Origin of the sequence: Brevibacillus sp. NRRL NRS-603 (genome assembly GCF_003013445.1) — a bacterium.
Taxonomy (GTDB): domain Bacteria; phylum Bacillota; class Bacilli; order Brevibacillales; family Brevibacillaceae; genus Brevibacillus; species Brevibacillus formosus.
Genome location: NZ_PXZN01000010.1, coordinates 1 through 55382, shown reverse-complemented (window position 1 = coordinate 55382; position 55382 = coordinate 1). Strand labels below are relative to the sequence as shown.

65 protein-coding genes, 1 pseudogene and 1 riboswitch (1 of these 67 running past the window's edge) are annotated in these 55382 nt (G+C 47.1%); of the genes and pseudogenes, 53 read left to right on the top strand and 13 right to left on the bottom strand.

Annotated features, from left to right (window positions below; translation table 11 throughout):
* Positions 1–115, top strand: partial view of an aminopeptidase gene (locus C7R94_RS05730; protein WP_047068072.1) — the final stretch only. Its footprint begins 1001 nt before the window's first position; the window shows 115 of its 1116 coding nt (coding positions 1002–1116); the start codon falls outside the window, past its left edge; it ends in the stop codon at positions 113–115.
* A 16-nt stretch (positions 116–131) separates the two neighbouring features.
* Here C7R94_RS05730 and C7R94_RS05725 read toward each other — a convergent pair whose 3' ends face one another.
* The 3 genes from C7R94_RS05725 to C7R94_RS05715 all read right to left on the bottom strand — a co-directional run bounded on the left by C7R94_RS05725 (position 132) and on the right by C7R94_RS05715 (position 2169).
* Entirely contained in the window at positions 132–452 is a 321-nt protein-coding gene (locus C7R94_RS05725) for a hypothetical protein (RefSeq protein ID WP_106778942.1), read from the bottom strand.
* A 122-nt stretch (positions 453–574) separates the two neighbouring features.
* Entirely contained in the window at positions 575–1102 is a 528-nt protein-coding gene (locus tag C7R94_RS05720) for an isoprenylcysteine carboxyl methyltransferase family protein (RefSeq protein ID WP_106778939.1), read from the bottom strand.
* Between the two features lie 2 nt (positions 1103–1104).
* Complete coding sequence (locus C7R94_RS05715) at positions 1105–2169, bottom strand: type III polyketide synthase (RefSeq protein ID WP_197244251.1); 1065 nt, start codon at positions 2167–2169, stop codon at positions 1105–1107.
* 269 nt (positions 2170–2438) lie between these two features.
* Between C7R94_RS05715 and C7R94_RS05710 the strand changes: the two genes are divergently transcribed.
* From C7R94_RS05710 to C7R94_RS05700, 3 genes are all read left to right on the top strand, one after another.
* Entirely contained in the window at positions 2439–3125 is a 687-nt protein-coding gene (locus C7R94_RS05710; RefSeq protein WP_106778934.1) for a GGDEF domain-containing protein, read from the top strand.
* A gap of 159 nt (positions 3126–3284) precedes the next feature.
* Positions 3285–3902 (top strand): DUF47 domain-containing protein, encoded by a 618-nt coding sequence (locus tag C7R94_RS05705; RefSeq protein ID WP_007728239.1) that lies wholly within the window; start codon positions 3285–3287, stop codon positions 3900–3902.
* Complete coding sequence (locus C7R94_RS05700) at positions 3895–4914, top strand: inorganic phosphate transporter (RefSeq protein WP_106778931.1); 1020 nt, start codon at positions 3895–3897, stop codon at positions 4912–4914. The genes C7R94_RS05705 and C7R94_RS05700 overlap by 8 nt, the downstream gene beginning before the upstream one ends.
* Before the next feature lie 62 nt (positions 4915–4976).
* On the opposite strand, the gene C7R94_RS05695 is transcribed toward C7R94_RS05700, so the two are convergent.
* The 3 genes from C7R94_RS05695 to ligD form a co-directional block, all read right to left on the bottom strand.
* Positions 4977–5216: a hypothetical protein gene (locus C7R94_RS05695; protein WP_088908244.1), complete on the bottom strand. Its 240-nt coding sequence runs from the start codon at positions 5214–5216 to the stop codon at positions 4977–4979.
* Between the two features lie 124 nt (positions 5217–5340).
* Complete coding sequence (lgt, locus tag C7R94_RS05690) at positions 5341–6138, bottom strand: prolipoprotein diacylglyceryl transferase (RefSeq protein ID WP_106778929.1); 798 nt, start codon at positions 6136–6138, stop codon at positions 5341–5343.
* Between the two features lie 73 nt (positions 6139–6211).
* Positions 6212–7114, bottom strand: coding sequence for a non-homologous end-joining DNA ligase (ligD, locus tag C7R94_RS05685; RefSeq protein WP_106778926.1), 903 nt, complete (start codon positions 7112–7114; stop codon positions 6212–6214).
* A gap of 168 nt (positions 7115–7282) precedes the next feature.
* On the opposite strand from ligD, the gene C7R94_RS05680 reads away from it, so the two are divergent.
* From C7R94_RS05680 to C7R94_RS05665, 4 genes are read left to right on the top strand one after another with little or no spacing between them, the layout of a single operon-like run.
* On the top strand, positions 7283–8863 hold the full coding sequence (locus C7R94_RS05680) for a spore germination protein (protein WP_369834978.1): 1581 nt from the start codon (positions 7283–7285) through the stop codon (positions 8861–8863).
* Entirely contained in the window at positions 8860–10026 is a 1167-nt protein-coding gene (locus tag C7R94_RS05675) for a Ger(x)C family spore germination protein (protein WP_106778924.1), read from the top strand. The genes C7R94_RS05680 and C7R94_RS05675 overlap by 4 nt, the downstream gene beginning before the upstream one ends.
* Entirely contained in the window at positions 10019–10255 is a 237-nt protein-coding gene (locus C7R94_RS05670) for a hypothetical protein (protein WP_106778922.1), read from the top strand. The genes C7R94_RS05675 and C7R94_RS05670 overlap by 8 nt, the downstream gene beginning before the upstream one ends.
* Positions 10256–10267: 12 nt before the next feature.
* Complete coding sequence (locus C7R94_RS05665) at positions 10268–11626, top strand: GerAB/ArcD/ProY family transporter (protein ID WP_106778920.1); 1359 nt, start codon at positions 10268–10270, stop codon at positions 11624–11626.
* 20 nt (positions 11627–11646) lie between these two features.
* Here C7R94_RS05665 and C7R94_RS05660 read toward each other — a convergent pair whose 3' ends face one another.
* Positions 11647–12588, bottom strand: coding sequence for an ATP-dependent DNA ligase (locus C7R94_RS05660; RefSeq protein WP_106778917.1), 942 nt, complete (start codon positions 12586–12588; stop codon positions 11647–11649).
* A 400-nt stretch (positions 12589–12988) separates the two neighbouring features.
* Here C7R94_RS05660 and C7R94_RS05655 point away from each other — a divergent pair, with 400 nt between their 5' ends.
* A complete protein-coding gene (locus tag C7R94_RS05655) occupies positions 12989–13318 on the top strand; it encodes a DUF1904 family protein (RefSeq protein WP_106778914.1) in 330 nt (109 codons plus the stop codon).
* A 48-nt stretch (positions 13319–13366) separates the two neighbouring features.
* On the opposite strand, the gene C7R94_RS30215 is transcribed toward C7R94_RS05655, so the two are convergent.
* Positions 13367–13537, bottom strand: coding sequence for a hypothetical protein (locus C7R94_RS30215; protein ID WP_162837740.1), 171 nt, complete (start codon positions 13535–13537; stop codon positions 13367–13369).
* Between the two features lie 15 nt (positions 13538–13552).
* Positions 13553–15307 carry a phosphomethylpyrimidine synthase ThiC gene (gene thiC, locus C7R94_RS05650; protein WP_106778912.1) on the bottom strand — a complete coding sequence of 585 codons (1755 nt, stop codon included), beginning with the start codon at positions 15305–15307 and terminating at the stop codon, positions 13553–13555.
* 149 nt (positions 15308–15456) lie between these two features.
* Positions 15457–15569, bottom strand: a riboswitch (TPP riboswitch).
* Between the two features lie 247 nt (positions 15570–15816).
* Here thiC and C7R94_RS05645 point away from each other — a divergent pair.
* Positions 15817–16698: a cation diffusion facilitator family transporter gene (locus tag C7R94_RS05645; protein ID WP_106778909.1), complete on the top strand. Its 882-nt coding sequence runs from the start codon at positions 15817–15819 to the stop codon at positions 16696–16698.
* Positions 16699–16758: 60 nt separating this feature from the next.
* On the opposite strand, the gene ku is transcribed toward C7R94_RS05645, so the two are convergent.
* A complete protein-coding gene (ku, locus tag C7R94_RS05640; protein WP_106778907.1) occupies positions 16759–17718 on the bottom strand; it encodes a non-homologous end joining protein Ku in 960 nt (319 codons plus the stop codon).
* 122 nt (positions 17719–17840) lie between these two features.
* Positions 17841–17984 carry a hypothetical protein gene (locus tag C7R94_RS30210; RefSeq protein ID WP_016743266.1) on the bottom strand — a complete coding sequence of 48 codons (144 nt, stop codon included), beginning with the start codon at positions 17982–17984 and terminating at the stop codon, positions 17841–17843.
* Between the two features lie 445 nt (positions 17985–18429).
* On the opposite strand from C7R94_RS30210, the gene rsmD reads away from it, so the two are divergent.
* A complete protein-coding gene (gene rsmD / locus C7R94_RS05630) occupies positions 18430–18996 on the top strand; it encodes a 16S rRNA (guanine(966)-N(2))-methyltransferase RsmD (protein ID WP_106778902.1) in 567 nt (188 codons plus the stop codon).
* Positions 18997–19043: 47 nt separating this feature from the next.
* Positions 19044–19523: a pantetheine-phosphate adenylyltransferase gene (gene coaD, locus C7R94_RS05625; RefSeq protein WP_047068031.1), complete on the top strand. Its 480-nt coding sequence runs from the start codon at positions 19044–19046 to the stop codon at positions 19521–19523.
* Between the two features lies 1 nt (position 19524).
* On the opposite strand, the gene ylbJ is transcribed toward coaD, so the two are convergent.
* The gene (gene ylbJ / locus C7R94_RS05620) at positions 19525–20757 is read right to left on the bottom strand and encodes a sporulation integral membrane protein YlbJ (protein ID WP_106778899.1); all 1233 of its coding nucleotides are present in this window, start codon (positions 20755–20757) and stop codon (positions 19525–19527) included.
* A 147-nt stretch (positions 20758–20904) separates the two neighbouring features.
* On the opposite strand from ylbJ, the gene C7R94_RS05615 reads away from it, so the two are divergent.
* From C7R94_RS05615 to C7R94_RS30200, 40 genes and pseudogenes are all read left to right on the top strand, one after another.
* The gene (locus C7R94_RS05615; RefSeq protein WP_106778896.1) at positions 20905–21699 is read left to right on the top strand and encodes a patatin-like phospholipase family protein; all 795 of its coding nucleotides are present in this window, start codon (positions 20905–20907) and stop codon (positions 21697–21699) included.
* Positions 21696–22763 (top strand): SepM family pheromone-processing serine protease, encoded by a 1068-nt coding sequence (locus tag C7R94_RS05610; protein ID WP_106778894.1) that lies wholly within the window; start codon positions 21696–21698, stop codon positions 22761–22763. The genes C7R94_RS05615 and C7R94_RS05610 overlap by 4 nt, the downstream gene beginning before the upstream one ends.
* Before the next feature lie 85 nt (positions 22764–22848).
* Positions 22849–23367: a YceD family protein gene (locus tag C7R94_RS05605; RefSeq protein ID WP_106778891.1), complete on the top strand. Its 519-nt coding sequence runs from the start codon at positions 22849–22851 to the stop codon at positions 23365–23367.
* Positions 23368–23507: 140 nt separating this feature from the next.
* On the top strand, positions 23508–23678 hold the full coding sequence (gene rpmF, locus C7R94_RS05600) for a 50S ribosomal protein L32 (RefSeq protein WP_005834357.1): 171 nt from the start codon (positions 23508–23510) through the stop codon (positions 23676–23678).
* 151 nt (positions 23679–23829) lie between these two features.
* Entirely contained in the window at positions 23830–24591 is a 762-nt protein-coding gene (locus C7R94_RS05595; RefSeq protein ID WP_106778889.1) for a DeoR/GlpR family DNA-binding transcription regulator, read from the top strand.
* A 184-nt stretch (positions 24592–24775) separates the two neighbouring features.
* Entirely contained in the window at positions 24776–25555 is a 780-nt protein-coding gene (locus C7R94_RS05590) for an ABC transporter permease (protein ID WP_106778886.1), read from the top strand.
* Between the two features lie 4 nt (positions 25556–25559).
* A complete protein-coding gene (locus tag C7R94_RS05585; protein WP_106778884.1) occupies positions 25560–26348 on the top strand; it encodes an ABC transporter permease in 789 nt (262 codons plus the stop codon).
* A gap of 11 nt (positions 26349–26359) precedes the next feature.
* The gene (locus C7R94_RS05580; RefSeq protein ID WP_106778882.1) at positions 26360–27328 is read left to right on the top strand and encodes an ABC transporter ATP-binding protein; all 969 of its coding nucleotides are present in this window, start codon (positions 26360–26362) and stop codon (positions 27326–27328) included.
* A 127-nt stretch (positions 27329–27455) separates the two neighbouring features.
* Complete coding sequence (gene fapR / locus C7R94_RS05575) at positions 27456–28046, top strand: transcription factor FapR (RefSeq protein ID WP_106778879.1); 591 nt, start codon at positions 27456–27458, stop codon at positions 28044–28046.
* Positions 28047–28059: 13 nt separating this feature from the next.
* Positions 28060–29067 carry a phosphate acyltransferase PlsX gene (gene plsX, locus C7R94_RS05570; protein ID WP_106778877.1) on the top strand — a complete coding sequence of 336 codons (1008 nt, stop codon included), beginning with the start codon at positions 28060–28062 and terminating at the stop codon, positions 29065–29067.
* A 5-nt stretch (positions 29068–29072) separates the two neighbouring features.
* Complete coding sequence (locus C7R94_RS05565; protein ID WP_106779060.1) at positions 29073–30089, top strand: beta-ketoacyl-ACP synthase III; 1017 nt, start codon at positions 29073–29075, stop codon at positions 30087–30089.
* Between the two features lie 2 nt (positions 30090–30091).
* Positions 30092–31042, top strand: coding sequence for an ACP S-malonyltransferase (gene fabD / locus C7R94_RS05560; protein ID WP_106778874.1), 951 nt, complete (start codon positions 30092–30094; stop codon positions 31040–31042).
* On the top strand, positions 31036–31776 hold the full coding sequence (gene fabG / locus C7R94_RS05555; RefSeq protein ID WP_047068008.1) for a 3-oxoacyl-[acyl-carrier-protein] reductase: 741 nt from the start codon (positions 31036–31038) through the stop codon (positions 31774–31776). The genes fabD and fabG overlap by 7 nt, the downstream gene beginning before the upstream one ends.
* Before the next feature lie 85 nt (positions 31777–31861).
* Positions 31862–32095 carry an acyl carrier protein gene (gene acpP, locus C7R94_RS05550; RefSeq protein WP_005834336.1) on the top strand — a complete coding sequence of 78 codons (234 nt, stop codon included), beginning with the start codon at positions 31862–31864 and terminating at the stop codon, positions 32093–32095.
* 136 nt (positions 32096–32231) lie between these two features.
* Positions 32232–33473, top strand: coding sequence for a beta-ketoacyl-ACP synthase II (gene fabF / locus C7R94_RS05545; RefSeq protein WP_106778872.1), 1242 nt, complete (start codon positions 32232–32234; stop codon positions 33471–33473).
* A 54-nt stretch (positions 33474–33527) separates the two neighbouring features.
* A complete protein-coding gene (rnc, locus tag C7R94_RS05540) occupies positions 33528–34214 on the top strand; it encodes a ribonuclease III (RefSeq protein WP_026043146.1) in 687 nt (228 codons plus the stop codon).
* Positions 34215–34473: 259 nt separating this feature from the next.
* Positions 34474–38046, top strand: coding sequence for a chromosome segregation protein SMC (gene smc, locus C7R94_RS05535; protein WP_106778870.1), 3573 nt, complete (start codon positions 34474–34476; stop codon positions 38044–38046).
* Positions 38047–38091: 45 nt separating this feature from the next.
* Positions 38092–39099 carry a signal recognition particle-docking protein FtsY gene (gene ftsY / locus C7R94_RS05530; RefSeq protein ID WP_106778868.1) on the top strand — a complete coding sequence of 336 codons (1008 nt, stop codon included), beginning with the start codon at positions 38092–38094 and terminating at the stop codon, positions 39097–39099.
* 143 nt (positions 39100–39242) lie between these two features.
* Complete coding sequence (locus C7R94_RS05525) at positions 39243–39581, top strand: putative DNA-binding protein (RefSeq protein ID WP_016743283.1); 339 nt, start codon at positions 39243–39245, stop codon at positions 39579–39581.
* Positions 39582–39591: 10 nt separating this feature from the next.
* The gene (gene ffh / locus C7R94_RS05520; protein ID WP_106778866.1) at positions 39592–41004 is read left to right on the top strand and encodes a signal recognition particle protein; all 1413 of its coding nucleotides are present in this window, start codon (positions 39592–39594) and stop codon (positions 41002–41004) included.
* A 113-nt stretch (positions 41005–41117) separates the two neighbouring features.
* Positions 41118–41390: a 30S ribosomal protein S16 gene (gene rpsP, locus C7R94_RS05515; RefSeq protein WP_047067992.1), complete on the top strand. Its 273-nt coding sequence runs from the start codon at positions 41118–41120 to the stop codon at positions 41388–41390.
* A 23-nt stretch (positions 41391–41413) separates the two neighbouring features.
* The gene (locus C7R94_RS05510) at positions 41414–41641 is read left to right on the top strand and encodes a KH domain-containing protein (RefSeq protein ID WP_007719711.1); all 228 of its coding nucleotides are present in this window, start codon (positions 41414–41416) and stop codon (positions 41639–41641) included.
* An 86-nt stretch (positions 41642–41727) separates the two neighbouring features.
* Positions 41728–42165 carry a YlqD family protein gene (locus tag C7R94_RS05505; protein ID WP_106779058.1) on the top strand — a complete coding sequence of 146 codons (438 nt, stop codon included), beginning with the start codon at positions 41728–41730 and terminating at the stop codon, positions 42163–42165.
* Positions 42162–42689, top strand: coding sequence for a ribosome maturation factor RimM (gene rimM, locus C7R94_RS05500; RefSeq protein ID WP_106778863.1), 528 nt, complete (start codon positions 42162–42164; stop codon positions 42687–42689). The genes C7R94_RS05505 and rimM overlap by 4 nt, the downstream gene beginning before the upstream one ends.
* Before the next feature lie 12 nt (positions 42690–42701).
* Positions 42702–43433, top strand: a complete 732-nt coding sequence (gene trmD, locus C7R94_RS05495; RefSeq protein WP_047067988.1) for a tRNA (guanosine(37)-N1)-methyltransferase TrmD — start codon at positions 42702–42704, stop codon at positions 43431–43433.
* A 167-nt stretch (positions 43434–43600) separates the two neighbouring features.
* The gene (gene rplS, locus C7R94_RS05490; RefSeq protein ID WP_047067986.1) at positions 43601–43948 is read left to right on the top strand and encodes a 50S ribosomal protein L19; all 348 of its coding nucleotides are present in this window, start codon (positions 43601–43603) and stop codon (positions 43946–43948) included.
* Positions 43949–44083: 135 nt separating this feature from the next.
* A complete protein-coding gene (gene lepB / locus C7R94_RS05485; protein ID WP_106778861.1) occupies positions 44084–44647 on the top strand; it encodes a signal peptidase I in 564 nt (187 codons plus the stop codon).
* A gap of 28 nt (positions 44648–44675) precedes the next feature.
* A complete protein-coding gene (gene ylqF, locus C7R94_RS05480) occupies positions 44676–45569 on the top strand; it encodes a ribosome biogenesis GTPase YlqF (protein ID WP_007719698.1) in 894 nt (297 codons plus the stop codon).
* Between the two features lie 85 nt (positions 45570–45654).
* Positions 45655–46431 carry a ribonuclease HII gene (locus C7R94_RS05475; RefSeq protein WP_106778859.1) on the top strand — a complete coding sequence of 259 codons (777 nt, stop codon included), beginning with the start codon at positions 45655–45657 and terminating at the stop codon, positions 46429–46431.
* Positions 46432–46471: 40 nt separating this feature from the next.
* Positions 46472–48352, top strand: coding sequence for a hypothetical protein (locus C7R94_RS05470; protein ID WP_106778856.1), 1881 nt, complete (start codon positions 46472–46474; stop codon positions 48350–48352).
* Positions 48349–48639: an EscU/YscU/HrcU family type III secretion system export apparatus switch protein gene (locus tag C7R94_RS05465; protein ID WP_106778853.1), complete on the top strand. Its 291-nt coding sequence runs from the start codon at positions 48349–48351 to the stop codon at positions 48637–48639. The genes C7R94_RS05470 and C7R94_RS05465 overlap by 4 nt, the downstream gene beginning before the upstream one ends.
* Complete coding sequence (locus C7R94_RS05460; protein ID WP_106778851.1) at positions 48636–49013, top strand: YraN family protein; 378 nt, start codon at positions 48636–48638, stop codon at positions 49011–49013. Before C7R94_RS05465 ends, C7R94_RS05460 begins: the two co-directional genes overlap by 4 nt.
* Positions 49014–49317: 304 nt before the next feature.
* Positions 49318–51165: an Ig-like domain-containing protein gene (locus tag C7R94_RS05455; RefSeq protein WP_106778849.1), complete on the top strand. Its 1848-nt coding sequence runs from the start codon at positions 49318–49320 to the stop codon at positions 51163–51165.
* A gap of 96 nt (positions 51166–51261) precedes the next feature.
* On the top strand, positions 51262–52038 hold the full coding sequence (locus C7R94_RS05450) for a nucleotidyltransferase domain-containing protein (RefSeq protein ID WP_106778847.1): 777 nt from the start codon (positions 51262–51264) through the stop codon (positions 52036–52038).
* Positions 52039–52082: 44 nt separating this feature from the next.
* Positions 52083–52637 carry an NADAR family protein gene (locus C7R94_RS05445; RefSeq protein WP_106778845.1) on the top strand — a complete coding sequence of 185 codons (555 nt, stop codon included), beginning with the start codon at positions 52083–52085 and terminating at the stop codon, positions 52635–52637.
* A pseudogene (locus C7R94_RS05440) lies at positions 52634–52765 on the top strand (protein tyrosine phosphatase); the annotation flags it as partial. The gene C7R94_RS05445 and the pseudogene C7R94_RS05440, both read left to right, overlap by 4 nt.
* A gap of 139 nt (positions 52766–52904) precedes the next feature.
* Positions 52905–53096 (top strand): hypothetical protein, encoded by a 192-nt coding sequence (locus C7R94_RS05435; RefSeq protein ID WP_007719678.1) that lies wholly within the window; start codon positions 52905–52907, stop codon positions 53094–53096.
* A 16-nt stretch (positions 53097–53112) separates the two neighbouring features.
* Positions 53113–53268 carry a hypothetical protein gene (locus tag C7R94_RS30205; protein WP_197244301.1) on the top strand — a complete coding sequence of 52 codons (156 nt, stop codon included), beginning with the start codon at positions 53113–53115 and terminating at the stop codon, positions 53266–53268.
* A 34-nt stretch (positions 53269–53302) separates the two neighbouring features.
* Positions 53303–53848, top strand: a complete 546-nt coding sequence (locus C7R94_RS05430; protein ID WP_106778842.1) for an RNA 2'-phosphotransferase — start codon at positions 53303–53305, stop codon at positions 53846–53848.
* A gap of 100 nt (positions 53849–53948) precedes the next feature.
* On the top strand, positions 53949–54095 hold the full coding sequence (locus C7R94_RS30200; protein WP_197244304.1) for a hypothetical protein: 147 nt from the start codon (positions 53949–53951) through the stop codon (positions 54093–54095).
* Between the two features lie 71 nt (positions 54096–54166).
* Here the strand turns inward: C7R94_RS30200 and C7R94_RS05425 are convergent, their stop codons facing one another.
* Positions 54167–54475, bottom strand: coding sequence for a hypothetical protein (locus C7R94_RS05425; protein WP_106778840.1), 309 nt, complete (start codon positions 54473–54475; stop codon positions 54167–54169).
* Positions 54476–54710: 235 nt separating this feature from the next.
* On the opposite strand from C7R94_RS05425, the gene C7R94_RS05420 reads away from it, so the two are divergent.
* Positions 54711–55187, top strand: coding sequence for a DUF2716 domain-containing protein (locus C7R94_RS05420; protein WP_106778837.1), 477 nt, complete (start codon positions 54711–54713; stop codon positions 55185–55187).
* Positions 55188–55382: the final 195 nt, after the last annotated feature.

The following is a 55382-nucleotide window of genomic DNA, read 5'->3' as shown; positions in this document are numbered from 1 at the left end:
GCGTCCGGATTGGGGCGGAGGGGAAATCTGGTTTGATGACGTCCTGATTCGCAAAGATGGTCGTTTTGTCATTGCAGAGCTTGAATGTTTGAATCCAGAAAACCTGAAAGGGTAAGGCATAGCCTACCCAATCATTTGTCGTACTGACGGAGCCTTTCGTGGGCAAGCATAATATCCATTTCTAGCTGAAATAGCATGTGCAGATTGCTTGAAGGAAGAGTAACTCTGCGTGCCGCGTGGTAGAGAAGTGGCTTGTTTTGTTTGATGACCGTCATGATTTCTACAACTGGAGGAACGACTTGCTTAATTCTTAGCAGGCTTTGCAAATAGCGAAGAAATGTTTGAATACTAGCTTGGTCATCCTTGTTTGGTACCTTTTCAATCAAAGCGAAAAAGTCTCGGATGATGATCCGCTTGGTCTCCTGAGGCTCTACTATAGTTGTACGATTCACTTGATCCACCTCACGGGAAAGAGTTAACAGCTTCTTTTCTTTACCCGCTGAATGACAAGTGATAAACCTTTTGTCTGATAAAAAAGTCTTTGGCATGTGCATGTGCCAAAGACTTTTCGTTTTTATGACTCACGATGACTATCGTAGACGCTTGCTTCTTCCAGGGGAATCCGTATGCGCAGGAGCAGCCAGGCATTTAAGAGAGAAAACGTCAGGGCAGTTGTCACGGCGGCAAATGTTAGAGGGAGTAGGAGTAGCTCAAGCGATACGACCAAGTAGTTGGGGTGACGAATGAACCGATAAGGACCTCGCTTGATCGGAGCCTCGCCAGGGAGTATGAAGATGCGGGTATTCCATCGTTTGCCCAAGCTGCGAATACACCAGTAGCGAAATCCTTGTGCGATTAAAAACAGACTGAACGGAAACGCCCACCAAGAGGGCAGAACCATGGAGTTGCTTTTTCCCACCACTTCGAAAATAAGCGAAAGAAAAAAGAGAAAATGAAGAAGGACGATGTATTTGTAATGACTCGCGCCAACCTCGTAGCCTCCTTTTGAGCGGATATAGCGGGCATTCCTCACGGCAACGAGAAGCTCTACCAGTCGCTGCAGCATGACTCCAGCCAAGACAAAACCAAAGAAGAGCAACATGACTATCTCGCCTCCAGAAGTAAGAGCTCGGAGCTAAATCCAGGTCCAAGCGCGGCGACCAATCCGCGATCTCCTGGCTCCCACGCCTTCTCCATGCTTTTTTCCAAGACGAACAGAACCGTAGGGGAAGACATGTTTCCAAAATTGGTGAGGACATCTTCAGAAAAACGTGTGGCTTCTGTGCCAATGCCCAAAGACCGCTGGTAAGCTGTTAATACCTTGGCTCCACCTGGATGGAAAATGAAATGACGTAGGTGGTCAATAGACATCCCATGCGGTGACAAAAAGCTCTCAACGTTTTCTCGCATCGAAGAACGAATGAGAGTAGGGATGTCCCGAGAGAAAATGACTTTTAACCCTGGATCGGTCAATTCCCATCCCATGACATCTGCGGTGTCCGGCCATGTTGTCGTTCGCGCATCACAAAATTGAACCTTAGGCGTGTCCGAAGAGGACAAGACTTGATCTCCTTCTATTAATACGGCTGCAGCTCCATCTCCAAAGAGGCACGTTGCCACCAAATTGCTTTTGGACAAATCTTGCCGGATGAAGGTCAAGCCGCACAGTTCTACGCTCACAAGCAAAACTCGCCGGGAGGGATAAGCCTGGGTGTACTCACATGCACGAGATAAGCCCATTGCTCCACCGGCACAGCCAAGGCCCCACAAAGGGACACGGGTTGCTTGCGAACGGAGTCCTAAACGATGGAGCAAGCGGGAATCAAGGCTTGGGGTCGCAATGCCAGTGCTTGATACAAATATCAGACAATCGATGGATGACGGCTCGACTCTAGCTTTCGTCAAACACTTTCGGGCTGCTTCCTCTGCCAAGGCTTCCGCATGTTCGATATACAATTGATTTTTCTCTGCAAACGGCCGATCCTCCAAAAACCAATCCATTGGCATACTAAAATGTCGCTTCTGAATGTGACTGTGTGCAAACACGTGTAACAAACGATCTATGTCGGGAAAAGCATCTTGAAAAAATAGGCGTGCCAGCTTCATGGAATCCTCTTGTGTAATCTCGTGGGAAGGTACTGCTGTAGCCACTGCTTCTATACGGGGCATACATTCATTCACTCCCGTTTATTTTTATTAGCCATTAGCTTATCCCTACCAATTGGTTCCAATTCATGTTGCACCGTGTACGAACAGGACTTTTCCAAGATTCGCTTGAATGAATAAGTGACAGTTTCGTGATTTGCTTGAACTTACAAAAAAACATAGGTAAAATATTCCTGGTTATATGAAAAAAGACCTACTAAACATTCCTGAAAGATAGGTCTAATGTACGGATAAGAAAAGAGTTACATCGGATAGATCGGGGGTAGTGTATTTTGGGCTCACGCTGGATTAGCTTGGGTGTGTCCTGTATGATCATCTCGGTTTGGCTGATCGGATACGGATTGCCGACGGATGACAGTGTGATGATCTTTCTTTTGCTTGTTGCTGTCATTCAGACGCTAGCTGCCTATCAAATAGGGAAATATGTAGATCGGCTGCGGCAGATGGCTTATCACGATTCACTTACAGGCGTTCTCGTCAATCGCAGATTTCTGGACAAATTGGTCGAAGAAGTAGAATTCGCAAAAAGCAATCATCAATCTGTTACTCTATTGTTTATTGATTTGGATAATTTCAAAATATTCAACGACTCGTTTGGGCATTTGGAAGGCGATCGACTTCTTTGCCAATTTGCAAGACTCTTGCAAGCAAGTGTACGGAAACAAGACACAGTTGGAAGATGGGGTGGGGAAGAATTCGTTGTTTTGCTAACGCAGACAGACACAAGAAGAGGACTGGCAATCGGGGAACGAATTCAAAATCAAGTCCGACACGCTCTTTCAGGTGTCACGGTCAGTATCGGAGTAGCCTCGTATCCACAGCATGCTGCAACAGCGGAAGAGTTAGCGAAAAAAGCAGATACGCTTATGTATGAAGCGAAAAAAAGGAAAGATTGCATGATGGTCGCTTCGAATGAAATGATAAATATTGGCAAGACTAACACTCGTCATCTCTCTTGACACGGGTGTTTTTTTCGATTGTAAAGGGCATTTACAAAAACTTAATAATTCTTTAAAGAAAAATATACACATTTGACCTTGATTTTAAATTTACGGAAACAATAACATTCGATATAATCTGGTAGGTGTCATTTATTCAAAGGAGTGAAGAAGTCCCGTATGTTGAAATCAAACAAGTATATCTTCTTTGATCTGTTCGAACAGCAGATTGCCACGGTACACAAAGGAACTCATCTTTTCTATGAAATGATAGGAAATTATCAGGATCTAGAAACAAAGGTTAAGGCAATCAAAGCTGTCGAAAAAGAAGGAGACGAAATCGTTCGTCGCATCATGAACGAGTTGAACTCTACTTTTATCACTCCGCTTGAGCGTGAAGACATTCACCAACTCGCTCATACGATGGACTCGATGATCGACTACATTGACGGTGTCGCTGATCGTATGTATTTGTACCAAGTGACTCAACCAGATCCACGTGTATTGGCACAAGCCAATATTTTGGTGAAATGCTCGGCTAAGCTGATTGAGCTGATTCGCACACTTCGCAAGCTGGATCATAAAGTCGTTACACAAATCGCTGGGGAAATCAAAGATTTGGAGCATGAATCTGACTCCAACTATCGCAAAATGGTATCTGATTTGTTGAATTCTCCTGATACCAACCCAATGGAAGCGATCAAACTCAAAGAGATTTACGATAAGCTCGAAGACTGTGCTGACTTCGCTGAGGACGTCTCCAACCTGGTAGAAGGGATCGTGTTAAAGAATGCTTGATCTTTCGCCAGAGGTGATTATTCTCGTACTCGTCGTCATCATGGCGTTAGCATTTGACTTTATCAATGGTTTTCACGATACGGCGAACGCGATTGCGACTTCTGTTTCGACGCGCGCATTAAGTCCGAAAACCGCGATTATCATTGCATCCTTGTGTAACTTGATTGGTGCACTCTCGTATACGGGGGTAGCGAAGACAATCGGGGGAGGCATTACTGATCCATTCAAGCTGGAAAATGGATTAGTCGTCGTTTTGGCCGCGTTGACATCTGCGATTTTGTGGAACCTAATCACCTGGTGGTTCGGAATTCCTAGCTCGTCCTCGCACGCGATTATCGGCGGCGTTGCAGGTGCCGCTTTTGGTGCCGCAGGAAGTGGTGCCATTAACTGGTCAGGCTTCATTAGCATTATCCAAGCGTTGATCGTATCACCGCTTGTTGCCTTTGCTGTTGGTTTTGTGGTGATCAAGCTTGTGTCTTGGTTTGTTCGTAACTCAGCGTATCACAAAACCAATAAAGGTTTTCGTTCGATGCAAGTAGTGTCAGCATCTTGGCAGGCTTTCAGCCATGGAGCCAACGATGCCCAAAAAACAATGGGCGTAATCACCCTTGCTTTGATTTCCGGAGGATTCTTGGTACAAGAACCGGGCGAATTCGTTATTCCACTGTGGGTAAAACTTTCAGCTGCTCTTGCAATGGCTTTAGGTACAGCCTTTGGTGGATGGCGGATCATCAAGACCTTGGGTGGTAAGATTATGAAAATCAAGCCAATTTCCGGTTTTTCAGCAGACCTGTCTTCTGCCTTGATTATCACAATCTTTACAGCTTTGAAACTGCCAGTGAGCACAACGCATGTAATCACATCCGCCATCTTGGGGGTTGGGGCATCGCAAAAGCTGAACGCAGTAAAATGGGGCTTGGCTGGCCGGATTTTGGTTACTTGGGTCATTACCCTTCCGATTACCGGACTTTTGGCTGCTGCATGCTACGTCGTGTATGACGTATTCTTGTAGAGCTACCTCTTTATACAACAGACACCTTTCCGTGTAGAGTGCGCGGGAAGGTGTCTTTTTCATTAACTTGATCCCGTTAAACGCTCCCATAAGCCGGGCTTGGGTTTAATTTGCACGAGGCGTACGGCAGAGAATGGGATATAGTCCAGCGAGCCATCCCGTTCTTCAATTAAAATGCCGTTGGGACTGTAATCATACAATTTGCCTTCTGCGTATGCGGATAATCCTTGGCCGATCATATCAGGAGCAAAATGAATACGTACGTAGCGATCGAGATACTCTTCCAAAATTCCATCATCCATCTTATTCCCCTCCTTTTTTCATTCTTTCTCCTAGTTATTGCCTGCATTGCGACAATTCAGACAAGGCAAAGAAAAAACCACCCAGTCGGACAGACCTGAGTGGATTGAGTATGGCATGTTGATGTTATTCGATCGAGTTTTGGGAATTTCCTGTCTGCTTGCTTTTTCGTGCAAACACGAGCATCAAGATGACACCGGCAGCAATTAAGCACAGACTGACTAATTGAGCGACACGCAGAGTATCAGCAATCAACAAACTGTCTGTACGCATGCCCTCAATGAAGAAGCGTCCAATCGAATACAGGATCATGTAGCTGAACAAGACCTGTCCATCGAATTTTTTGAATCGGTACAGCATGAGCAAGAGAATGCCGAAAACGATCAGGTTCCATATCGATTCATACAAAAATGTAGGATGGTAATATTGTCCGCCGATAAACATTTGCTCGCGGATGAATGCGGGGAACTTTTCCATGAATTCGGCAGAAACAACATCACCATGTGCTTCCTGGTTGATAAAGTTACCCCAACGTCCGATAGCCTGCCCCAGAATAACGCTGGGCATAAAAATGTCAGCCAAACGAAGGAACGGCAGTTTATGTTTTCGAATATACCAGGCTCCTGCCAGAACACCACCAATTAATCCACCGTGAATAGCCAAGCCGCCTTGCCAAACTGCGAAGATGTCCAGTGGGTTGTCTTTGTACTGCTGCCATTCAAACGTAACATAATACAATCTTGCACAAACGATGGCTGCTGGAATGATCAGAACCACCATGTTCAAGACGTGATCAGGATCAATGCCAGAACGTTTGGAATTGTAGCGCGCGAGATAAGTACCCAAGAAAAACGCCAGCCCCATAATTATGCCATACCAGTGAATCTTTAAGGGGCCGATTGCAATTGCGATCGGATCAATCATGAATGTGCCTCCTTGCCTCAAAACATCTGTGCCAAGTATAGCACAAATAGGCTGCTGGATTCCAACTAATGGCTTACTGGGTCTGCAAAAAGCCGAGGATGGCATCAAGGGAGGCCCGTTTTGTCGGAGCAGATATGGATGAGAATAAATCTCCGAATGTTTCCAGACGTTTGGGAACCGTATAAACGGTGAAGTCTGTGGGGTGACAATGGGGAACCTCTTCCCACAGGAGTGGCGTTGATACGGTTGCCTGTTCTTTTGCACGGGTTGAATAAGGGGCTGGCAATGTTTTTCCCCGCCAGTGTTGCAAATAGTCAATGTACAGCTTATCCCCCCGATTCTTCACTAATCGCTCGATGGTTAAAAGTGAGGGATGCTTGCTGACTAAATAGGATGCGATGAAATGCCCGACTTGGCGCGTCTGTTCAAACGTATAGCGGAGTTCGATGGGAACATATACTTGCAAGCCGCTGGAACCAGATGTCTTGACCCATGAAGCCAGCTGTAATTCATCGAGCAGCTGTTTCAACAAGAGGGCTGACTCTATCACAACGGCAAAATCATCTGTGGAAGGGTCGAGGTCAAACACAAGCTCTGTCGGAGTCTCATCCTTAGCGAGGTGAAAGGAGACGTGCCACTCCAATGCCGCTTGATTCGCCATCCACACGAGGGTCGCTCGATCATTGCACAGGACGTAACGAACATTTTCCCACGTATGCGTTTGTATCCAGTCGGGTGCATAGTCAGGAGCGTTTTTTTGATAGAAGTGCTTGTCACCGATTCCGTGCGGATAGCGAATGACGGTTAAGAGTCGATCCTTGCTATAGCGGAGCAGTGGGGCTGCAACAATCAGCAAATAGCGCAAGTAATCTAGCTTGGTTACCTCGGCCTCTGGCCAAAGGGGCTTGTCAGGGTTTGTGATGGACAATGTGTGATTGTCGATCGTCAGCTCGTACTCTTTTGTTGCAGGACACAATGACGTTTTCACCTTCTTTTGAAACGGTATAGGTGTTCCTACTATCTCCCATCCATGATCCTCTATGTAACGGGAATACCTCTTTGCATATATTTCCTGTCATTCAACCATAATACGGGTAGATTTCCAGTGGTTGGTGATGAAATGAAATTCAAGAAGAAAGATAAAATGAAGGAACTGATTGAGACAATGAATGCCTGCAGCTTAATTGAGCTGGAGGGTATACCGATTTCGTCTCAATTGGGAGATAACATTGATCTGTTGAAAAAAATGTTCGCTGATTGCTCCGATTTTGTCATACGAGAATTCCGCCAAAAAAACAGTGTCCGAGCGATTGCTGTCTTCGTCGATGGGCTAATTGATACCAAAGAGGTTAACTCTGCGCTGAAATCGTTAATGGTGCTTGAAGACGGCGATGACGATATAAAAGTGATAGAAGAGTCACTTTTACCTGTTTCCCAGATGGGAAGAGTAGACGATTATAAAAAGCTGCTACAGGCTGTGCTTTCAGGTGATACAGGCATTCTAGTAGAGGGAAATACAGAAGCGCTGACGCTCGGCATTCGGGGAGCAGAAAAACGCTCAGTTAACGAACCGGAAGGAGAAGCGGTCGTCCGGGGACCGCGTGAGGGTTTTATCGAAAATATTCGCACGAACACGTCGATGCTGCGGCGCAAATTGCGAACACCCCGTTTGAAAATGAAGTCCTTGGTAGTTGGACGTGAGACGAACACCAATCTGGTGGTTGCCTTTCTGGATGGGATTGCTGATCCCGAGATCGTACAGGAGGTCACTGGTCGAATCAGCAAGATTAATTTAGATGCTGTGCTGGAAAGCGGATATATCGAAGAAATGATCCAGGATAACACATATTCGCCATTCCCTCAGGTTATGTATTCCGAGCGCCCAGACACGGTTGCTGGGGCATTGCTGGAAGGACGTGTCGCGATATTTGTGGATGGGACACCGATGGTTTTGATCGTGCCTGTTACGTTTTGGATGATGATGCAGGCCAGTGAGGATTATTACGAGCGGTTTCAAATGGCTACCCTTGTTCGTCTGCTGCGTTATGTGTTCCTTGTCATTTCACTCATTACCCCTGCCTTATATGTGGCTATTACGACTTATCACCAACAAATGTTACCAACCACACTTCTTTTAAGTATTGCGGCTGCGCGCGAGTCTATTCCTTTTCCTGCTATTGTAGAGGCTTTTATCATGGAAATTTCGTTTGAAGCCTTGCGAGAAGCGGGGATTCGTCTTCCGAAAACGGTCGGGCAAGCTGTTAGTATTTTAGGCGCGCTGGTCGTTGGTCAGGCAGCTGTGCAGGCAGGGATTGTTTCTGCCCCCATGGTTATCGTCGTATCGCTCACAGGGATTGCCTCGTTCACCATCCCGCATTTTAATGCATCAATTTCACTCAGAATGCTGCGCTTTCCGATTATGATTGCGGCTTCCATTCTCGGCATCTACGGGATGCTGGTATTGTTATTGCTAATCCTCGGGCATATGGCCAACCTGCGTTCTTTTGGTGTCCCTTATTTATCGCCGCTAGGACCGATTTCGATCGGCGATCTCAAAGACGTACTGATGAGGGCACCGTGGTCGATGATGGAAAAACGCCCGAGCTTTTTGGGCGTACAAAATGCTAGGCGTATGAACGATGGTTATGCGAATTCTATTCAGCAAAGAGGAGGGCAATCAGGGATGACAGGCAACCGTCAACCAAACGAGGAGGGACAATCGTGAAAGCTGTGACCCGCATTTTGGTGGTGTCGCTCTGTATGTTCCTAGTATCTGGTTGTTGGGATCGCCGTGAAGTAAATGATATAGCTATCGTCATTGCAATGGCGATGGATAAGGAACCAGACGGCAGGTATCGGTTATCCATTCAGGTCCCCCTGGTCAGCAGCCTGGGAGCCCAGTCTGGAGGTGGTGGGGGGACGAGTGGTGATAAGAGTTATTACGTTGATTCCGCAGTCGGCAGGACAATTCGGGAAGCGAATGGATTGATTCAAGCAAGAATGTCTCGTGAAATTTACTACTCCCATCACCGGATGATCGTCATAGGCGAAGAACTGGCGAAGGACGGTATGTCGGATGTGCTCGATATTGTAGCGCGCTTTCCGGAAAACAGACTGACAGCTTACATTGTCATGACAAAAGGCAAAGCAATCGAATTACTAACCGCACAGCCCCAATTTGAACGTTTTTCAGGAGAAGCGATGCGTGAGTTGGTCAAGATGGGGGGCATTAATGTAACTTTGAAGGATGTGGCCCAGATGCTCGGTACACCTGGGGTTGATGCCATCTTACCCGTTCTGACAGCCGTAGATTCCTATCCAAAAGGAAAGTCAAAAGAAATAGAGGCAACGGGGGTAGGGTTATTTCGACAAGACAAGCTCGTAACCATCGCGAAGCCCAAAGAACTGCTCGGCTTGCGATTGTTCCAACGCGATTTTACACCGTTTTCTATTGTGGTGTCCCTTACCAAGCAGGAACGGCTTACGATAACTCTTTCGAAAGGAAGGGCGAATATCAAGCCCGTGGTCAGGAAAGGCCACATCCATTTCAAAATTGACCTATACGCTTCTGCCGTTGTGGTGGAGAATCAGTCAAACCTCGATCTCGAGGAAGAGAAAAATATTAGAATGCTGCAAGCGAAGCTCGTCGAGCAGATCAATAACGGTGTGAACCATATGATGCAAACGATCAAAAGGAAACAATCAGACTTCATTGGGTTAGGAATCGCCTTGTCAAGAAATAATCCGCGAGAGTGGCGAGACCGATATTGGAACAGGTGGAATGAGGAGCTTCCGAAAATCACATATGAAATCCGTTCCAAAGTGAACTTAGTCAATGTCGGACAGACAACGAAGAATATAACTAAAGGTGAAGATGATCATGAATAGAATATTTCTGGTCTTTTTTGTCTTCATGCTGTTACTTTCCCTCGGAGAATTCATCCTGAAGCGAAAAAGCATGGATGGAAGACAGCAGCGAGTCATCTTTATTTTCTACACCCTAACCATTATTTGTCTGATCGCTTTGCAATTCCAGTATTATCAAATCCTGCCTACGAGTAACATCATGAACATTTTCTCTCCCTATGTGAAGAGGTGGGTGGATCAGTTCGTATAAGGAGGCCCAAGTATGATTCACAAGCAAGTTGTCAATCATCGACAAATTGCCTGGCTCGTCGGCAGTGTCTTGATGACAGGAATGATGATCGGTTTCTTGCGGTCTGTCGTTCAGGTAGCGAGGATGGATGGTTGGTTCTCTCAAATTTTCCCCATCTTTTATGCGCTTTTTATCGCCTACGTCTTGAGTAAGCTGGTGGAGGCTTATCCTGGGAAAAATATCTTTGAAATCTTGTTTATTATTGGCGGGAAATGGATTGGTGGAGCTGTCAATCTACTCATTTTGTTTTACATTTGGATCATCCTGGCGATCGATATTAAAGGCGCTGCTGATTTTTTACATATCTCGTTATTGCCAAACACACCATTGGAGGTCGTCTTACTCGTCTTCGTCTTACTCATGATGTACTATGGTAAAACGAGTCTTGAGGTGGCGGCGCGAGTAAATGAGTTTTATTTTCCTCTTTATTTCATCATGTGCATATCGTTATATTTCCTGCTGATGAATGAATACAACGTAGAGCGATTGGAACCAATCTTAACGAATAGATTGGATCGGATCGTAATCAGCAATTTTTTCCCAGTGGGTGTATATGGTGATATTTTTCTCATTGGGGCATTCTTACATGCCATTGTAGAGCCGCGTTTATTTTATGCTGCGATGAAGCACGGGGTCATTATTGTTGGCTTTGGAACGACGATTATGTTGCTCGTTTTGCTCGGGGTGATGGGCTACATTATCGCCGGTAGGCTGAATTTCCCCATCTATATTCTCGTCCAGCAAATCCACATTACAGATTTTTTGGACAGGGTCGAAATGATCCTCTTTAGTGTTTGGTTCCCCGCTTTCACAATTAAAGTCATTGTTGCTTACTTGGCATTTTTAGTGGGGGTGGGTTCATTTGGGGGACAGCGGCATTACAATACGCTCAATGCACCGTGTGGATGGTTTATCGTTGTGTCGTCCATATTCGCGTTTCCCAATATAGCACATATCGATCAATTTATTAGTTATAGCTTGCCGATGATCGTGCTTAGCTTCCAATTGCCGCTAGCGCTCTTTTTGCTTGTTCATGTAAGTCGAAAGAATAAAGGAAGAGAGCAAAGCCTCATTCCCGAAGGAACGAAGCTTTATCGATTTTACCGGTCGATGGTGTGGACCACGACAGTCTGTTTAAGCGGTTGTGTGATCGTGATATTGATTGGGGACTTTTTCAAGGATAAATCAGCGTTAGGTGGGGGTGCGACAGCTGTTACCTATATTATCCTCTTACTGATAGCGCTGTTGACGAGCTACGGGGAAATGCAGGCTCTTAATCATGGCAAGCAAAAACTGGGGAAAGCAAAACAGGCTGGATCGTTTCGACAATGAGGGCGAAAGCCAAGGGGGCCTTACTCCAAAACACACTGGTGTGGAGGGACATCCACAAAGCCTTGTATGCTTGGCTGTCGCAAGGAATGCCCTTCCTTCCACTCTGCAAATTTGATTTTGACGGTAATTTTCGGCTGTATCCATAACGTATTGGCTGCGCGTGGTGGCTTGTTAACAAAAGCCATCTTCTGTTGGACGAGGGGCTGGATTCTCTCCGTAAAAGCGCGCCAGTCCGTTTGCGTCAATTTTCCGGTACCGGCATGACCGATGTACCAAAAAGAACCTTTTTGATCGAACAGACCCAGAAGCAACGAATTGACAATATGATTCCGAAGCGTGACACCGCCTACAACAGCGATGAGATCCCGGTAGTACTTTTTCTTTCTCCAGCGCTGATCCTTTCCGTTGATCAAGTAGCTGCTTGATGAATCCTTCATAATGATTCCTTCCATGCCTTGCGCTTCGATGACACGGTAAAGAGCGTCTCCATCTGGAAAGTTTTCAACTAGCTGCACATGAGGAGTAGGCGTGATGATTTTTCGTAGTATTTGTTGTCGCTCTGAAAGTGGGTAGGACGTTACCCATTCATGATTCAAGTACAGGACATCAAAAACCATGTAGGTGACAGGGACGAGCTTTTGTACCTGGGGTACCTTTTCTAAACGTCGCAGCCCGTCTCTCTTCATGACCTCGTAAAAGGAAGGCTTTCCGTCCGAACCGAGGGCGATTATTTCTCCATCCAAAATTACAGAATCGGCACGACAGTACGAGTGAATATCAGTTACCTCTGGATAATGGAAAGTCCGTTCATTTAATTTTCGGTTGAACAGTTTGACCTCGTATCCATCGTAATAGGTAAGAATGCGAACGCCATCCCATTTCACTTGGCCTATCCATTGTGGTCCTGCTGGTATGGCTTCCGTGCTGGTAGGCTCAAAAGGAAATAGCGGTGTTAGTTCCATAGCTGCCACCTTTATGTTTAGTTGGGACTTGCCCAGTTTTTCTAATACAGTTTCACGGATGGGCATGATCTATACGAGCGGTGCTGGAGGATGAATTTCTGTGCGAATTTTACGAAACTTTTTTATTGATTAAGTATTGAATTCGAGCTATACTACCTGTATAAAGTAACTGATGGGTTAGCGAGTTGGGCTGTATCTGGTTGAGCTGCTTCCTCCTTCCGTGGTACGTCCACCACACCTCATGGGAAGGGAGCTGCTCTCTGATATGGCCCTCTTTGCGTCTCTTGCTCCAATTGGGAATGTGTGTTGTTCACTTTCTTTAATCCTTTTTTCATTGATATACAATTAGAGACTTGTTTATAATGACTGTGCGAACTCATTTACGAAAGAAGGAATTGACTTGCCGTTTCTTCGGTTTAAAGGCTTTGCGAAGCAAGACATAGAGCCCATTTCTCAGATTCTTATAGAAGAGTTTTCCAAAATTGCTGAGGTAGCTCAGGAAAAGGTGAAATTGGAGCTGCTTCAGGTAGAGCAACTAACAAACAGTCCTTTGTCTGTAGAGATCATGATGTTTCCTCGTGAACAAAAGCAACATGATGCGATTGCTAGTGCCATACACGGCATTTTGAAGAAGCAAGGCTTTCTGCAAATCCATATTTTCTTCATTTTGCTATCACCCTCTCTCTATTATAAAGAAGGACTGCCGTTGCAAGTCGGAATGGCGAAATAACCAAGAAAAAAGGTCGAGATCCTCCAACAGGATTTCGACCTTTTTCTATTAATAATAGAGGCTTTCGGATTGCAGGCACTTGGAGCATGTTCGCGTAAGTGGAGTTTCGATATAGACGTGGTTGCAGTCCTGTTGAATGAGTCGCAATTGTTGTTTAGATTGCTCTAGCTCAGCCTCTAGTCGAATGATCTTTTCACGTAAACGACTGGCTTCCTCCATCGGCATCCCCCTTCATTACGACTGGTACAAACGGCTTCCTTTTTCTCGGAACTCACGTGATTTTTCCTGCATTCCAGCAAGGATGGCGGGATCTTGGGCAGATCCTTGTTCGTTGGCGATGTGACGAATGTCGTGCGATATTTTCATGCTGCAAAATTTAGGCCCGCACATGGAACAAAAATGGGCGGATTTGGCGGCTTCTGCTGGCAACGTTTCATCGTGATATTCGCGGGCGCGCTCTGGGTCCAAAGACAAATTGAATTGATCGTTCCAGCGAAAATCAAAACGAGCTTTGGATAAGGCATCGTCTCGCTGTTTTGCCCGCGGATGTCCTTTTGCGAGATCAGCAGCATGCGCTGCGATTTTGTATGCGATTAAACCGTTGCGGACATCCTCTTTATTGGGGAGGCCGAGATGCTCCTTAGGCGTTACGTAGCAGAGCATCGCTGTTCCGAACCATCCTATCATGGCAGCGCCAATCGCTGAAGTTATGTGATCATAGCCGGGGGCAATGTCTGTCGTGAGCGGCCCAAGTGTGTAAAAAGGAGCCTCATGGCAAATGGATAACTGTTTATCCATATTTTCGCGAATGAGATGCATAGGGACGTGACCAGGACCTTCAATCATGACTTGTACGTCGTGTTCCCACGCAATTTTTGTGAGTTCTCCCAATGTTTCAAGCTCCGCGAACTGTGCCTCGTCATTCGCATCCGCTATAGAGCCAGGACGTAGTCCATCTCCAAGGGATACACAAATGTCATAGGCCTTCAGAATTTCGCAAATTTCAGCGAAATGCGTATACAGAAAGTTTTCCTCATGATGGGCCAGGCACCATGCCGCCAAAATTGATCCGCCGCGAGAGACGATACCAGTAACACGGTTAGCTGTCATCGGAATGTAGCGTAATAGAACGCCAGCATGAATCGTGAAGTAATCGACGCCTTGTTCCGCTTGCTCAATCAAGGTGTCTCGATAAACCTCCCATGTCAAATCCTCGGCTTTCCCATTTACTTTTTCAAGTGCTTGATAAATCGGGACAGTACCGATTGGAACAGGACTGTTGCGGATAATCCACTCCCGCGTGGTGTGGATGTGTTTTCCCGTCGAGAGGTCCATAATGGTGTCGGCACCCCAACGGACAGACCAAATCATTTTTTCGACCTCTTCTTCCATCGAAGAGCTGACGGCTGACGTTCCGATGTTGGCATTGATTTTGACATGAAAGTTGCGGCCAATGATCATCGGCTCGCTTTCAGGATGATTAACGTTAGAAGGGAGAATCGCACGTCCAGCGGCGATTTCTGCCCGTACAAATTCTGGGGAGACACCCTCGCGGATGGCAACGTATTCCATTTCCGGTGTGATGATATTTTTTCGGGCATAATGAAGCTGGGTAACGTTTTTTCCTGGCTTTGCCCGCTTTGGTTTGTAGCCTTCTCGAGGGAAAGTGGGGAGGGTGGCAGCCTTTTCTTCGTTTCGGATACCGTCGTCGACTAGTTGTGGTTCGCGACCGACATACGTTTCCACATCATTTCGCTCATCGATCCATTTGTGGCGGATGGAAGGCAGTCCTGCTTGAATGTCAGGGACGTAGCCTGTTGCGGTATACTCGCCACTCGTGTCGTACACGCGAAGAGGAGGATTGGGGATGGAGCCAGACAATCCTTCAGTTGGTTGAAGGGAAATCTCGCGCATCGGGACACGGATGTCCGCACGACTACCTGTTTCGTATACTTTGCGACTGCCTGGAAAAGATGACACCAATGACATAAGAAAAACCTCCTTGTTTTGGTTGCACGAAAGCGAGAACCGTTTAGGGAGGCGAAAGAAACTGCCCGCGAAAAAGCGCCGCATAAACAATATGCGACGCCAACGCGAGAGTAGAGAAGAAACGGGTATCCTAAAGATACACGTATCTTTTCGTGTCGTATATGACATTCCTCCGCTGGCATTACCCAGTTCAGGTTCAACGGTCGATGGCACAGTACCATCCTCTCAGCCTGGTGAATCCCAAGCTCCCGTGCTTTTTTATTTTGGATTGCAAGAATAGGATAACGGGAAGTCCATTTAATTTCAAGGAAAACTTTCCATTGGGAAAATTGCAGGTGTGCAACACATTTTCCTCCCCCCTATACTCGTGAATCGGACTAAAACTGTTTCTGTAGACCCACATGATTCCTATCTGTTACGATGAAGTTCGAAAAAAAGCAACTGCTTCCAGCGCTTTGATTTTTCGCGTTGTCGAAGCAGGATGGAGAAGTATTTTGAGGTGATGAGGTATGGATGTTTATTCGGATCTAAAACAAGGAGAACGTGGAGCGTGGGTGAGTATTTTCGCCTACATTTTCTGCTCTGTATTAAAAATAGGAGTTGCGTATGTCACTGCGTCGGAAGCTTTAATGGCCGACGGTCTTAACAACTCAACAGATGTTGTAGCATCGATTGCTGTTTTGATCGGGCTGCGTATTGCAAGGAAACCACCTGATAAAGATCATCCGTATGGTCACTTCCGGGCGGAGACGATTTCAGCACTTGTCGCATCATTTATTATGCTATTTGTCGGAGTTCAGGTCGTTACGAATGCCGTACCATCCTTGTTTGATCCACAACATTCGGCTCCCGACCTGTTGGCAGGGTGGACAGCACTGGCAACTGCCGTCATTATGCTTTTCGTCTATCGCTACAATAAAAAGCTCGCCATCAAAACAAACAGCCAAGCACTTGATGCAGCGGCCGCTGATAACCGTTCAGACGCATTTGTCAGTATCGGGACGTTTATCGGGGTAGCTGGCGCACAATTTCAATTGCATTGGCTCGATCCATTAGCTGCTTTTGTCGTTGGTCTCATCATTTTGAAGACGGCTTGGGACATTTTCAGGGAAGCAACCCACCGATTGACAGATGGCTTTGATGAGGGTGAGCTTGCGGACCTGCGGGCTACGATTTCCTCGATTTCAGGGGTAAGGGATATCAGTGACATCAAAGCCCGTTACCATGGAAGCAGCGTTCTGGTTGATGTTGTGATCCATGTAGATCCAGGTTTGAATGTGGTGGAGAGCCACACCATTACCGAGAAAATTGAAGAACAGATGCGCAAGATTCACCGGATTAACGCCGTGCATATCCATATTGAACCATGCAGGAAGATGGCGCCTAGTTAGATTCCATCATGTGAAAACAAAAAACCTGTCCATTTTGTGGGCAGGTTTTTTTGGTGTAGCCTAACCAGAAGTAGCCTTCTTTTTGCGTAATGTTTTGGTTGTAGAAGTAGTCGTAGTTTTTTTCGGACTGGCCGCGGTCTCCTTTTTCGATGCTTGCTCTTTTTCAGACAAGGAGGCAGCAGTGGTGCGTTTTCGCGCAGGCTTTGACGGAGTCGGTTCTGGCTCGATTTTGATGGGAGCAGGGGCTTGACCAGCTGTAGACTCCAAGCTTTCTTTTAGAGCCTGCATGAGATCAATAACATTGGTTCTTGCCACGGTAGGTGCAGTGGCGATCTCCTGACCCTCCAATTTTTTCTCAATCAGTTTTTGCAGGTCGGATCGATACTCATCCGTATATTTTGCCGGATCAAATGGGAGCGTCATATTGCTGATGAGCTCAGTTGCCATCTTCAGTTCGTTTTCGGCTAACGGAACTGTGGCTTCCGGTAAGGCAGGCACTTGACTGACCGGACGTACCTCATCTGGATAGAAGATCGTTTCCAGCATGATGCAATGCTCATACAGTCGGATAACTGCCAGGCTTTGCCGATTGCGCATCGTCACCTGCGCAACACCGATCTTTCCTGTTTGTTCCATGGCGGATCGCAGCAAGGCGTAAGCTTTTTCGCCAGTGTCCTGTGGAGATAGGAAATAGCTTTTATGAAAATATACGGGATCGATCTCCGACAAGTCTACGAAGTCGATGATTTCAATGGCTCTGCGTGTTTCTGGCGTAATCGCTTCCAGATCATCATCGTCAATCATGACAAAATGTCCTTTTTCGTATTCGAAGCCACGGACGATCTCGCTTGTATCGACTTCGCGTTCGCAGTGCGGGCACATTTTTGCGTACTTGATCGGGGTATTGCACTCTTTATGCAGTTGGCGAAAGCGAATATCGCGCTCTTCCGTTGCAGTAAACATGCGAACAGGTATATTGACGAGGCCGAAGCTGATTGAGCCCTTCCACACCGTATGCATGCGGATACCTCCTTCACAGTTATTTTGTATAGTATCTGTATCCGCTTAAAAGAAGTGCCGAGGGAATTGAAGGTGGAAAAGTAAAAAGCCAGCCGATTCGATGCGGCTGGCTACGTATGCAGCTACTGTCCATGTTTGACGATGTCCGATTGATCTGCACGAGATTGCATGTCACGCGCCAGCTCGACGTCTTTGCCTGTGCGGTCGGCAATGGACTGGGCTTTGGACGCCTTCAGCTTTTGTGCGGACGGTCGCTTTTCTGCCATGAATGACTCACTCCTTTCAGGCAAGCTACATGAAGAAGGGTGTAGCAGGTATATGTAGTATGTGCTGGACATAAAAAAATACCCCATCGCCAAATGGCGAGGGGCAGCCGTTCAACTCCTCCCGATGAAGGGAGCGATGGCACGAAATGCTCCTATCAGACACGTCGTGCGCCAAAGTGAACAGCCTTTCAATTATGGGAGAGGAGAAACCGGAGGAAGAGCTTATGGGGAAACGTAAGTCTTCTCCGCGGTTGTCAGCGACACCGTTGCGTCGCTATTCATCATCTTTTCCAATCAAATGGGGTTGTATACCTGTCTTGCGCATAAATTTTTCCAGTTGCTAATTTTACGGGTGTATGCAGTTGTGATAGTATGATATCATTCTCAGTCTTAGAAAATCGCGTCTTAAAACATACATATAAGAAAGCAGACAGGTGAAATGAGTATGCGAGTCATCGCTGGAGAACACAGAGGAAGACGGTTGGCAGCAGTTCCGGGCAAAGGAACCAGACCGACAACCGATAAAGTCAAAGAATCGATTTTTAATATGATTGGCCCATATTTCGATGGCGGGTGGGCACTGGACCTATACGCAGGAACAGGTGGACTCGGGATCGAGGCATTGAGTAGGGGAGCGGATCGAGCTGTTTTCGTGGAGCGCGATCATAAAGCATTTGCCGTGGTTAAAGAAAACGTCAGCACTTGCAGGCTGGACGATTATGCCGAGCTATATCGAATGGATGCAGAGCGCGCCATTCGCACACTAAGTACCCGCAATCAAAAATTTGACCTCGTCTTTTTAGATCCGCCATACGCCCAGCAAAAAATTGTCGAAGAAATTGAGATGTTGCAGGAGCTGGGAATGTTGGCGGACGGAGCGTGGATCGTGGCTGAGCATGATATCTCAGACTCTTTTCCGGATGCGATTGGTCATTGTGTGAAGGATCGAGCGGCGAAGTATGGGGATACAGCCGTTACCGTGTATTATTACGATTTGGAACCACAAGACTAACTTTCAAATCAAGGTGCATAAAGAGCACTAAGGGAGGATAACCCGCTATGGCAATCGCCGTATGTTCAGGAAGCTTCGACCCTGTTACTTATGGGCATCTCGACATTATTTCGCGGGGTGCCAACGTTTTTGATAAGGTTATTGTTGCCGTCTTGATCAATTCGAAGAAAAACTCATTATTCAGCGTAGAAGAGCGCGTCGAATTGCTTCGTCAGGCAACGGCTGACATGAAAAATGTAGAAGTGGACTCTTTTGACGGCCTGTTGATTGATTATATGAACAAAAAGGGCGCACAGGTGATCATTCGTGGTCTTCGTGCTGTTTCTGATTTTGAATATGAGATGCAAGTCGCCTCGATTAATAAAAAGCTCGACGAAAATATCGAAACGTTTTTCATGATGACGAACAATCAATATTCGTACTTGAGCTCAAGTATTGTGAAGGAAGTTGCAAAATACAAGGCGAGTGTGGCTGATTTGGTGCCGCCGGTCGTAGAAGAGGCACTGAAGCGAAAAATGGCCGAGTAGACTATCGCGTCTTGCTGCGGTTCATACGCGAAACAGTCAGGCTGGTACACAACAGAATCGCACCGACACCGATGGCGATTCCCCCTGATAGTAGCAAGGTCTCCCACCAACTTGTCGTCGGAATCTCGGATTTCGCATGCACAAATACGGGGACGGCTTTTTCCACGAACCAGGAGCTGACTGTGGCAAGTGGCCCCCAGAAGACAAAGGTCAAAATCGCAGCCAGCAAAGCGTGCAGCGCTCTGGCAATCAAGTAAGGGGCGACACGAATATCCGTTTCACTCAAGATACTTGCGACCTGCGCGTGAACGCTCAAACCGCCCCAAGACAATATCGCACTGGCAATGGCCGCTTTCCAGACCAAGGAAACATTATCAGGCACAATGCTCGCTGCCTGTGCGCCAAGGGTTACTTCGAACAAACCAGCCACGATTGCTTGGGAAAAGGCTGGCGGAAAACCGAAGGGACCGAGGAAAACCGAGAGAAGCGTACTGATGATTTGCGTCAGATGAATCGTGGAGAATAGTTGAATTAAGACCGAAAAAACAATGATGAAGCCACCGATCATGAACAAGGTATTCAGAGCGGATTGCACCGCTTCTCCCATTAATTTTCCGAACGGACGTCCGTCGCGGACACGTGCCCGATGCATCGCTTGCAACGCGCGTAAAGGAAGAGGCAGTGAATTTTTCTCCAATGGGGCTGAAGTAATGGCAAAAGGCGCATGAAAACGATAGATTACGCCCATGAGTACAGCTGACAAATAATGAGTTAGGGCTAGAATAATGCCCATTTGCTCACTGTGGAAAAAGCCGATTGCCACTGCTCCCATGACGAATAAGGGGTCTCCCGTCGTTGTAAAGGAGACGAGACGTTCACCTTCAGCCTTCGTCACATTGCCTTGCAGACGCAGGCGAGTAGTCAGCTTTGCGGCTACCGGATAACCGGACGAGAAGCCCATAGCCAGTACGAACCCGCCAGTGCCCGGAACGTTAAACAGTGGGCGCATTAATGGCTCCAGTAACACGCCGACGAAATGAACGACGCCCAGACCCATCAACACCTCAGACAGCACAATAAAGGGAAGGGTAGAGGGGAAAACTACCTCCCACCATATTTTCAGACCGCGTACGGCAGCTTCAAAAGAAATCTGCGAGTAAGCAATCAACGAAATAACAATGAAAACTGTCGAGATGGCGAGCAACAAAGTAAGTACGGGTGAGTGGCGTGACATGGATTCCTCCTGAATCGAAGAAAAGTAGTAGTACATGTCTACGTGGCAGGCGGGAGAACTATGCGTAAGCTTGGTCGACGAATATCTCCCAAGTGTGAAAGGTACAGCCATTTACCACATAGGCTGGTTACGGGGAGGGGTTTTTCCATGCAGACAAAGCGTAAACCAATCGTGGGTGTAGCCCTGGGTTCTGGGGGCGCTCGCGGTTTTGCACATATTGGTGTATTGAATGCACTAGAAGCACATGGCATCCAGATTGACATGCTGGCTGGCTCCAGTATGGGGAGTCTGATTGGAGCCGTCTATGCAAACGGAATTGAACCGCACATGATGGGAAAGCTTGCCCTGAATTTAAAACGCAAGCATTGGCTCGATTTAACCGTGCCCAGCATGGGCTTTGTTACGGGGGAAAAGATCAAGCAATTGATTCGTCTGTTAACACACGGAAAGCGCTTGGAAGAGCTGAACAAGCCGCTTGCCATTGTGGCAACGGATATTGAAACTGGGGAGCGAGTTGTATTTCGAGAAGGTCCAATTGATCAAGCGGTGAGAGCGAGCATATCCATTCCAGGCATCTTCGTTCCTGAAAAAGTAGGGGGGCGGCTTTTAGTCGACGGAGGAGTTATTGATCGTGTGCCGGTGACGGTGCTGCGTGACATGGGTGCCGATATCGTGATTGCGGTAGATGTCGCCCAATTCGATACACGGATGGAGGTCAAAAGTATTTTTGATGTCATCGCCCAGACGATTGATGTGATGGAAAGGGAAATTCTGCGACATCGAATCATTGCGGCAGACATCGTAATCAGACCGGATGTTGGACACTATAGCAGTATCGCGTACACGGGTGTCGAAGAAATTATCGAGCTAGGCGAACGTGCGGGCACTGAACATATTGAACGCATTCAGGAACGAATTGCAAATTGGGAGGCACAAGAATGAGTGAGGAACAGCTTTATGCCAACAGACGCAGATCTACAGGAACCAGAGGCTTTAGCTGGATACTTGCCTTGGTTTTTGTCTTGTTGGGTATTTCCTTTTTTGTACCGACGAATTATTACGTGAGTCGTCCGGGTTCAGCGATTGAGTTGGGGCCGATGATTCAAGTGGAGGGCGGCAAGAAAGACGAGACGGGATCCTTCATGCTCACGACGGTTCGCATGGGCGAAGCGAATTTGCTGTGGTATTGGTATGCAAAAATGGCGCAGGATGTTGAGTTGTTGCCCAAGGAGCTGGTTGTAGGCAAGGGCGAGGACAGCGAAGATTTTATCCGTCGAGAACAAGCGGTCATGGACAATTCACAAAAAATTGCGGAGGCAGTCGCATTCCGTCTTGCCGGCTTTGAAGTGAAAATCGAGAAGCAGGGTGTGTGGGTGATGGGTACTCTGGAAGGGTTCCCTGCCCATAAAGCATTGCAAATCGGAGATGTCATTACGTATGTAGACGGGGTTCGCACGTCTGAGGCAAAAGATTTGCTGACAGCCCTCTCTGCAAAAAAAGCAGGCGATCAAGTCGAAATTACGTACACAAGAGATGGACAAGAGGCCAAAACGATGTTAACCTTGGAACCACTACCTGAATCCAAGTCAGTTGGAATTGGTGTGCGCCCTGACAACAAACAGGAAATCATCATTCCGAAAGAAGTAACCATTGCCTCTCAAGGGATTGGTGGTCCTTCTGCTGGATTAATGATGACCCTGGAGATTTATGACCAGTTAAATACGGAAACGGATTTGACAAAAGGCTATAAAATTGCAGGAACAGGCACGATTTCGTTGGACGGAAAAGTAGGCAGGATCGGTGGCATTAATCAAAAGGTAATCGCAGCGGACAAAGCGGGCGCAGAGATCTTCTTTGCTCCGCAGGATACGCCAGATACGAGCTCCAATTACGAGGAGGCGTTATCGACTGCCAAGCGGATTGGAACTTCAATGAAAGTGGTTCCGATCAAGACGGTAGAAGAAGCGATTACGTACTTGAATGGACAAAAACCGAAATCTACCTGAGCAAACTAGCTGTCAAGCAAAAATGGTTGACAAAGCTTTGGGCAGGGTCTATAATCATCTTTGTTGTGCATGAGGTGAAAATGCTATGAACATTAAGTTAGCAGAGTTAGAGCACCGAAAAGGAGAGCCGTTGCCATTCCAGGTAACCTTGGATGCAGATGAGCTGAAGAAGCGCCATCATGAGATTCGCGGGATTACTCCTGTGACTGCGAGTGGTGAAGCTGTACAGCTGGGCAATCTCTATTACGTAAAAGGAAGCATGAAGGCAGATGTAAATTTTGTCTGCGCGAGATGCTTGAATCCTTTTGTCGATCAGGCAACAGTAGATTTCTCTGAGACATTTGCGCTTGCGGAGGATCCAATCCTGCAAGATGACGAGGACAGTGATATCCTTCCTCTGGAAGGCGATGAAATTGAGCTGGACTCGCTGCTGCAAGAGGATTTCTTACTGGCAATGCCGACCTTCCCGCTTTGCGAGGAGGATTGCAAAGGTCTGTGCCCGACTTGCGGTGTGAACCGTAATGAAGTGGCATGCAGCTGCAAGAATGAGCGTGTTGACCCACGTTTGGCTGGGTTGGCTGACTTTTTCAAAGACAGCAAATAAGTATTCTTACTGTATTCAAGATGATTCGCCGACCATTCGTGGCAGCGTCTCATTTTTGAAGGATGGCATAAGCATTTTGCCTATACTGTCCACCCAATAGAGCTTCTTAGCATTTGTCAGTTGAAGGAGGTGTAAGGAAGATGGCAGTACCTCAACGGAGAACTTCCAAAACCCGTAAAAGAATGCGTCGTACGCACTTCAAATTAGAGATTCCAGGCATGATCAAATGCGATAATTGCAGCGAATACAAGCTTGCGCATCGTGTTTGCCCAAGCTGCGGTCACTACAAAGGCGTGAAAGTAGCGAAGTAATATTCGCTGCTAAGAAAGCAAGGTGAGAAATCGCCTTGCTTTTTTTGTTCCTTCCTTTTGCTTATAAATACTTACAAACACTTATTATCGCTTGCGAAAATCACTTAATTGACTTATAATGAAGGCAAGATAAGGATGGGGTTGAGGCTTCGTGTTTCAAGAGGAGAGGCTCGCTGCGATTCTTGAGTACTTGCAGGAGCACCAACGAATCAGTGTGCAAGAAGTAGTTGAGCAGTTTGGGGTTTCCCGTGACACAGCGAGGCGTGATATCGTCAAGCTGGAGGAGCAGGGACAAATCCTGCGGACCAGGGGAGGAGCGGTACTGCCCAGCCTCAATAAAAAGAACTACTCCCATCAGGAACGAATGCAGCTTGATTTGACAGGAAAGCGCAGTATTGCGGCAGCGGCGGCCCGTCTGATCAAAGACGGCGACTATATGCTGCTCGATGCGTCCACAACGGTTCAGCTCACGGTGGAATCCTTGCAGACCCGTGACCATGTCATCATCACGAATTCATTAGCGACTGCCGCCAGTATGTCCCGAAAAGAAGGCGTTCTTGTCAAGCTTTTGGGCGGAGACGTACATGCCGAGGATCAATGTGTGCTCGGTACACGCGTGATACAAAACCTCGCTGATTTTCATGTCGATAAAGTACTGGTTGGTGCATGCGGTCTTACAAAGGATGGGCTCATGTCCACGCAGGAAGATCACGGCTTTCTGATCAAAGAAATGATCAAGCGGGCCGATCAAGTGATCATACTCACTGACCATACCAAGTTTGGAAAAAGCATGCTGTACCGCGTTGCAGGTTTTGACCAGATCGATATTATCGTCACCGATAAGCTGCCTGAAAAGGAAATAGCTGAGGCTTTGCACGCTAACGATGTAGAGGTGATTGTAGCTTCTACATGAAGCTATTGATCCATAAAAAAGAGGATAAGTTCCATTTGGCTGGCGTGAATGGGTGACCAGCGTGACAGCAAATGGATTTATCAGAGGGAGTCCTTCAAATGGGAAGGGCTCTTTCTTTTTTTCTTGCATTTGTGTACGGCCCCTGCTATTCTGGTAATCCTAACTTTTCCAAGAGGAGGGCTTTATGGTCTATTGGCGGATTATTGGCAAGAGCTATCGTCGAAATCTTCAGTATCGTTTATCGCATGTCGTCAACAATGTCGCAAGCTCGATTTTTGGGCTTGTTTTTATTGCCATTTGGACGGGTGTCCTTTCAGGAAAACAAGTATACGGACCCTATGATGTCAAAACGATGGGGTATTACATCGCGATTTGCCAAAGTGTTCTCTGGATGACAACATTTCTGTCCCCAGGTCTGAATGTGCAAATAGCGGTAAGGAGCGGGGCTGTCAGTCTGGATATGATCAAGCCTGTTCATTATCTTTGGTACATGCTCAGTCAGGAGTTTGGACGACTTCTGTACAACGCTTGCTACCGAAGTGTTCCGATCGGCTTGCTGCTAGGGTTAGCGGTAGGCTTCTTTTTCCCCTCTGATCCGTTCACTTACTTCTGGTTTACCCTCTCGCTTCTGCTAGGAACTTACATAGGTATGTTGCTCTTTTATCTCGCGGGCATTTCTTCCTTCTGGACGACAGAAATTCGCTGGGTACACCTCATCCTTTTGTCTTTGATCTTTGGGTTAGGTGGACAAATGATTCCGATAGACTTGATGCCCGGAATGATTGGAAAAATTGCACCTTATTTACCCTTTTCCGCGATGATTTATTATCCAGTCATGACGTTGCTAGAGCTTGCTCCTTCTTATGGCATGCTTGTCCAAGCTGGCTGGGCGCTCGTTTTAACGGCAGTTGCTTTATTGGTGACGAACATGGCAAGACGAAAGCTAGAAATTCAAGGAGGATAACCACATGTTTGCCCTCTATCGCAAACTGATTGCGGCCAGCATTCGCTCGCAAATGCAGTACAAGATAAATTTTGTCACGAGTGCTGCCACGACTGGAATGATTATGGTGCTTGATTTTATTATTCTCACTGCCATTTTGTACCGATTTCACGATGTGGTCGGGTGGAATATTTACGAGGTTGGGATGCTTTACGGAATTTCCTCGGCATCTGTCTCTATGTATCGACTGTTTGCCCCGGAAATTAACGACTTTGAGAAGTACATCGTACAAGGGGAGCTCGATCAATTGCTCATCCGGCCTGTTTCCCCTTTGCTTCTACTATTGACTAGGAATCTTGATTTGTCGAGAGTGGGAGGTTTGGTGCAAGGGGTGTCAGTTTTGGTCATCTCCTTGTCGGGTCTTGCGGCGGAAGGGCAATCGATCATGGGGCTAGTGCTATTCTCACCGGTTGCCATTTTGTCTGGCGGAGTGATCTATTTCTCCATTGGTCTTGCTACGGCTGGGGCCGCTTTTTGGACGCATCAGATGAAAGATATGCTTACCTTTACCATTTATGCGCCAGCCAATGCCTCCAATTATCCGATCGGGCTATATCCAAACTGGCTCAAATGGCTGTTTTTCTCAGCGATTCCGATTGCGTATATGAATTATTTGCCAATGCTGACGCTGTTGGGCAAAGGGGGCGAATGGTTTTATCCGATCCTCACCCCGGTTGCCGCAGCGATTGCTTTTTATTTCGCTCGTATGCTGTGGAATGTCGGGGTTCGACACTACCATAGTACAGGGAGCTAAGGAGGGGTAACATGATTGAAGCAAAGCACATCGAAAAATCATTTTTCCTGAATCAAGCGAAAGAGGGACGCTTTGCTTCTCTACGAACACTCTTTTCTCGTGAACGAAGGGAAGTCAAAGCCGTCCACGATATCTCCTTTTCCATTGATAGAGGCGAGTTCGTGGGATATATAGGGCCGAATGGCGCAGGAAAATCGACGACAATCAAAATGCTGGCAGGAATTCTCCATCCCAGTCAGGGGGAAATACGAATCGGTGGTTATAGTCCGCAGCGAGAAAGAATTCAGGTAGCCTCACAAATTGGAGTGGTGTTCGGGCAGCGGACACAGCTTTGGTGGGATCTGCCAGTCAGAGATTCCTTCGAAATTTTGCAAGCGATGTACAAGATTGACGACAGTGCATATCGACGATCGATGGAGGTATATCAGGAACTGCTGGACCTCCATGAATTCCTTGATACGCCAGTGCGTAAGCTGTCGTTAGGTCAAAGGATGAGAGCTGATTTAGCGGCCGCTCTGCTGCATGATCCTCCAGTCCTGTTTTTAGACGAGCCTACGATTGGGTTGGATGTGGTTGCGAAGACTCGCATCAGAGCTTTTTTGAAAGAAGTGAATCAGACCCAGAAGAAGACCATTCTATTGACGACTCATGATATGGACGATATTGAACAACTCTGCAACCGGATTATTGTGATCAATCACGGCAAAAAGATGATGGATACGAGCTTGGCCGATTTGCGACGCCAAATAGGGCTGCCAAGCATCATTCGAATCGAATTTCGACAACCGCCTGAAAAGCTTTACGACTTGGAGGGAATCGAGCGGATGGAGCTGTCAGAGAATGTACTTTCGATTTACTTCGACAAAGGAAAAATTTCTTCGCCGCGAATCCTTGCCGAAGTGGCGGGGTGGGGTGAGCCTTTGGACATCCAGATGAAAGAACCGGGAATTGAGGAGATCATTCGTCTCATTTATCGTTAGGGATGGCTACCTAATTTCGTGATCGACACTTGTAATTCCACATCTTCTCCCTTATACTGTGTTTTGGTACCAGGTATTAAAAACAGATCGCAATCATACATAGTACAACTGAATCCTGCTTAAGGGGGTGTTCAGCATCGCCCGCTTGCCAAAAAAAGATCGCCAGTCCCGCTTAGTGCAGTATCTGGCGGATAACCCATTTGCGACGGACGAAGATCTGGCTGAGTTATTTCATGTCAGTATTCAAACCATACGCTTAGACAGACTGGAATTAGGCATACCGGAGCTACGTGAACGTATCAAGACAGTCGCAGAGAAAAGTCTTGATCCTGTAAAATCATTAGGCATCGATGAAATCATCGGTGAGATTCTTGATCTACAGCTCGATTCACAGGCCATTTCCGTATTGGAAATTAAAGAAGAGCATGTTTTTTCGAAAACACAAATTGCCCGAGGGCATTATATATTTGCTCAGGCCAACTCATTGGCAGTAGCAGTAATCAACGCAGAGGTAGCGTTGACAGCTACAGCGAGGATCCGCTTTGTCCGTCCTGTACGAGCAGGGGAAAAGCTGGTTGCCAAAGCCGTGGTGAGAAGCCGCAACGGCGACGAATGCAAGGTGCGCGTAGAGACAAAGGTCCAAGGTGAATTGGTCTTTACCGCAACCTTCCGTGTAGTTGAAATGTCGAGCTACCATAACAGCATGGATGAGGAGTAAGGAGGAGTCACGGTTGCGAATTGCAGTGGATGCGATGGGCGGCGATCACGCACCGAAGAGTACGGTATTAGGGGCGCTTGCTGCCATCAAGGAAAACCCGGCCATTACAGTTGTATTGGTGGGAGATGAACAGGCTATTCGGAACCACTTGCCGCAGGATATTCCGGCAAACATTGAAATCGTTCCTGCAGCGGAAGTGATTTTGCCAGATGATGAACCGGTTCGAGCTGTTCGGCGCAAGAAAAATTCTTCGCTGGTCGTAGCTGTTGAGATGGCGCGCGAGAAAAAAGTCGACGCGATGATCTCGGCTGGGAATACGGGCGCATTAATGACAGCAGGCTTGCTGTACGCAGGTCGTATGGATGGGATCGAGCGCCCTGCGCTCTGCGCCTATATCCCGAATACAAAAGGCCGCGTAACACTGACGCTGGACGTCGGAGCCAATATGGATGCCAAGCCGCATCAGCTTGTACAATACGCGGTGATGGGGAGCTTGTATGCTGAAAAAGTGTTGGGCTTCGAACGTCCAACAGTAGGCTTGCTTAACGTCGGGACGGAAGAAGGAAAAGGAAACGAATTGACGAAAGCGGTTTTTCCTCTCCTTCAAGAGGCTGACCTGAACTTTATAGGAAATGTGGAAGCGCGTGATGTTATGCAAGGAGCTTGTGATGTGCTCGTATGCGACGGCTTTGTAGGAAATGTTTTGTTAAAGGCCGTAGAGGGTGCTGCTTCCACAATTTTTTCCCAGTTGAAGCAGGAGTTTACTTCAAGCCTCATTAATAAGCTAGGAGCGGCCATTCTGAAACCAGGATTGGTTCGCTTTAAAAAGAAAATGGATTATGCGGAATACGGTGGTGCTCCCTTGCTGGGATTGAAATCCCCTGTGATCAAGGCCCACGGTTCCTCAAATGAGCGTGCGATGAAAAACGCAATTGTCAGTGCTACGCGGTTTATTCAGCAGGACGTGAACGAGATTATCCAGCAATCATTACAGAAAAATACTTTGGGAGAAAGCGAGTGAAGCAGATGAGTGCAAAGCGTTCAGTAGGAATTTTGTCTACAGGCTCTTATACCCCGGAGCGGGTGTTGACGAACTTTGATCTGGAGAAAATGGTGGAAACATCTGATGAGTGGATTGTTTCCCGTACTGGAATCAGAGAACGCCGCATCAGCTCACCGGAGCAAGCTTCCTCCGACTTGGCTTACGAGGCTGCCAAAGAAGCGCTCGAAAAAGCAAACATCAGCGCGGAACAGCTGGATATGATCATTGTCGCGACCGTAACGCCTGACATGTCGTTCCCGTCTACTGCTTGCTTGCTGCAAGAAAAGCTGGGTGCTACGCGTGCGGCTGCCATGGATCTTTCCGCAGCTTGCACAGGCTTTTTGTACGGAATTACGACAGCGACTCAGTTCATCCAAAACGGTTTGTACAAAAAAGTGTTGGTCGTAGGCGTTGAGACCTTGTCCAAAATTACGAATTACAAAGATCGAAATACATGTGTCTTGTTCGGAGACGGAGCAGGTGCGGCTGTTATCGGTGAAGTTACCGAGGGCTACGGCTTCCAGTCCTTTGAGCTCGGCGCAGATGGATCAGGCGGGTCCCTCTTGTGCTTGCCTGCAGGTGGTTCCAGAACGCCTGCATCTGCTGAGTCTGTCGAACAAGGATTGCACTATCTCTACATGGCAGGCGGAGAAGTTTTCAAATTCGCCGTTCGCGTCATGAATTCAGCAACAGAGGCTGTCTTGTCCAAAGCGGGTGTATCAAAGGAAGAGATCGACCTGTTGGTGCCGCATCAGGCAAACAAACGCATTATCGACTCTGCCGTACAGCGTTTCGGTCTGTCTGAGGATAAAGTAGCGATCAACCTGGATCGCTATGGAAACATGTCCTCTGCTTCCATTCCTGTAGCGTTGGATGAAGCAGTAAAGGCTGGTCGTGTAAAAGAAGGCGATAACCTGATTCTGGTAGGATTTGGTGGCGGCTTGACTTGGGGAGCGACGCTCTTGAAGTGGTGCACGACTCCGGCAGAAGGGAGCAAGTAGGAATGGGAAAAGTAGCCTTTGTTTTTCCGGGGCAAGGTTCACAATTCGTAGGAATGGGGCAAGCTCTCTCCGAACAATCGGAAGCGGCCCGTCACATATTTGAGCAGGCTGATGAAGCACTCGGCTTTTCCTTGTCGGGACTGTGTTTTGCAGGACCAGAAGAGGAATTGAAGCTGACGGCAAATACACAGCCAGCTATTTTGACAGCAAGCATCGCTGTTATGGCAGCGTTGAACGAAAAGTTGCCTGACTATAAGCCTGCGTTCGTAGCAGGTCACAGCTTGGGTGAGTATTCAGCTTTGGTTGCAGCAGGGGCTTTGTCCTTTGCAGATGCAGTCAAAATCGTGCGAGCTCGTGGTCAGTTTATGGAAGAGGCAGTGCCAGCAGGACAAGGTGCAATGGCTGCTGTCTTGAACATGGATCGTGCGGCACTGCATGCGGTTTGCGAAGAAGTAACAGCATCTGGACATCCTGTTCAATTAGCGAACATGAACTGCCCGGGGCAAATTGTAATTTCAGGTTCTGCTGAAGGTGTGAAGCTGGCTGGTGAAAAAGCGAAGGAAGCGGGTGCAAAGCGTGTCCTTCCATTGAATGTAAGCGGTCCGTTCCACTCGAGCTTGATGCAGCCGGCAGCAGATAAACTGCAAGCAGTTTTGGCTGGCGTTACGGTACAAGAAGCGACTGTGCCTGTTGTAGCAAACGTAACGGCTAGACCTGTGTCTGAAGCTACAATCATAGTAGATCAATTGGTTCAACAAGTTGCTGCCCCAGTTTTGTGGGAGGATTCTGTACGATGGATGGTCGAAGCAGGCGTGACAACCTTTGTAGAAATCGGTCCTGGAAAAGTTTTGGCCGGTTTGATCAAGAAAATCGCACCAGCGGATACGACGATTATCTCGGTACAGGATATGGATTCACTTACTGAGCTTTTGAACGGAGGGGTACTATGTTAACAGGAAAAACAGCACTGGTCACAGGGGCTTCCCGTGGTATTGGACGTGCGATTGCTTTGAAGCTGGCAGAAGCTGGCGCTAATGTAGTTGTCAATTACGCAGGTAGTGAGGCGGCAGCGAGCGAGACTGTTGCGCTGATTAAAGAAATGGGCCGCGATGCCATCATGATTCGTGCGAACGTTTCTTCTACAGAAGATGTCAACGACATGTTCAAAGCTGCTTTGGATCATTTTGGTGCGATCGATATTCTCGTGAACAACGCGGGAATTACTCGGGACAACCTGATCATGCGCATGAAAGAAGACGAGTGGGACGATGTCATTGCGACGAATCTGAAGGGTGTATTCAACTGCGTAAAGGCAGCGACCCGCCCAATGATGAAGCAGCGTTCAGGCAAAATTATCAACATCACTTCTGTGGTAGGTGTTTTGGGGAACGCAGGACAAGCTAACTACGTGGCGGCAAAAGCTGGGGTTATTGGCTTGACGAAGACGGCAGCTCGCGAGCTGGCTAGCCGCAACATCACGGTGAATGCTGTTGCACCAGGATTTATCGATACAGAAATGACTGCTGTATTGCCGGAGGATGTAAAAGCAGGACTCACAAGCCAAATTCCGCTTGCCCGCTTGGGACAAACAGATGATATCGCATCTGTCGTGCTGTTCCTGGCATCCGACGCAGCCAACTACATGACAGGGCAGACCCTGCACGTAGACGGTGGAATGTACATGTAGGAAGAAAACCTGAATTGAGCATTTTCGCGAAAACTGGTTTTTTGAAAGCTCATCCACTATAATACGGGAGAGGGGGTGAAGCAAGATGGCAGATACTTTGGAGCGTGTGAAGAAAATCATCGTCGATCGTCTGGGTGTAGATGAGTCCAAAATTACTTTGGAAGCTTCTTTCAAAGAAGACCTGGGCGCTGACTCCCTGGATGTGGTTGAACTCGTAATGGAACTCGAAGATGAGTTTGATTTAGAGATTTCCGACGAAGATGCTGAAAAGATCACTTCTGTTGGTGAGGTTGTTAAATACATAGAATCTCACAAGTAGGATGATCTGTTGGAAGTCCCGTACCATACGGGACTTCTCCTTCAATAGCCACCTGTACATAATCCGAACAAATTCACGTTTTGCATGCAGTGAATGTAAGAAGCTGACTGCTGACTTTCATATAGAGGTGATTGCAATGAAACGCAGAGTGGTGATTACTGGCGTTGGTGTCGTTTCTCCAGTAGGGAATGACGCGCAGACTTTCTGGAACAGCTTGCTGGAAGGAAAATCAGGCATTGACCGTGTGGCTGCCTTTGACGCTTCTGATTATCCAACACAAATTGCAGGCGAAGTGAAAAACTTCGATCCTGAGCAGTATATGGACAAGAAAGATATCCGACGTACAGACCGATTCGTTCAGTTTGGATTAGCTGCTGCCAAAATGGCTGTAGAAGATGCAAAACTGGAGATCACGCCAGAAAATGCGGAACGAGTGGGTGTATACATCGGGTCCGGAATCGGTGGTCTGACTACATGGGAAGAGCAGCATTCCGTCTTGTTGGAAAAAGGACCGCGTCGCGTGAGTCCATTCTTCATTCCGATGCTGATTGCGAATATGGCGTCGGGGGCAGTATCCATTCAATACGGTGCAAAAGGACCAACTTCCAGTGCGATTACCGCTTGTGCGACAGGTACAAATGCGATCGGTGATGCACTGCGCTTGATCCAGTTCGATCATGCAGATGTTATGATCGCAGGTGGAGCAGAAGCAACAGTGCGTCCAATGGCATTTGCAGGCTTTTGCTCAGCGAAAGCGATGTCCACCAGAAACGATGAGCCGCAAAAAGCGAGCCGTCCGTTTGATAAAGATCGCGATGGCTTCGTAATGGGCGAAGGTGCTGGTGTTCTGATCCTGGAAGAGCTCGAGCATGCAAAAAAACGTGGAGCAACGATCATCGCGGAAGTCATTGGCTACGGGATGAGTGCAGATGCTCACCATATTACTTCTCCATCTCCTGGTGGCGAAGGAGCAGCGCGTTGCATGGCAAGCGCACTGAAAGACGCTGGCGTTGACCCAACGGAAGTCCAATATATTAATGCACATGGCACTTCTACTGGCCAAGGCGATATCGCAGAAACACAAGCGATCAAGAGTGTATTTGGCGAGCACGCATACAAACTGGCTGTCAGCTCAACCAAATCGATGACAGGCCATTTGTTGGGTGCTACTGGTGGGGTCGAGGCAATCGCGACAGCATTTGCACTGCGTGATCAAGTCTTGCCTCCGACAATCAACTTGGAAAACCCGGATCCAGAATGTGATCTGGACTATGTTCCGAACCATGCGCGCAAGGCGACCGTCAATGTGGCTGTTTCCAATACATTTGGATTCGGCGGTCACAACGCAACGGTAATCCTGAAGCGATACGAAGCATAAATGAGCCCTACTGATAGAAAAAGTAGGCAGTCTCCTGGAATGGTGGTGAGGGTGATGAATTTTGCACAGCTGCAAGAAACGATAGGCTTTCGCTTTCGCGATGAAAGTGTTTTGCGGCAGGCATTCACCCATTCTTCCTACGTGAACGAGCAACGCGGCAAACGAATATCAGACAATGAGCGGCTAGAGTTTTTGGGGGATGCTGTGTTGGAGTTGACCGTCTCCCAGTTTTTATATAAAACTTTTCCGAAGATGAGCGAAGGGGAAATGACGAAGCTGCGTGCAGCCATTGTCTGTGAACCTTCTCTCGTCAAGTTTGCTGAACTGTTGAATTTTGGCGATCTCGTATTGCTGGGAAAAGGGGAAGAGCTGACAGGTGGACGTCAGCGACCAGCCTTGCTAGCGGACGTTTTTGAGGCGTTTGTAGGTGCGCTTTACTTGGATCAAGGATTGGACGCAGTCTTTTCCTTTATGGAAAAATACGTGTACCCGCGCATCGACAAGGGAGAGTTTGCCCAGGTAACCGACTTCAAGAGCCAGTTGCAGGAATTTGTTCAGCAAGACAATCTGGGAGACATCCATTACCGAATTGTAGAAGAAAAAGGACCAGCTCATAATCGAGAATTCGTATCTGAGGTGCTTTTGAACAATCGTTCGCTTGGCATCGGCTCTGGCCGCTCCAAGAAAGAAGCGGAACAGCAAGCTGCTGCTCGAGCATTGGTCAAGCTGGGGGATAAATAATCACTCGTCAGCGAGAAGGGCTGCATCATCTGCTACAAGATGGTGCAGCTTTTTTCTTTCGGGTGGGAAACAGAGGGAAAATACTGCGAGATGACCGCTATCTATGATACACTAACCTACAGATGACCATGTAGGCTCGTAGTAGGTAGCTCCTGTTCGATGCAGGGGCTTCTTTTCGGGTACCATCCGATCCTTGCATGTTTGTAAGTCTGTCAATTGGCAGACAGTCTTGGATGGTTTCTTAAGGAGGACCGTACGTATGTATTTGAAACGCCTGGAGCTGGCTGGATTCAAATCCTTTGCCGATCGCACGGAATTGGAATTTGTACCAGGGGTAACAGCTGTAGTGGGACCGAATGGAAGTGGGAAAAGTAACGTTTCTGATTCGATCCGCTGGGTGCTGGGGGAACAGAGCGCGAAGTCGTTGCGTGGAGCGAAAATGGAAGACATTATTTTCGCGGGCAGTGACAAGCGCAAGCCAGTGAATTTTGCAGAAGTGACACTCACCTTGGACAATACAGACCGTTCGCTTGATGTGGAATATTCGGAAGTATCCGTTACCCGCAGAGTGTATCGTTCTGGTGACAGTGAGTACTACATAAACAACAGATCCTGCCGTCTAAAAGACATCATGGAGCTGTTCATGGATACCGGGCTGGGTAAAGAAGCGTATTCCATTATAGGTCAAGGAAAAATTGAGGAAATTCTCAGTACCAAGTCTGAGGATCGCCGTGGAATATTTGAGGAAGCAGCCGGAATCGTGAAATACAAAACACGCAAACGCGAGGCTGAGAAAAAACTCGATGACACCGAGCAAAATTTAGTGCGTATTCACGATATCGTCAGTGAAATTACGGAGCAGATCGGACCTTTGCAGGAGCAGGCAGAAACAGCAAAGACGTACAAGGAGCTTCATCGCCAGTTGGTTGAGCATGAAGTAGCTCTTTACGTGCAACAAATTGAAGCGGCTCATACCAAGTGGGAAGCCGCCACAGGACGCGTAGAGGAACTCAAGCATCTGTTAATCGGCCAAACGACCGAAGCATCCAAGCAAGAGGCTGATTTGGAGCAAGCGCGTTTTCATGTCACCCAGATCGACCAATCTATCGAAGAACTCCAACAAGTACTTTTGACAGTCAGTGAAGAGACCGAGAAAGTCGAAGGGCAACGTGAGGTATTGCGGGAGCGTATGCGCAATCTGAATGCCAATCGCCAGCAGACGATGGAACAGATGCATCGGATTACCGAGAAGCAGCACGGGCTTGAGGCAGAGCTGGCAGAAGAACAAGAACGGGCCAAGGAAGCGGATCGCCGCATGACCGAAGCCCATGCTTTGCTGCAAGAAGCAGAAGGTCAATTTTTTTCCATGGTGCAATCACTGACTGATGACGTGGAGCGTTTGAAGGGCGATTACTTCGAAAAGCTCAACGAAATGGCGAATCTACGCAACGAAAATCGTCATCAAGAGCAGCTTCTCAAGACAAGCGAGGCCAGAGTCGAACGTCAATTGTCTGGAAAAAAACAGCTCGATGAAGAAGAAGAGCAGCGACTAGCTCAGTTAAGCCAACTCCAAGATCAGCTGGAGAAGATCGTTTCTACCATTCAAGAAACTGGCGTTAGATACAAAGAACTGGTCGAGGGTATGCGCGAAGGACAAGCCCGCCTTGAAACAGCCCGTCGAGAACTGCGCCACTGGGAACAAAAGCGAGAAGCAGCGAAGTCTCGTTTCGATCTGTTAAAAGAAATGCAGTCGGAGTTCGCAGGGTTTCAACAAGGGGTAAAAGAAATTTTGAAAGCACGCGAGCGGGGCTTCAAAGGAATTCATGGAGCGGTCGCTGAGCTCGTTGTCGTGCCACAGCAATACGAGACAGCGATGGAAGTCGCATTGGGTGGCGCCCTGCAAAACGTCGTCGTGGACAACGAAGCATCTGGTCGTGCAGCCATTGCTCACTTGAAGCAGCACAATGCAGGTAGGGCGACATTTCTACCGCTCGATGTTATCCGTCCTCGCACCTTGCAGGCAAGCGATAAGCGCCAGCTGGAGGCGGAGAGTGGAGTTGTCGGAATCGCGAGTGAGCTCGTGACCTTTGAGGAAGCGTACCGACCCATCCTCGAAAGTCTATTGGGCAATGTCATTATTACGGAAAAGCTGGAGCAGGCAAACCGTGTGGCCCGTACGCTTGACTACCGCTATCGGGTTGTGACACTGGAAGGCGATATCGTGAATGCTGGCGGTTCCATGACAGGGGGGGCCTTGAAAAAGAACAGCACGAACCTGCTTGGACGCAACCGTCAATCAGAAGAGCTGGAAGCACAGCTGGTAGAAATCGACCAGGCAATTTCTGGGCATACTACCCTTATGGAGCAGTTAACGAAGGAACTGGCGCAAATGCAGCAGGAGCAAGAGGCTCTGCGTACAGAAGGCGAGAGTCTGCGATTGAAAGAACAGGAAGTAAAAGGACTCTTGCAGCAAAAGGAATCGGAAGGCAGATCCTTGGGCGAACGAGCGAAGCTTGTTGAACAAGATATTGAAAGCTATCGCCGCGAGATGGAAGAAGCCAAACGCAAGCAGGAGCAGCTGCAAGCCTCTTTGGCTGCCATGGAGCAAGAGGAAAAAGAGCTCGGTGCGCAGATCGCAGAAGCAGAGGCGAAACGCCAAGAGCAGCTCGAATCTAAAGAAGAAATGAATCAAAAAATAACAAGTCTCAAGGTACTGAATGCGCAGGTCAAGCAAGAGTATCAATCACGCTTGGAGCAAACAGAACGCTTGCTTGAGCAAAAAAGCCAATTGCAGCGCGAATGGGAAGAACAAAACGCGAACTTGGCATCTCTTGATGAGCTGGAGCGTACGAACGAATCGTCCGGGCTTGAGCTGGATCAGCGCATTAGCGAATTGCGTCAGGATAAAGACCGTGTAGCTGGCTTGATTCAAGAGCGGCGAAGCGAGCGGGCGACTCTCTTTTACAAACAGGAGCAAGTGGAACAGCAGGTGAAGGAAATCCGCCGCGAGGTCAAATCGCTGGAGGAAAAGCTTCATCAGGAAGAAGTAAAAGTCAACCGCAACGAGGTAGAGCTCGATCATCTGTTGAATAAACTCTCCGAAGAATACGAAATGAGCTACGACCTGGCGAAGCAAAAATATCCGGCACGTGGCGAGATTCAAGAAGAGACACAAGTGGTCAATCGTCTCAAAAAGCAAATTGGGGCACTTGGCACTGTGAATCTTGGCGCGATTGAGGAATATGAGCGCCTGTCTGAGCGTCAGCAGTTCTTAAGCTCGCAGGAAGCAGATTTGAATGAAGCAAAAGACATGCTCTATCAAGTGATCCAAGAAATGGACGCAGAGATGTCGCGCCGCTTCAAAGAAACATTTGATGCGATCTCGGAGCAGTTCCGTGACGTGTTTGTCCAACTGTTTGGTGGAGGACGGGCCGATCTTGTACTCTCCAACCCAGATAACCTGCTTGAGACGGGCATCGATATCGTGGCGCAGCCACCTGGCAAGAAGCTGCAAAATCTTGCGCTCTTATCCGGGGGCGAACGTGCTTTGACTGCAATGGCCTTGCTTTTTGCCATCCTGCGTGTGAAGCCAGTGCCATTCTGTGTATTGGATGAGGTAGAGGCCGCTTTGGATGAGGCAAACGTTAACCGTTTCGCCGAGTACATGCACCATTTCAGCAACCAGACGCAGTTTATTTGCGTCACACACAGAAAAGGCACGATGGAGAGCGCAGACGTGCTATACGGTATCACGATGCAGGAGGGCGGCGTGTCCAAACTCGTCTCCGTGAAGCTGGAGGACAGTGACAAGTTTATCGAATCAGCCTCTTAAACGGATTTGCCATTCAATTGATACTACCCGCAAAGGAAGATGAACATGAGTTTTTTCAAGCGCCTTCGTGATGCTATTGTCCAAAAGTCTGAAGAGGTCACCCAGAAGTTTACGGATGGTTTGGCTAAAACGAGAGACCTGCTAGTAGAAAAAGTAGAGGATCTGGTACGTCGCTACAAAAAGATCGACGATGACTTTTTCGATGAATTAGAGGAAATTTTGATTACGTCCGATGTGGGTGTCAATACCGTGATGGAGCTCATTGACGACCTGCGGACAGAGGTTCGCAAGCAAAAGATCGAGAATGCGATCGACCTGCAGCCCATTCTCTCAGAAAAACTGGTTGCCCTTTTGAAAAATGATGATGGTGCGGATACGGCTCTGAATGTAGAGGATGGTCGTCTGAACGTCATTTTGTTCGTTGGGGTAAACGGAGTAGGGAAAACGACTACGATCGGTAAAATGGCGCATATGTTCAGGCAGCAAAATAAAAAAGTGCTGCTGGCAGCAGGTGACACATTCCGTGCAGCAGCGATTGAACAGCTGGAGGTTTGGGGAGAGCGTGTAGGAGTTGACGTAATCAAGCAGCAGCAAGGCTCTGATCCGGCTGCGGTGATCTACGATGCGATTCAGGCAGCGAAATCCCGACAGGTCGATGTGCTGTTGTGCGATACCGCAGGCCGCTTGCAAAACAAAGTGAATCTTATGGAAGAGCTGGCGAAGGTACACCGCGTATTGCAGCGCGAATTGCCAGGAGCTCCGCACGAGGTCTTGCTCGTTTTGGACGCTACGACTGGGCAAAATGCGCTTTCACAGGCAAAAACGTTTGGGCAGTCTGCTGGAGTAACAGGTTTAGTCCTGACCAAGCTGGATGGTACAGCAAAGGGCGGTATCGTCATAGCGATTCGCAACGAGCTAAACATCCCGGTGAAATACGTCGGCTTGGGAGAGAGAATGGATGACTTGCAGCAGTTTGATCCCGAGCAATTTGTTCATGCGCTGTTTGCTGGATTGATCCAAAAAGATGAAACAGAACAGCAGGAAAATGCGTAAAAACATAGTGTTTCGAAGATGCAAAAATGATGTCAATAAAAAAGCTTGACACTAGGTGTGGAATTAGGTACTATAATCTACGTGCTGTAAAGAAAAAGTCTTTACAGTTTGAAACGAGTACCTCATAGCAAAGGATTGGTTTCATGTTAGAAAAGACCAATCAAGTCAATCTCTTGTTTGACTTTTACGCGCCGCTACTCAAGGGCAAGCAGCGAGAATATCTTGAGCTGTATTATCTGGACGATTTATCGCTCGGAGAAATTGCCGAGATGCATGAGGTCAGCCGCCAAGCTGTTTATGATCATATTAAGCGGGCTGAGAAGCAACTGTTTGAATACGATCAGAAGCTTCGCCTCGCTGAGCGTCATGAAAAACGCATGGACGTGTTGAATCGCATGAACGAACTTGTAAATGAGCTTTCGGAGAGCGAGACAAGAGACGAGCTGAACACTTTGCTCCACCAACTGTCAGAGATGGATTAGGAGGGCTCGCATGGCGTTTGAGAGCTTAGCCAATCGGCTGCAAAACGCGTTTGACAAACTGCGCGGCAGAGGGAAAATAGACGAGACCATCGTGAATGAAGCGATGCGTGAGGTTCGTCTGGCCCTGCTGGAAGCAGACGTTAACTTTAAAGTAGTAAAAGACTTCGTTGCTCGTGTCAAGGAGCGCGCAGTCGGTCAGGAAGTTATGAAAAGCCTGACGCCTGGTCAAATGGTGATCAAGATCGTGAATGAAGAGCTGGTCGCTCTGATGGGTGGCAACGTCGCTCAGCTCACGATGGCGCACCGACCGCCGACTGTCATCATGATGGCAGGTCTGCAAGGGGCAGGTAAAACAACCACAACCGGTAAGCTGGCCAAGTATTTGCAAAAGCAAAACCGTAAGCCGCTTCTGGTAGCGGGAGACATTTACCGTCCTGCTGCGATCAAGCAGCTCCAGGTTTTAGGGGACCAACTCAATGTTCCCGTCTTCACTCTCGGTGATCAAGTCAGTCCTGTCGATATCGCTCGCCAAGCGATTGAACACGCGAAGACGAATCATCTCGACGTAGTCCTCATCGATACCGCAGGTCGCCTGCATATTGACGAAGCGCTGATGGACGAGTTGAAGCAGATTCGCGAGGTAACCAAGCCCGATGAGATTTTGCTCGTCGTGGACGCGATGACAGGTCAAGATGCCGTCAATGTAGCAGAGAGCTTTAATAGCCAGCTCGAACTGACTGGTGTGGTTCTCACGAAGCTCGACGGTGATACACGAGGCGGTGCGGCACTGTCCGTCAAAGCTGTCACTGGCAAGCCGATCAAATTCGCGGCGATGGGTGAAAAGCTGGATGCGCTCGAACCATTCCATCCGGATCGTATGGCTTCCCGTATTTTGGGTATGGGGGACGTACTCAGCCTGATTGAAAAAGCACAGGCATCCGTGGATGAAGACAAAGCACGCGATATGGAACGCCAAATGCGTCAAGGTGAGTTTACCTTCGATATGTTCTTGGATTCCATGCAGCAGCTTCGCAACCTGGGTCCTTTTGAAGACATTCTCGGCATGCTGCCAGGAATGAACAAGATGAAGGGCAAAATGAATGTGGATGAGAAGCAGATTGCCCGTGTTGAAGCGATCGCCAAATCCATGACCAAACAAGAGCGCGCAAATCCTGATTTATTGAATGCCAGCCGTCGCAAGCGCATCGCAAGCGGAAGCGGAACGAGTATTCAAGAAGTCAATCGCTTCCTCAAGCAATTCGAGGAAATGAAAAAGATGATGAAGCAATTCTCAGGCGCTGCCGACAAGATGGTCAAGAAGTCGAAGAAAAAAGGCTTCGGATTACCTTTCATGGGAAAAGGCGGAGGCAACAGCCAGGGCGGGATGAACTTCCCCTTTAACTTCAAGCCACCGTTCAAGTAAGTAGGCATGATCTCTTCGCGACACTGACTTGTCAGCTGGCCGCGATGGTTCAGATATAGTAGCACCAACGCAGATGCTCTTCTAGCGTTGATTAATACAGGAGGTGACACAACATGGCAGTAAAAATCCGTCTGAAGCGTATGGGTTCCAAGAAAGCTCCTTTCTACCGTGTAGTAGTAGCTGACTCCCGTTCCCCACGCGATGGCCGTTTCATTGAAGAAATCGGTTACTACAATCCGGTTGCACAACCGGCAGTGGTGAAAATTGATACCGACAAAGCGGTACAATGGATCCTGAATGGTGCAGCTCCAACTGACACCGTTCGTAACCTTCTCTCCAAAGAAGGCGTACTCGCAAAAGTACACGAAACCAAATACGGCAAATAAGTCGGTCATCTGGAGGTTTGATGATGAAAGCGCTGGTCGAAACGATCGCTAAAGCTCTCGTCGATCATCCGAATGAGGTTCGTGTTAACGCAGTGGACAAAGAGCGAACTCTCGTCTTTGAATTGTCGGTACACCCTGATGATATGGGGAAGATTATTGGCAAGCAAGGTCGAATCGCGAAAGCCCTGCGCACGGTCGTGATCGCCGCATCCGTGGAAACGGACAAGCGTGTCACGGTTGAAATTGTATGAGAAAAGGCTGGGAGCTTTCCCAGTCTTTTTTCTAATATCCAAGATGCTCTTAAACCATGATGGTTTTTCCGAAAGGAGTGGCGAAGGTGCTTACTATATTTCGGACGGTACAGGTTAAACTGATTATTACGGAAGCATCACGGACTGCTCTCATTGATCAGTATAGCCAACGACTTCGTTTGCAGCGTAAAGAGTGGGAGCAGTGGCAGTTTCAATCAAAAAAGCTATTAACCGAGGCGAAGAAAAAGTCTGCGGATACATATGCGTTGGCGCAGGAAAAAATCGCGCAGGAAGAGCGTCGACGCAAGGAAAAGATAGATCACCTGACATATACCCTCCAGCAGGTAGAAAATCTTCCAGAGGGAAGCGAGATCGATTACCAGACGGTTCAAAGCCCTGTCACGATTCAAGAGGGCGATATCTGGGATGAAATTATGTCCGGAACGGAAATCATGATAAAAGATGGCCAGGTATATGAGATTCGGCTTCAAACAAAAAATGGGATCAAAGAAAAGGAGGAATGAACACGTTGAGCCAAAATAGCTTTTACGGAGTAGGCAAACTGGTTAATACGCATGGTCTGCGTGGTGAAGTACGTGTAACACCAACGACTGACTTTCCAGATCAGCGTTTTCGAAAAGGAAATGAGCTGTACTTGTTCCATCCGACACTCAGTGAGCCGCTAAAATTGAAAATCGTTTCTCGTCGCTCGCATAAAAATTTTGAGATTGTGAGCTTTGAAGGCTATGAGCATATTAACGATATCGAAAAGTACAAGGGCGGAGAGTTGAAAATTCCAGAGGAAGCACTGATGGAATTAGAAGAGGACGAGTTCTACATTCATCAGCTCGTCGGCTGCGTCGTAGTAACCGACGAAGGCGAAGAACTGGGGAAAATCGTGGATGTCATGCAGCCAGGAGCAAACGATGTGTGGGTAGTGAAGGGGAAACGCGGAGAAATCTTGCTGCCGTATATCGATGACTGCATCAAGGAAGTGGACATCGCGAACAAACGTGTGGTCTGCCATCTGATGGAAGGCTTGCTGTAGGAGGAACTTCAGATGCGGATCGATATTTTTACACTCTTTCCCGAAATGTTTACAGGTGTTTTGTCCAGCAGCATTTTAGGAAAGGCAAGCGAAAAAGAACTGGTTGATTTTCATGTCACCAATTTTCGCGATTTCTCTGAGAGCAAGCACGGAACGGTAGACGACACCCCTTATGGCGGTGGCGGAGGAATGGTCTTGAAGCCTGAACCGTTGTTCCGGGCCGTAGAAGCCTTGTCTGGGGAGAAGAAACCCCGGGTAATTCTGATGTGTCCACAGGGTGTTCCCTATCATCAGAAGCTTGCAGAAGAGTTAGCGCAAGAAGAGCATCTTGTCTTCATTTGCGGTCATTATGAAGGGTACGACGAGCGAATTCGGGAACATCTCGTCACGGATGAGATCTCGATTGGCGACTACGTCCTGACAGGGGGAGAGCTTGCGGCGATGGTGGTCATTGACAGTGTCGTTCGTCTGCAACCAGGAGCGTTGGGCAACCAGACGTCAGCTGTCGAGGATTCCTTTTCAACGGGACTGCTCGAATACCCTCATTACACAAGACCGGCTGAGTTTCGCGGCTGGAAGGTGCCAGACGTACTGTTGTCAGGGCACCACGCCAATATTGAAAGCTGGCGGTTAAAGGAATCGCTGCGTCGAACAAAAGCACGGCGTCCAGATTTATTGGAAAAGCTTGCACTGACAGATGAAATGAAAAAGCTATTGGCTGAATTGGAGCAGGAAAAAAAGTAGGGAACAAATAGGAGAAGAGTCTTGTAGTTTTGTGCCCGCTGTGTTAATATACTTCTTGTGGCAATTTTGCCCGCTGACTAAGGCGGTCCGCTACTCGTAACGCAGCCTAAGCGGCTGGACCTATGGGTTAGACGAGTAAGAACGTCTATCGGAAGGAGGAAATTCAAATGAACCAAATTATCCGTGAACTGGAAAAAGCGCAATTGAAACAGGACATTCCTGCGTTCCGACCTGGTGACACTGTTCGTGTACACGTTAAGGTTATCGAGGGTCAGCGTGAGCGTATCCAGCTGTTCGAAGGCGTATGCATTCGCCGTCGCGGTACAGGTATCAGCGAAACATTTACAGTTCGTAAGATTTCTTACGGCGTAGGTGTTGAGCGTACATTCCCAGTACACACGCCTAAGATCGACAAGATCGAAATCGTGCGTCATGGTAAAGTACGTCGTGCGAAACTGTACTATCTGCGCGATCGCGTAGGTAAAGCAGCTCGTATTAAAGAAATTCGTCGATAAGCGCAACGCTTAGAAAGAGGACTGGCCTGCTTGCCAGGCCTCTTTTTTCCATTTAACGATCTTGAAATAAAATAGCTCATCTTGACATATGTTACAGCTAAGGTTGGACGAGTTCTCATGGGAGGATCGTAGGTCATGAGCGAAGAAATTACCTCCAGTCATAAGAAGAAAAATGAACTATGGGAATGGATAAAGGCACTGGGGATCGCTTTAATCTTGGCGTTTCTCATTCGTACCTTTTTGTTCGCCCCGTTTATTGTAGAAGGCGAATCCATGGAAAGTACATTACATAACAGCGAAAAGTTAGTTGTGAACAAGGCGATTTATTTTTTGCAAGATCCGAAGCCTGGTGAAATTATCGTGTTCCATGCTGAAAAGGAGCGAGATTACATCAAAAGAGTCATTGCTGTTGAGGGTGATACAGTAGAGGTCAAAAACGATCAGCTGCTGGTCAATGGCAAAGTGGTAGAGGAACCGTATCTTGCACAATCAAAAGAACAAGCAAAGCAGCAGGGAGAGCCGTTCTTTACCCACGATTTTCCCCCGGTCCAAGTACCAGCTGACCATATTTTTGTGATGGGCGACAACAGGTTAAACAGTCATGACAGCAGAGCCATCGGTCCTGTTGCCGTCACTACGGTTGTTGGCAGAGCTGAATTTACTTTTTGGCCGGTTGCGGGAATTCGCTTGACAAGATAACGCAAAGCTTCAAGGTAGGTGAGACATCATGACGATCCAATGGTTTCCTGGCCATATGGCTAAAGCACGTCGTCAAGTAACGGAAAAGCTGAAATTAATCGATGTAGTCATCGAGCTTCTCGATGCACGTCTGCCGCTTTCCAGCCGTAATCCGATGATTGACGAGATTGTCAGTGATAAACCACGATTGATTTTACTTAATAAAGCAGATTTGGCGGATGAACGGGCAACAGATGAGTGGATTGCTTATTTTCGCAAGCAAGGCATTCGCACACTGCCAATTGATGCCCTGAGTGGAAAAGGTGTCAGCAAGCTGCCAGAAATGTGTAAGGAGCTAGCAGCTGACATGCTGGCAAAGCGCAGTGAGCGGGGGATGCAAGGTCGAGCCATCCGAATCATGATCTTGGGAATCCCTAATGTCGGCAAGTCTTCCCTCATTAACCGCTTGTCCAAGCGCTCGGTAGCAGCCACTGGTGATCGTCCGGCGGTAACCAAGGCGCAACAATGGGTAAAAATGGGCGATACACTGGAGCTTCTCGATACGCCTGGTATTCTTTGGCCGAAATTTGAAGATCAGATGGTAGGTCTGCGATTGGCGGCAAGTGGGGCAATTAAAGACGAGCTTATCGATTTTACGGAGGTAGCATTATTTGTCATTAGCTACATGATGCATTACTATCCGGAGCGCCTAATCGAACGCTTCAAGCTAAAAGAATTACCTGAGGATCGAGTAGAAATGCTCGAAGAAATCGGGAAGAAGCGCGGATGTCTCGTTTCTGGCGGTAATATCGACTACGACAAGGCAGCAGAAATTTTCCTGCGTGAGCTGCGTTCCGGCAAGCTGGGAACGATCTCTGTCGAGCGCCCGATTGACTGGGAAATGGACGAACCGATTGGTAAGCCAGTATCTTTTCCAGAATAAACTTTCCAGCCATCAAAAACCTGTCTATCGACATATACGGTAGGCAGGTTTTTTACTATGAGAATCTGTAAGGAGAAATGAGTCAATGAATCTAGCAGATATGTCGATAAAAGAAATACGAGTGACGATGGAAAAGTTGGACGAGGTACCCAAAGATTTTTTACAATTGCTGAAAGAAGATAAAAGAGCGGGGGTACAGGCCTTGGCGAAGCAGGCGGAAGCAGCGCTTGCACGCCAAGAAAAGCTCGCACAGATGTGGGCTGACATGACCGTCTATGAGAAAGCCATGTTTGAGAAGGGGCATCAGTACATATTCGGGGTAGATGAGGTCGGAAGAGGTCCGTTGGCTGGTCCAGTTGTTGCATGTGCCGTGTGTCTGCCCAAGGATTTTTACTTGCCAGGCCTGAATGACTCGAAGAAGATACCCGTATCCACCCGGGAGGCTTTTTGCGAAATCATTCAAAGAGATGCACTTGCTGTGGGAATCGGAATTGTCGATGCAGCAAGAATCGATGCGATCAATATATTAGCTGCTACAAAAGAGGCGATGAAGCTGGCAATCCAACAGGCAGGTAGCGCTCCAGATGTATTACTGATTGACGCCGTGCAGCTAACCGGAATGGATTGCGAACAGGTTCCGATTATCGGTGGAGATGCCAAAAGCGTTTCCATTGCAGCTGCATCGATTGTAGCGAAGGTCACCCGTGATCGATTGATGGCCCAGTATGCCGAACAATATCCAGCCTATGGCTTTGACAAACACGCAGGCTACGGAACCCCTGAGCATCTGGCAGCAATTGCTCGATATGGACCTACGCCGATTCACCGCAAGACATTCACTGGCGTAAAAGAACACGCATAAAAAAGGCTAGTAACATACTGTCTACAGGAGGAGGATCTGCATGTTTTCCCCGTCGCAACTTATTCAATCATTCGTGCAAAAAGCACCCATATCCGCTCCGAAGCCGGTTGAGCTTACTCCCGGACAAGTGTTTAAAGGCACGGTAATCAAGCATTACCCGGACAATATGGCGCTCGTACAAGTCGGGGGAATGCAGGTTCAGGCTAAAATGGAAGCAAGTCTGGAACCGGGCCAAAAAGCTTGGCTGCAAGTCCAGTCATCAACAGGTGTCGTCACGTTGAAGGTTTTGGAAAGCGTCGGGGAAGGAGCTGGCAAAGACGCGTCCCTAGAAGGGCTAATGCGGTCACTGGGGATTGCCGATACAAAAGAGAACAAAGCAATCGTGCAAGCTTTGCTTGGTGCCAATCTTCCTGTGAATAAGGAAACGATTCAAGCTTTTTCGGCCGTTGCACGGCGATTAGGCGTAGATAATGCCACTATTGAGGCGTTCATGACTGCCATAAAACGTAATTTGCCGCTGTCTCCCGATACAATCGCAGGGCTCAAAGCTTTTTTATCGGACAAGCCAATGGGTCAACTCATACAAAACCTGCTGCAGCAAGCCTCGCTCTTTTTAGAGGGGGAGGGCCAGCCTTCACAGTCGGCAGGGCAAGTGCCTCCAAGCCAATCACAGCAAGTTCCCGGACAAGCTAATGCAGCAACGGGAGATGTCAAACAGCTTGTTAGTCAGTTAAAAGAAAAGTTGACGGGACTCTCTTTTCTTATCGCGGGCAACGAAGGTACAGACGAGGGACTGGCAGTCAAACAAATGCCTCAAGGGAATCAACCCAATCAAGGTGCTTCGCAGAATGCGACTGGAGGAAGTCAGACACAGCCGCTGCCTGCGCAGAGCGGTCAGCCTTCATCACAAGTGCAGACATCGCCCCAACCATCAGCGCAGGCTTTTCGTAACATACCATCGTCATCACAACCTGTTTCTACTGAGATAGTGCCTGCACCAGACACCGCCGGTAAACAGGTAGACACGCAGCAAAGCCCGATGACCGGAAAGAGTAATCAGTTGATGTCTAACCAGACAATTGGCCCAAGCATCGATTCAAAAATTGCTCGAAACGAGCCATTGCCTACTCCTCAGCGATTACAGATGAATCAGGACCCGGTCCAAAACAAGCAGATGGCAGAGCAAAGGGCAGTAGTAAACGACGCGGGGCAAAAAGCCATACCACAAATGGTGTCTCAAGCATCTGGTGCAGCAAGCGGAGCCACATCTGCTAACCCGATTGCTGAATTGTTTCGTCATTTAGGCGTAACCCATGAAAGAGAATTGATGGGACAGGCATTTTCACAAGGGGCAATTGATTCGCATTCATTAAAACAGATGGATACAGTCAAATCCCTCTTGCTGCAAATCAGTCAAGGGCCAGCTCAGGCACTTCCAACCGCCTTGCGTGAAGCAGCAGATCAACTGCTGCAACAAGTGACCGGACAGCAGTTGATGATGGTACAGCCCTCTAACCAAGCTTTGTCGCAAATCGTTATGCAAATTCCGATTCGCCAAGGTGAGGGGGATGAGACGGCTTTCGTCCAAATTGAATCCAAAAAGAAAGGCTCTGGACAGCTTGATCCGGAGAACTGTCGTCTATTCTTTCATTTGGAACTCCAAAGTATGGGGACAACCATGATTGATGTAAGTATCGTGAATCGAATTGTTAACCTGCAAATTTTTAATGATACCCCATGGGCGGAAGCACTTATTCAAGGGTCCAAGGATCGCTTTGCTGATCAATTACAGGATGTTGGTTACCATCTATCGGCTATGCGTGTCCAGCCAGTCCCAGCCGAGCGCGGGAAGTCGACAAGTCCAATCAAAACCAAGGGCCCCATCCTGGCTGACTATAAAGGGGTTGACCTTCGCGTATGAAGCCATCCTCTTCAGAGCAAAAACGAAAACAGGCAGTTGCACTAAAATACCAGGCGGGTATCATGGAAGCGCCAAAGATTGTGGCTAAAGGCAAGGGGTACGTGGCTGACAATATACTGAAGACAGCGAAGGAGCATGATATACCGGTACAAGAGGACCCATCACTTGTAGAGGTTTTGGGTAAGCTGGATTTGGATCAACAAATTCCTCCGGAGCTGTATCAAGTTGTGGCAGAAATCCTTGCATTTGTCTATCGCATCGATAAAGGCGGGGGAACGAACTCATGAGCAATCGCCGCCGTCTTCTTGGTGAAAGAGGAGAACAGCTTGCTGAAGGATATTTGGTAAACAAGGGTTTCCACATTGTCGATCGAAATGTTCGAACAAAACGTGGGGAAATGGATTTGATTGCGCTAGACGGAAAGTGCCTAGTTTTCATTGAGGTTCGAACGAGGAGTAGCCAATTTTTTGGAACAGCGGGCGAGTCTATTACTTGGAAGAAGAAACAGAAGCTGCGTGAGCTTGCCATTGAATACTTGCAAAAAAGCTCACAGCTAATCCCGGCCTTTCGTTTTGATGTCATCGCGATTTATACCGGTACATTAACGCAAGGTGGAGAATTCATGAAGCCGGTCATTGAGCATTATGAGAGTGCTTTCTAGGAAAAACGGGCTCTCGACCACGGATATATTGGGGATACGTCTACAGCATCAGTCGCAGAGCCAGCGTACTATGTACTGTACTCGACGCGATGAAACTCCTCCAAGCATCAATATCCGCTTTCCGGCTCAAAAGCTGGGAAGCATTTTTTTTGATGAAACGGATCATTCGTACAGACGAACCCGGGATACAAACAATTGTTTAAAAGAAAAACAAATATTTTTCAAAAAAATAGCTGATTTGGTGTGACATTTTTCCATCTCATTCGTCAATAGAAGTATAGGAAATAATTTGGAGGTAAAAACCATGAAAAAGATTAAGAACAGTTTAATGAAAAACGTCTCCTTAGCAGTAGCAACTATTTGTACTGTTCAGTTTTCAGTTACAGGCATTGCTTCTGCACAAGTTGCTACACCAAAACCTATTGAAGCGTATAGCATGGTAGCAAGCACTACTGGCTTGAAAGCAAGCGTAGGCTCAGTGAACGTCACGATTGGGGATACAGAAACCATTCACCTTACTTATAATGGCAGCCCTATCGATAACGCATTGGTTGATTGGGAAATTGGCAGCTCCAGCATCGCTTCAGTCAACAATGGGGTTGTTTACGGTAAAAAAGTAGGAACGACTGTTGTTACTGCTAGATATAACGGTTATCGTGCTACAGTTAGAGTGACTGTTGACAGAGCGCAGACTCTCGAAGCAACGAAAACAGAGGTTTCTGTTAAAAAAGGCAAAAAAACAAACGTAAGTTTGAAATTTGCGGGCAGCAGTCTCCCTGGATCAAGAGCGACTTGGAAAACCGCGGATAAAACTGTCGCAACAGTTGACGATGGTGAAATTAAAGGTGTAGGCGAAGGAAGCACAGTCATTACTGCTAGCTACAAAGACCAAGAAGTAGAAATCCGCGTTGACGTTGAAGGCGGAAATTCAGATGGTAAGCTGGAAGCAGATGTTACCAAGCTGAAAATGGAAAAAGGCGATAAAGAAACGATTAAGTTGACATATGACGACGATAAACTTTCTGGTTCTAAAGCAACCTGGAAGACTTCGAAGTCCTCTGTAGCAACTGTAAACGATGATGGTGTCGTTACTGCAAAAGGCAAAGGTACAGCAACGATCACTGCAAAATACAAAGGCTACGAAGTAGAGGTTGAGGTTTACGTAGATACAGACAGTTCTGGTAAACTGGAAGCAGATGAAACTAGCCTCTCTTTGAAAAAAGGCGACAGAGACACGATTCAGTTAACTTATGATGATGAAAGATTGTCTGGATCAAAAGCAACCTGGAAAACATCCAACTCCAGCGTGGCAACTGTTGATGATGGTGTCGTAACGGCAAAAGGTCAAGGAACAGCTACTATTACAGCATCATATAAAGGCGATAAGGTTGAAATTCGTGTAAAGGTCGATTACAACAACTCTGGTAAACTGGAAGTAAACGACAGCACGATCTCCTTGAAAAAAGGGGAAAGAGAAACATTAACATTGAAATATGATGGCTCCACCATTAGCAACTCGAGTGCATCTTGGTCCACATCCCGATCCTCAGTAGCAACAGTAAGCAGCTCTGGTACGATTACAGCAACAGGTAAAGGTAAAGCTACCATTACCGCTCAATACAAAGGCGAAAAAGTAGAAATTGAAGTGACTGTAGATGGCTCCTCCTCAGGAAGTCTGGAAGCAGACGATACGGACATCACCTTGAAAAAAGGCGAGAGAGAAACTGTAAAACTGAGATATGATGGCGACACAATCAGCAATTCAAAAGCATCATGGAAAACTTCTAAATCTTCCGTAGCAACAGTTAGCAGCAGCGGTACAATTACAGCAAAAGGTAAAGGTACGGCAACTATTACAGCTACGTATAAAGGCGAGAAAGTTGAAATTGAAGTAAAAGTTGACAGTAAAGGCTCAAGCAAGCTGGAAGCAGATGACACAAGCATTACTCTTAAAAAGGGTGACTCCGAAAAGATCAAACTCACCTATGATGGCGATGACATCAGCAGCTCCAAAGCAAAATGGAAGTCTAGTAAATCTTCCGTAGCCTCAGTATCCAGCAGTGGTACGGTAAAAGGTAAAAAGAAAGGTAAGGCCACTATTACAGCTGAATACAAAGGCTATGAAGTGGAAATCGAAGTAACGGTAAAATAAAGGATGACAAGAAACTCGCTGAATCGTAACTGATTCAGCGAGTTTTTTTCCAAGGGAAAGGAAATCCTGTTATTTGTTGTGGAGGAGGAATGAATCTTGAGAGAGACCATCTTGGAAAAGTTACAAGAAATTGAGCAAGCGCATGACTTGAAAATATTGTTCGCTGTTGAATCGGGAAGCCGGGCATGGGGATTTCCATCCAAAGATAGCGATTATGATGTACGTTTTGTTTATGTGAAGAAACCAGAATGGTATTTGTCCATTGATGACAAACGGGATGTTGTGGAAGTACCGATCAATGACCTCTTAGATATAAACGGCTGGGACATTCGAAAAGCACTCAAGCTATTTCGAAAATCGAATCCGCCCTTGCAAGAATGGCTTGTGTCAGACATTGTATATCTCGATACACTTGGCTTTCGAGATGAACTGGTAAGGCTGCAAGGGGAAGTGTTTTCGCCAAAGGCTTCCTTGCATCATTACCTTAGTATGGCAAAGGGGAATTTTCGAGACTATCTGCAAGGCGAGCAAGTCAAAATCAAAAAATATTTTTATGTGTTACGTCCGATCCTCGCATGCATCTGGATCGAAACGTACCATACGAATCCTCCCATTGGATTTGATCAGCTAGTTGCAGAGCTGATAACTGATTCAACGTTAAAAGGTAAAATTTCTGAGCTGCTCCAAAGAAAAATGGCTGGAGATGAGTTGAACTTGGAGCCAAGAATTGAAGAGCTTCACCATTTTATTGAGGAGCAAATTGAGCGTCTGACTGCACTGACTAGCCAATATACAAATGATCTGGAGGACCCAACAGACAAGCTGGATGAGGTATTTCGGAAGTATTTACAGAAGGCGTGGATTGTCAGTTAGTCTTGATGGAAAATGCTACGATATATAGGCGGGTGCAAATTTTCATGCAGGATCCTATCCGAAAACATATACAGCAACCTCACGAAATTCACTTCGATCAGCCAGATAAACCGTATGGCTGTTTCTCCAATTCCTCCATTCATCCAATAGAGCTGGAAGGGGAACGATGGACAACCTTGGAACACTATCTTCAAGCCAAGAATGTTTTTGGGACTACCTTAGAAAAAGAGATCATGTACAAGGCATTACGAGCAAAAATAGAACAGTATCCTGTCATTCGTGAAATTTTGCTTTCTACTGGGGATGCAACCTTAATCGATCGCACGAGTAACGATCCAAACCTACTAGGAAGAGTATGGATGGAAGTACGTGAAAGCCTAGATGGGTATCAACCGCATTTCTATTTGCCTCCTTGGATTGTGTTTCCAGAAGAGCATCCATATAGTTTGTTTTGGCGGATGGGATTTGGTGAGGACTATGTAATGCATTATTGGCCATGGCTAGAGGAAATGAGTGTGAATGCCCGGAAGGAGTATGATGCTTATTTTCCAGTACCAGAGGAATGGAAGTTTGAAGATTTGGATGAGGAGGAAGAATGAAGCTACTGTTTATTTGCAGCAGAAATAAATGGGGGAGCTTTACGGCAGAAAAGATTTTTCTCGGGATCAATGACTATGAAGTAAGGTCAGCAGGTACTGAAACTGGGGCGCGTATCACAGTAACAAGTAGAGTGTTTCCGTATATATAGAGATTCCGGATTAAGCTGTTATTGGACATGGTCGATGTAAACCGGATTATTTTGTATAATGGGGATGATACGGCTCGATCGCACTATCCATACTTATCGTAAAGCGAGGATTTTCACCATGAAGAAAAAACTTGTATTGGTTCTAGATGTTGAAGTTGCAGACAAAGCTGATATGCAGCAACTGGCCGATTCTATGTCCACAGCAATTCAATCGGTGGAAGGGATTGCCTTGCAAGACCTGGTAATGTTTGATAACGATGAAAACAATGCTGACAAGCTAATTGCGAACATAAAAAAAGAAATGTCCTAAAAAGGAGAGCAGTCCTGTGTTTTTCGTTTATGTTCTGGCTTATCTGATCGTCGCTCTCCTTTATGGATTTTGGACGATGAAAAGCCATCAGCTCTGGGTTCGACTAACAGGAAATTTCATCGTTCACCTATTTATTGCTGCAGCAGTGAGTCTCGGTTACTTTTTTGCGTAAAAAGTGGCTATGACCTGTAAGGGGAGATGAGTGTATGGATTATCAGAAATTGAGTAAAGAGCTGTCCTATGCTCTTCGTCATGCACCCCATGAATATGAGCTTGAGTTAGACGAACAAGGCTGGGTGCCTATCAAGCAATTGCTTTTGTCACTTCATGAACAGCGCAAGTGGCGAGCGGTTACCGAAGAAGATTTACATACGATGATTGCATTATCGGAAAAAAAGCGCCATGAGATCAATCAAGGCAAAATTCGCGCTCTCTATGGACATTCAGTACCGCAAAAGATTCACAAGGAGGAAAAAGAACCGCCTGCGTATCTTTTTCATGGCACGCCGCAAAGATTTCTCGATCCTATTTTGGCTAACGGGCTTGTTCCAAAAGGAAGACAGTATGTGCATCTGTCGGAAGACGTCCAAACAGCACAGCAGGTTGGGAAAAGACGAGACGATCATCCCGTACTTTTGCGAATCGATGCGAGGCAAGCTTGGCAAGATGGTGTGAAGTTTTACCATGGAAATGAGCTCGTTTGGTTGGCAGATCACGTGCAAAAACAATACATCTCTGTCTATCAGAAGTAGCTCGATTTGCTCAAGAAGAGACAACACAGTATGGGAAAAGACTCGCATTCGAACGCGGGTCTTTTCTGTACCAATGAAAATCATAAGGAGGGAAAATGGCATGGAATGGATGCTTGCTTTTCTACTGTTGGCAGGACTTTTTGCAATCTACGACGCAATTCGGAAGCTGAACCAGAACATCGTAACGCAAGTGGATCAAAACCAACGGATCATTGAGCTGCTGAATGAATTGAAGAGAAAGCAGTGAGATTAACGGTGAAGCAATAATACCCCTTCTAAATCGTTGGATAAAGAATGCGGTCCAGTTCACTTTCGTTTTTACACTTTTTCATAAAGATAAAGAATGCCGTCGTCGATCGACCAACTATGCAATGAATGCCTCCAATCGCTTGTTTGCGAGGGTAAGTATTTTTCGAGATCATTTACTATTTTTGCCCAATTTTGATCACTATCATTAATCTCGATGAACTCACCGAATACCAAGTCAAAAACGAGGTAACCCATTTCGTACTCAATGCAATCGATTTTATAGTAAGAGACACTGTACACTTCGTCCCAGTCGATCTGAACAGGTTCAGCATGTTCGTAGTGGATGGAAATTTGATGGGAATCAACCGTAAAAATCAAATAGAACCAACTCCTTCACCCGTATATTTGCAGTATACCTGTTGGAGTGAAAGTTTTCCATAAATGTATGGGGAGTAGAAGTTAATTGGGGAAAGTGCCGACCTTTTTAGTCAACTGTTTAGCAAAATCAGAGAGTATAATTTTTGAAGATCAAAGGCTAAGAAAATTAATAGATCCTTGAGAGGGGATCAAATAGGAATAGATGAATTAATAAAAAATCAAGAGGAGATGTAAGATGGACAATTGGATTCCATTGACGGGTGAGCAATATCGTCTGGTCTGGGATAAATTTTATAAGGATTTCAATTTCAAACCAAGTATCTATAGCAGTGATTGGCCTTCCTTTCATTTACCGATTCCTTTTGTTACTTTTGATATTACTGAATATACGGATGACGATATCGATGATCTTGAGGAGAAGTGTATTACTAACTTTAGTGCGGTGACTAGGTCTGACGAATATATCTATGCACTTGATTGGCAACACGAATCCTACCTCTATAATTCGCATCTAAAGAATGGTAATGCAAGCCGAAGGATAGGCTTTTTCCCAGATGGTGACTATTACTTCTTTTTGAATAAAGATTTTAAGTGGGGATACCTAGGGCATCCCTGGGAACAAACCATAAGCATTTTGGGTGAAGAACTGATTCATCAGTTTGAAACTAATAGACCAACTATATTTGGGAAGACAGTGCGGAGTAGTCGATGAAGTATTTGGTGGATTTCAAGAAGCGTTTAGATATCTGAAGGAATTTAAAATATCATATAGTAATAAAGAGATATACGAAGTAATTAATCGAGGGCTAATTGATCATACCCCTTGGCACCATGAGCGGAGTGAGAGTAGACGGGAAGTTATTTTGTGATGAGTGTTTACCTGAAGACGGGACTGACCCCGTAATGT

What these genes read in the sequence shown, in the direction of transcription:
- ftsY (WP_106778868.1), top strand. Translation starts at nt 38,092, where the DNA reads ATGAGTTTTTTCAAGCGCCTTCGTGATGCTATTGTCCAAAAGTCTGAA.
- C7R94_RS30200 (WP_197244304.1), top strand. Translation starts at nt 53,949, where the DNA reads ATGGAATGGATGCTTGCTTTTCTACTGTTGGCAGGACTTTTTGCAATC.
- rpsP (WP_047067992.1), top strand. Translation starts at nt 41,118, where the DNA reads ATGGCAGTAAAAATCCGTCTGAAGCGTATGGGTTCCAAGAAAGCTCCT.
- C7R94_RS05470 (WP_106778856.1), top strand. Translation starts at nt 46,472, where the DNA reads ATGTTTTCCCCGTCGCAACTTATTCAATCATTCGTGCAAAAAGCACCC.
- rimM (WP_106778863.1), top strand. Translation starts at nt 42,162, where the DNA reads ATGAACACGTTGAGCCAAAATAGCTTTTACGGAGTAGGCAAACTGGTT.
- rplS (WP_047067986.1), top strand. Translation starts at nt 43,601, where the DNA reads ATGAACCAAATTATCCGTGAACTGGAAAAAGCGCAATTGAAACAGGAC.
- thiC (WP_106778912.1), bottom strand. Translation starts at nt 15,307, where the DNA reads ATGTCATTGGTGTCATCTTTTCCAGGCAGTCGCAAAGTATACGAAACA.
- C7R94_RS05460 (WP_106778851.1), top strand. Translation starts at nt 48,636, where the DNA reads ATGAGCAATCGCCGCCGTCTTCTTGGTGAAAGAGGAGAACAGCTTGCT.
- C7R94_RS05590 (WP_106778886.1), top strand. Translation starts at nt 24,776, where the DNA reads ATGGTCTATTGGCGGATTATTGGCAAGAGCTATCGTCGAAATCTTCAG.
- C7R94_RS05525 (WP_016743283.1), top strand. Translation starts at nt 39,243, where the DNA reads ATGTTAGAAAAGACCAATCAAGTCAATCTCTTGTTTGACTTTTACGCG.
- C7R94_RS05665 (WP_106778920.1), top strand. Translation starts at nt 10,268, where the DNA reads ATGATTCACAAGCAAGTTGTCAATCATCGACAAATTGCCTGGCTCGTC.
- C7R94_RS05510 (WP_007719711.1), top strand. Translation starts at nt 41,414, where the DNA reads ATGAAAGCGCTGGTCGAAACGATCGCTAAAGCTCTCGTCGATCATCCG.
- C7R94_RS05420 (WP_106778837.1), top strand. Translation starts at nt 54,711, where the DNA reads ATGGACAATTGGATTCCATTGACGGGTGAGCAATATCGTCTGGTCTGG.
- C7R94_RS05585 (WP_106778884.1), top strand. Translation starts at nt 25,560, where the DNA reads ATGTTTGCCCTCTATCGCAAACTGATTGCGGCCAGCATTCGCTCGCAA.
- C7R94_RS05465 (WP_106778853.1), top strand. Translation starts at nt 48,349, where the DNA reads ATGAAGCCATCCTCTTCAGAGCAAAAACGAAAACAGGCAGTTGCACTA.
- lepB (WP_106778861.1), top strand. Translation starts at nt 44,084, where the DNA reads ATGAGCGAAGAAATTACCTCCAGTCATAAGAAGAAAAATGAACTATGG.
- rpmF (WP_005834357.1), top strand. Translation starts at nt 23,508, where the DNA reads ATGGCAGTACCTCAACGGAGAACTTCCAAAACCCGTAAAAGAATGCGT.
- C7R94_RS05695 (WP_088908244.1), bottom strand. Translation starts at nt 5,216, where the DNA reads ATGGATGATGGAATTTTGGAAGAGTATCTCGATCGCTACGTACGTATT.
- C7R94_RS05705 (WP_007728239.1), top strand. Translation starts at nt 3,285, where the DNA reads ATGTTGAAATCAAACAAGTATATCTTCTTTGATCTGTTCGAACAGCAG.
- trmD (WP_047067988.1), top strand. Translation starts at nt 42,702, where the DNA reads ATGCGGATCGATATTTTTACACTCTTTCCCGAAATGTTTACAGGTGTT.
- C7R94_RS05475 (WP_106778859.1), top strand. Translation starts at nt 45,655, where the DNA reads ATGAATCTAGCAGATATGTCGATAAAAGAAATACGAGTGACGATGGAA.
- C7R94_RS05680 (WP_369834978.1), top strand. Translation starts at nt 7,283, where the DNA reads ATGAAGGAACTGATTGAGACAATGAATGCCTGCAGCTTAATTGAGCTG.
- C7R94_RS05435 (WP_007719678.1), top strand. Translation starts at nt 52,905, where the DNA reads ATGAAGAAAAAACTTGTATTGGTTCTAGATGTTGAAGTTGCAGACAAA.
- ffh (WP_106778866.1), top strand. Translation starts at nt 39,592, where the DNA reads ATGGCGTTTGAGAGCTTAGCCAATCGGCTGCAAAACGCGTTTGACAAA.
- coaD (WP_047068031.1), top strand. Translation starts at nt 19,044, where the DNA reads ATGGCAATCGCCGTATGTTCAGGAAGCTTCGACCCTGTTACTTATGGG.
- C7R94_RS05670 (WP_106778922.1), top strand. Translation starts at nt 10,019, where the DNA reads ATGAATAGAATATTTCTGGTCTTTTTTGTCTTCATGCTGTTACTTTCC.
- lgt (WP_106778929.1), bottom strand. Translation starts at nt 6,138, where the DNA reads ATGATTGATCCGATCGCAATTGCAATCGGCCCCTTAAAGATTCACTGG.
- fabG (WP_047068008.1), top strand. Translation starts at nt 31,036, where the DNA reads ATGTTAACAGGAAAAACAGCACTGGTCACAGGGGCTTCCCGTGGTATT.
- fabD (WP_106778874.1), top strand. Translation starts at nt 30,092, where the DNA reads ATGGGAAAAGTAGCCTTTGTTTTTCCGGGGCAAGGTTCACAATTCGTA.
- C7R94_RS05645 (WP_106778909.1), top strand. Translation starts at nt 15,817, where the DNA reads ATGGATGTTTATTCGGATCTAAAACAAGGAGAACGTGGAGCGTGGGTG.
- C7R94_RS05615 (WP_106778896.1), top strand. Translation starts at nt 20,905, where the DNA reads ATGCAGACAAAGCGTAAACCAATCGTGGGTGTAGCCCTGGGTTCTGGG.
- smc (WP_106778870.1), top strand. Translation starts at nt 34,474, where the DNA reads ATGTATTTGAAACGCCTGGAGCTGGCTGGATTCAAATCCTTTGCCGAT.
- C7R94_RS05610 (WP_106778894.1), top strand. Translation starts at nt 21,696, where the DNA reads ATGAGTGAGGAACAGCTTTATGCCAACAGACGCAGATCTACAGGAACC.
- C7R94_RS05445 (WP_106778845.1), top strand. Translation starts at nt 52,083, where the DNA reads ATGCAGGATCCTATCCGAAAACATATACAGCAACCTCACGAAATTCAC.
- ylbJ (WP_106778899.1), bottom strand. Translation starts at nt 20,757, where the DNA reads ATGTCACGCCACTCACCCGTACTTACTTTGTTGCTCGCCATCTCGACA.
- ylqF (WP_007719698.1), top strand. Translation starts at nt 44,676, where the DNA reads ATGACGATCCAATGGTTTCCTGGCCATATGGCTAAAGCACGTCGTCAA.
- C7R94_RS05720 (WP_106778939.1), bottom strand. Translation starts at nt 1,102, where the DNA reads ATGTTGCTCTTCTTTGGTTTTGTCTTGGCTGGAGTCATGCTGCAGCGA.
- C7R94_RS05580 (WP_106778882.1), top strand. Translation starts at nt 26,360, where the DNA reads ATGATTGAAGCAAAGCACATCGAAAAATCATTTTTCCTGAATCAAGCG.
- C7R94_RS05455 (WP_106778849.1), top strand. Translation starts at nt 49,318, where the DNA reads ATGAAAAAGATTAAGAACAGTTTAATGAAAAACGTCTCCTTAGCAGTA.
- rsmD (WP_106778902.1), top strand. Translation starts at nt 18,430, where the DNA reads ATGCGAGTCATCGCTGGAGAACACAGAGGAAGACGGTTGGCAGCAGTT.
- ku (WP_106778907.1), bottom strand. Translation starts at nt 17,718, where the DNA reads ATGCATACGGTGTGGAAGGGCTCAATCAGCTTCGGCCTCGTCAATATA.
- C7R94_RS05430 (WP_106778842.1), top strand. Translation starts at nt 53,303, where the DNA reads ATGGATTATCAGAAATTGAGTAAAGAGCTGTCCTATGCTCTTCGTCAT.
- C7R94_RS05700 (WP_106778931.1), top strand. Translation starts at nt 3,895, where the DNA reads ATGCTTGATCTTTCGCCAGAGGTGATTATTCTCGTACTCGTCGTCATC.
- C7R94_RS30210 (WP_016743266.1), bottom strand. Translation starts at nt 17,984, where the DNA reads ATGGCAGAAAAGCGACCGTCCGCACAAAAGCTGAAGGCGTCCAAAGCC.
- C7R94_RS05715 (WP_197244251.1), bottom strand. Translation starts at nt 2,169, where the DNA reads ATGCCCCGTATAGAAGCAGTGGCTACAGCAGTACCTTCCCACGAGATT.
- C7R94_RS05605 (WP_106778891.1), top strand. Translation starts at nt 22,849, where the DNA reads ATGAACATTAAGTTAGCAGAGTTAGAGCACCGAAAAGGAGAGCCGTTG.
- rnc (WP_026043146.1), top strand. Translation starts at nt 33,528, where the DNA reads ATGAATTTTGCACAGCTGCAAGAAACGATAGGCTTTCGCTTTCGCGAT.
- acpP (WP_005834336.1), top strand. Translation starts at nt 31,862, where the DNA reads ATGGCAGATACTTTGGAGCGTGTGAAGAAAATCATCGTCGATCGTCTG.
- C7R94_RS05660 (WP_106778917.1), bottom strand. Translation starts at nt 12,588, where the DNA reads ATGGAACTAACACCGCTATTTCCTTTTGAGCCTACCAGCACGGAAGCC.
- C7R94_RS30215 (WP_162837740.1), bottom strand. Translation starts at nt 13,537, where the DNA reads ATGGAGGAAGCCAGTCGTTTACGTGAAAAGATCATTCGACTAGAGGCT.
- C7R94_RS05565 (WP_106779060.1), top strand. Translation starts at nt 29,073, where the DNA reads ATGAGTGCAAAGCGTTCAGTAGGAATTTTGTCTACAGGCTCTTATACC.
- fabF (WP_106778872.1), top strand. Translation starts at nt 32,232, where the DNA reads ATGAAACGCAGAGTGGTGATTACTGGCGTTGGTGTCGTTTCTCCAGTA.